At 29.8% G+C, this 45,484-nt stretch carries 35 protein-coding genes and 1 pseudogene; 23 read left to right on the forward strand and 13 right to left on the reverse strand.

The window, feature by feature from the left end:
* Nucleotides 1-964 (reverse strand): FAD-dependent oxidoreductase (locus ABY863_RS03125; RefSeq protein ID WP_372792804.1); only part of this gene is annotated, 964 nt, incomplete at its 3' end.
* Nucleotides 965-1,178: 214 nt separating this feature from the next.
* On the opposite strand from ABY863_RS03125, the gene ffh reads away from it, so the two are divergent.
* Entirely contained in the window at nucleotides 1,179-2,510 is a 1,332-nt protein-coding gene (ffh, locus tag ABY863_RS03130) for a signal recognition particle protein (protein WP_372792805.1), read from the forward strand.
* 56 nt (nucleotides 2,511-2,566) lie between these two features.
* Complete coding sequence (locus ABY863_RS03135) at nucleotides 2,567-3,439, forward strand: bifunctional 5,10-methylenetetrahydrofolate dehydrogenase/5,10-methenyltetrahydrofolate cyclohydrolase (protein ID WP_372792806.1); 873 nt, start codon at nucleotides 2,567-2,569, stop codon at nucleotides 3,437-3,439.
* Nucleotides 3,440-3,613: 174 nt separating this feature from the next.
* Here ABY863_RS03135 and ABY863_RS03140 read toward each other — a convergent pair whose 3' ends face one another.
* On the reverse strand, nucleotides 3,614-4,486 hold the full coding sequence (locus ABY863_RS03140; protein ID WP_372792807.1) for an AraC family transcriptional regulator: 873 nt from the start codon (nucleotides 4,484-4,486) through the stop codon (nucleotides 3,614-3,616).
* 463 nt (nucleotides 4,487-4,949) lie between these two features.
* Between ABY863_RS03140 and ABY863_RS03145 the strand changes: the two genes are divergently transcribed.
* The 6 genes from ABY863_RS03145 to ABY863_RS03170 all read left to right on the forward strand — a co-directional run bounded on the left by ABY863_RS03145 (nucleotide 4,950) and on the right by ABY863_RS03170 (nucleotide 13,594).
* Entirely contained in the window at nucleotides 4,950-6,668 is a 1,719-nt protein-coding gene (locus tag ABY863_RS03145; RefSeq protein ID WP_372792808.1) for an L-lactate permease, read from the forward strand.
* Between the two features lie 7 nt (nucleotides 6,669-6,675).
* Nucleotides 6,676-9,498 (forward strand): FAD-binding and (Fe-S)-binding domain-containing protein, encoded by a 2,823-nt coding sequence (locus tag ABY863_RS03150; protein WP_372792809.1) that lies wholly within the window; start codon nucleotides 6,676-6,678, stop codon nucleotides 9,496-9,498.
* Nucleotides 9,499-9,511: 13 nt separating this feature from the next.
* Nucleotides 9,512-10,753: a hypothetical protein gene (locus ABY863_RS03155; RefSeq protein ID WP_372792810.1), complete on the forward strand. Its 1,242-nt coding sequence runs from the start codon at nucleotides 9,512-9,514 to the stop codon at nucleotides 10,751-10,753.
* Between the two features lie 159 nt (nucleotides 10,754-10,912).
* On the forward strand, nucleotides 10,913-11,650 hold the full coding sequence (locus tag ABY863_RS03160; protein WP_372792811.1) for a (Fe-S)-binding protein: 738 nt from the start codon (nucleotides 10,913-10,915) through the stop codon (nucleotides 11,648-11,650).
* A gap of 2 nt (nucleotides 11,651-11,652) precedes the next feature.
* Nucleotides 11,653-13,020 carry a lactate utilization protein B gene (locus ABY863_RS03165; protein ID WP_372792812.1) on the forward strand — a complete coding sequence of 456 codons (1,368 nt, stop codon included), beginning with the start codon at nucleotides 11,653-11,655 and terminating at the stop codon, nucleotides 13,018-13,020.
* Nucleotides 13,013-13,594 (forward strand): lactate utilization protein C, encoded by a 582-nt coding sequence (locus tag ABY863_RS03170; RefSeq protein ID WP_372792813.1) that lies wholly within the window; start codon nucleotides 13,013-13,015, stop codon nucleotides 13,592-13,594. The genes ABY863_RS03165 and ABY863_RS03170 overlap by 8 nt, the downstream gene beginning before the upstream one ends.
* A 79-nt stretch (nucleotides 13,595-13,673) precedes the next feature.
* Here the strand turns inward: ABY863_RS03170 and ABY863_RS03175 are convergent, their stop codons facing one another.
* Nucleotides 13,674-14,045 carry a cupin domain-containing protein gene (locus tag ABY863_RS03175; protein WP_372792814.1) on the reverse strand — a complete coding sequence of 124 codons (372 nt, stop codon included), beginning with the start codon at nucleotides 14,043-14,045 and terminating at the stop codon, nucleotides 13,674-13,676.
* A gap of 138 nt (nucleotides 14,046-14,183) precedes the next feature.
* Here ABY863_RS03175 and ABY863_RS03180 point away from each other — a divergent pair, with 138 nt between their 5' ends.
* Nucleotides 14,184-15,545, forward strand: coding sequence for an MBL fold metallo-hydrolase RNA specificity domain-containing protein (locus tag ABY863_RS03180; RefSeq protein ID WP_372792815.1), 1,362 nt, complete (start codon nucleotides 14,184-14,186; stop codon nucleotides 15,543-15,545).
* Nucleotides 15,546-15,645: 100 nt separating this feature from the next.
* On the opposite strand, the gene lon is transcribed toward ABY863_RS03180, so the two are convergent.
* Nucleotides 15,646-18,102 (reverse strand): endopeptidase La, encoded by a 2,457-nt coding sequence (gene lon, locus ABY863_RS03185; protein ID WP_372792816.1) that lies wholly within the window; start codon nucleotides 18,100-18,102, stop codon nucleotides 15,646-15,648.
* A gap of 236 nt (nucleotides 18,103-18,338) precedes the next feature.
* On the opposite strand from lon, the gene ABY863_RS03190 reads away from it, so the two are divergent.
* From ABY863_RS03190 to ABY863_RS03205, 4 genes are read left to right on the forward strand one after another with little or no spacing between them, the layout of a single operon-like run.
* The gene (locus ABY863_RS03190) at nucleotides 18,339-18,875 is read left to right on the forward strand and encodes an RNA polymerase sigma factor (protein ID WP_372792817.1); all 537 of its coding nucleotides are present in this window, start codon (nucleotides 18,339-18,341) and stop codon (nucleotides 18,873-18,875) included.
* A 2-nt stretch (nucleotides 18,876-18,877) separates the two neighbouring features.
* The gene (locus ABY863_RS03195; RefSeq protein ID WP_372792818.1) at nucleotides 18,878-19,414 is read left to right on the forward strand and encodes a hypothetical protein; all 537 of its coding nucleotides are present in this window, start codon (nucleotides 18,878-18,880) and stop codon (nucleotides 19,412-19,414) included.
* Nucleotides 19,398-20,474, forward strand: coding sequence for a hypothetical protein (locus tag ABY863_RS03200; RefSeq protein ID WP_372792819.1), 1,077 nt, complete (start codon nucleotides 19,398-19,400; stop codon nucleotides 20,472-20,474). Before ABY863_RS03195 ends, ABY863_RS03200 begins: the two co-directional genes overlap by 17 nt.
* 10 nt (nucleotides 20,475-20,484) lie before the next feature.
* On the forward strand, nucleotides 20,485-21,207 hold the full coding sequence (locus ABY863_RS03205; RefSeq protein WP_372792820.1) for a head GIN domain-containing protein: 723 nt from the start codon (nucleotides 20,485-20,487) through the stop codon (nucleotides 21,205-21,207).
* A gap of 135 nt (nucleotides 21,208-21,342) precedes the next feature.
* Here the strand turns inward: ABY863_RS03205 and ABY863_RS03210 are convergent, their stop codons facing one another.
* The 5 genes from ABY863_RS03210 to rpmH form a co-directional block, all read right to left on the reverse strand.
* Complete coding sequence (locus tag ABY863_RS03210; RefSeq protein WP_372792821.1) at nucleotides 21,343-22,518, reverse strand: GlmU family protein; 1,176 nt, start codon at nucleotides 22,516-22,518, stop codon at nucleotides 21,343-21,345.
* 66 nt (nucleotides 22,519-22,584) lie between these two features.
* Nucleotides 22,585-22,959: a HEPN domain-containing protein gene (locus ABY863_RS03215; protein ID WP_372792822.1), complete on the reverse strand. Its 375-nt coding sequence runs from the start codon at nucleotides 22,957-22,959 to the stop codon at nucleotides 22,585-22,587.
* 191 nt (nucleotides 22,960-23,150) lie between these two features.
* Nucleotides 23,151-26,681 (reverse strand): pyruvate:ferredoxin (flavodoxin) oxidoreductase, encoded by a 3,531-nt coding sequence (nifJ, locus tag ABY863_RS03220; protein WP_372792823.1) that lies wholly within the window; start codon nucleotides 26,679-26,681, stop codon nucleotides 23,151-23,153.
* A gap of 410 nt (nucleotides 26,682-27,091) precedes the next feature.
* On the reverse strand, nucleotides 27,092-29,941 hold the full coding sequence (gene carB, locus ABY863_RS03225) for a carbamoyl-phosphate synthase large subunit (RefSeq protein WP_372792824.1): 2,850 nt from the start codon (nucleotides 29,939-29,941) through the stop codon (nucleotides 27,092-27,094).
* 142 nt (nucleotides 29,942-30,083) lie between these two features.
* A complete protein-coding gene (gene rpmH / locus ABY863_RS03230; protein ID WP_372792825.1) occupies nucleotides 30,084-30,245 on the reverse strand; it encodes a 50S ribosomal protein L34 in 162 nt (53 codons plus the stop codon).
* A 191-nt stretch (nucleotides 30,246-30,436) separates the two neighbouring features.
* Here rpmH and ABY863_RS03235 point away from each other — a divergent pair, with 191 nt between their 5' ends.
* The 5 genes from ABY863_RS03235 to ABY863_RS03255 all read left to right on the forward strand — a co-directional run bounded on the left by ABY863_RS03235 (nucleotide 30,437) and on the right by ABY863_RS03255 (nucleotide 37,044).
* Nucleotides 30,437-31,315, forward strand: a complete 879-nt coding sequence (locus ABY863_RS03235) for an SDR family oxidoreductase (protein WP_372792826.1) — start codon at nucleotides 30,437-30,439, stop codon at nucleotides 31,313-31,315.
* 131 nt (nucleotides 31,316-31,446) lie between these two features.
* Nucleotides 31,447-33,060, forward strand: coding sequence for a CTP synthase (locus ABY863_RS03240; RefSeq protein WP_372792827.1), 1,614 nt, complete (start codon nucleotides 31,447-31,449; stop codon nucleotides 33,058-33,060).
* Nucleotides 33,061-33,170: 110 nt separating this feature from the next.
* Complete coding sequence (gene yidC, locus ABY863_RS03245; protein WP_372792828.1) at nucleotides 33,171-35,060, forward strand: membrane protein insertase YidC; 1,890 nt, start codon at nucleotides 33,171-33,173, stop codon at nucleotides 35,058-35,060.
* A 77-nt stretch (nucleotides 35,061-35,137) separates the two neighbouring features.
* Nucleotides 35,138-35,560 (forward strand): hypothetical protein, encoded by a 423-nt coding sequence (locus ABY863_RS03250; protein WP_372792829.1) that lies wholly within the window; start codon nucleotides 35,138-35,140, stop codon nucleotides 35,558-35,560.
* 53 nt (nucleotides 35,561-35,613) lie between these two features.
* Nucleotides 35,614-37,044, forward strand: a complete 1,431-nt coding sequence (locus ABY863_RS03255; RefSeq protein WP_372792830.1) for a bifunctional UDP-sugar hydrolase/5'-nucleotidase — start codon at nucleotides 35,614-35,616, stop codon at nucleotides 37,042-37,044.
* Nucleotide 37,045: 1 nt separating this feature from the next.
* On the opposite strand, the gene ABY863_RS03260 is transcribed toward ABY863_RS03255, so the two are convergent.
* Together ABY863_RS03260 and ABY863_RS03265 are read right to left on the reverse strand one after the other, a co-directional pair.
* On the reverse strand, nucleotides 37,046-37,996 hold the full coding sequence (locus ABY863_RS03260) for a phosphoribosylaminoimidazolesuccinocarboxamide synthase (protein ID WP_372792831.1): 951 nt from the start codon (nucleotides 37,994-37,996) through the stop codon (nucleotides 37,046-37,048).
* 50 nt (nucleotides 37,997-38,046) lie between these two features.
* Nucleotides 38,047-39,000 carry a PhoH family protein gene (locus ABY863_RS03265; RefSeq protein WP_372792832.1) on the reverse strand — a complete coding sequence of 318 codons (954 nt, stop codon included), beginning with the start codon at nucleotides 38,998-39,000 and terminating at the stop codon, nucleotides 38,047-38,049.
* A 181-nt stretch (nucleotides 39,001-39,181) separates the two neighbouring features.
* On the opposite strand from ABY863_RS03265, the gene ABY863_RS03270 reads away from it, so the two are divergent.
* The 5 genes from ABY863_RS03270 to ABY863_RS03290 all read left to right on the forward strand — a co-directional run bounded on the left by ABY863_RS03270 (nucleotide 39,182) and on the right by ABY863_RS03290 (nucleotide 43,658).
* Nucleotides 39,182-40,012 carry an S-adenosyl-l-methionine hydroxide adenosyltransferase family protein gene (locus ABY863_RS03270; protein ID WP_372792833.1) on the forward strand — a complete coding sequence of 277 codons (831 nt, stop codon included), beginning with the start codon at nucleotides 39,182-39,184 and terminating at the stop codon, nucleotides 40,010-40,012.
* A gap of 10 nt (nucleotides 40,013-40,022) precedes the next feature.
* Nucleotides 40,023-40,319: a putative quinol monooxygenase gene (locus ABY863_RS03275; RefSeq protein WP_372792834.1), complete on the forward strand. Its 297-nt coding sequence runs from the start codon at nucleotides 40,023-40,025 to the stop codon at nucleotides 40,317-40,319.
* A 37-nt stretch (nucleotides 40,320-40,356) separates the two neighbouring features.
* Nucleotides 40,357-41,085 carry a gliding motility-associated ABC transporter permease subunit GldF gene (gldF, locus tag ABY863_RS03280; RefSeq protein ID WP_372792835.1) on the forward strand — a complete coding sequence of 243 codons (729 nt, stop codon included), beginning with the start codon at nucleotides 40,357-40,359 and terminating at the stop codon, nucleotides 41,083-41,085.
* Nucleotides 41,075-42,715, forward strand: coding sequence for a gliding motility-associated ABC transporter substrate-binding protein GldG (gene gldG, locus ABY863_RS03285; RefSeq protein WP_372792836.1), 1,641 nt, complete (start codon nucleotides 41,075-41,077; stop codon nucleotides 42,713-42,715). Before gldF ends, gldG begins: the two co-directional genes overlap by 11 nt.
* 100 nt (nucleotides 42,716-42,815) lie before the next feature.
* The gene (locus tag ABY863_RS03290) at nucleotides 42,816-43,658 is read left to right on the forward strand and encodes a DUF2911 domain-containing protein (RefSeq protein WP_372792837.1); all 843 of its coding nucleotides are present in this window, start codon (nucleotides 42,816-42,818) and stop codon (nucleotides 43,656-43,658) included.
* 53 nt (nucleotides 43,659-43,711) lie between these two features.
* Here the strand turns inward: ABY863_RS03290 and ABY863_RS03295 are convergent, their stop codons facing one another.
* Nucleotides 43,712-44,497, reverse strand: a complete 786-nt coding sequence (locus ABY863_RS03295; protein WP_372792838.1) for a hypothetical protein — start codon at nucleotides 44,495-44,497, stop codon at nucleotides 43,712-43,714.
* A gap of 94 nt (nucleotides 44,498-44,591) precedes the next feature.
* A pseudogene (locus ABY863_RS03300) lies at nucleotides 44,592-45,484 on the reverse strand (sodium:solute symporter); the annotation flags it as partial.

The raw sequence follows: 45,484 nt of genomic DNA on the forward strand, positions 1-45,484 counted from the left end.
CTTTAAATACAATATTTTTACCTACTGCATTTGCTCCTGCTGCTCTACCTCCTTTATTTGAGTGTGTTCCTAAAGGAAAATAGTCAAATTCATTAGTTTGTAAATTTTTAATAGAAACATTATCACCCGCTGCAAACACATTTTTTATAGATGTTTCCATTCTTTCATTCACTATTAACGCACCATTTTCAATATGCTTAGCACCATTTTTAAGTAATAATTCTGTGTTAGGTTTAATCCCAACACTCATAATTACAAAATCGGTTTTTACAGCTTCTTTTCCTTCAATTTTAACTGCTATTATTTTTCCAGTTTCATCTAATTCAAATTCTTTTACAATGCTTGAAGTTAACACGTCTATTCCTTCACTTTTGAAAATTGTTTCAGCAAAATTCGCAAACTTTGACTGCCACATATTTAAAATTTGATGATCACCTTCAATTAATGTCACTTTTTTACCAGCTTCATGTAAATTTTCAGCAACTTCAATACCAATTAAACCAGCTCCAATAATTGTAATATTTTTAGAAGAACTTGCCAAACCTTCCTTCATAATTTTATCAAAATCAACCATTGATCTACATGTTGACCAATTTGTTGCAAATTTTATATTCTTAATAGGAGGCACAATAGATTTTGCTCCTGTTGTAAAAATTAACTTATCGTAACTATAATCGTTGTTTTTAGAATAAACTATTTTTTTATCAGTATCTATATTAATAATTTCCTCATTAATTCTTACATCAATATTAAATCTGTCCTTCATTAATTGTTGATCTACCACAATTAAATCCTTACGGTTTTCAATAATACCAGAAAAAGCATATGGCATACCACATGTAGCATAACTAATATTTTCTCCTTTTTCAAAAAGTAATATTTCTGCATTTTCATTTTCTCTTCTTGCTTTAGCTGCAGCAGAAGGGCCTGCAGACAAACCACCAATTATTATTATTCTTTCCATTTAGTTTTCTTAAATTTTATGCAAATTTTCAACAATTTTATAAGGTACATTGTAATTATTATTACAATAACATTTTTATTTAGCTACTAACTAATTTGTATGTTAAAAAACACTTCATTTTGAATTCAATTATTATTAAAATGATTTAATTGATTCAAATACTATTCAGTACATTTTCTTATATTTGCATTTCTAAAAAACGAAGCGAGAACCTATGTTTAATAATTTAAGTGATAAATTGGATAAAGCCTTTCATATACTGAAAGGACACGGAAAAATTACTGAAGTAAATGTTGCTGAAACACTAAAAGAAGTTCGTAAAGCACTTTTAGATGCCGATGTTAACTTTAAAATAGCGAAAAACTTTACTACTACTGTTAAAGAAAAAGCGTTAGGACAAGATGTATTAACTACATTAAATCCTGGACAATTAATGGTGAAAATCGTAAAAGATGAGTTAACCAATTTAATGGGAGGAGAAACCGTTGGTATAAACCTATCTGGCACACCAACAGTTATTTTAATGTCTGGTTTACAGGGTTCTGGTAAAACAACATTTTCTGGTAAGCTTGCTAATTATTTAAAAACTAAAAAATCCAAACAAGTATTATTAGTTGGTTGTGATGTCTATCGTCCAGCTGCAATAAACCAATTACAAGTTGTTGGAGAACAAATTGGAGTTGAAGTATATGCTGAAGTTGGAAATCAAAATCCGGTTGAAATTTCACAAAATGCTATAAAACATGCAAAAGCTACTGGCAAAAATGTAGTAATTATAGATACTGCAGGTCGTTTAGCTGTTGATGAGCAAATGATGGCTGAAATTTCTAACATCCATAAAGCTGTTAATCCACAAGAAACATTATTTGTTGTGGATTCAATGACAGGACAAGATGCGGTTAATACAGCAAAAGCATTTAATGATATTTTAAATTTTGATGGAGTTATCCTTACAAAATTAGATGGTGACACACGTGGTGGAGCTGCTTTATCTATAAAATCTGTTGTAAACAAACCAATTAAGTTTATTGGTACTGGTGAAAAGATGGAAGCTATTGATATTTTCCATCCAGACCGTATGGCTGAACGTATTTTGGGAATGGGTGATGTTGTTTCTTTAGTAGAACGTGCCCAAGAACAATATGATGAAGAAGAGGCTCGTAAAATTCAAAAGAAAATTGCGAAAAATCAGTTTGGTTTTGATGATTTCTTAAAACAAATTCAGCAAATCAAGAAAATGGGAAACATGAAGGATTTAATGGGTATGATTCCTGGAGCTGGAAAAATGATGAAAGATGTTGATATTGATGACGATGCATTTAAAGGAATTGAAGCCATTATTCATTCAATGACACCAACTGAAAGAAGTGAACCAAATGTAATTAATGCTATGCGAAAAAAGAGAATTGCAAAAGGTTCTGGTACCTCTATACAAGAAGTAAATCAATTGCTAAAACAATTTACTCAAATGAGTAAAATGATGAAAATGATGCAAGGAGGCGGTGGCCGACAAATGATGCAAATGATGAAAGGAATGGGTAAATAAATTACGAAAGGCAAACTAATAAATTTGCCTTTTTTTGTACTTAAAATATTTTTAAAATGATTTTATTAGACGGAAAAAAAACATCAGGAGATTTAAAAATTGAAATTGCTGAATCTGTAAAGCAATTAAAAGATCAAGGTAAAAAAACACCTCATTTAGCTGCAATTTTGGTTGGTACAGATGGAGCAAGCATGACTTATGTGAATGCTAAAGTAAAAGCTTGTGAATTAGTTGGGTTTAATTCAACATTAATTGACCTTCCTGAAAATACTTCTGAAGAAAAACTATTACAGGAAATAGAAAAATTAAATAACGATAATGATATTGATGGTTTTATAGTTCAATTACCATTACCAAAACATATTGATGAACAAAAAGTTTTAATGGCTGTAAATCCAGATAAAGATGTTGATGGATTTCATCCAACAAACGTTGGTAAAATGACATTAGATTTACCTTCTTTTTTACCAGCAACACCGTTTGGTATTTTAGAATTATTAGAACGTTACAATGTTGAAACTTCAGGAAAACACGTTGTTGTTATTGGAAGAAGTCACATTGTTGGTCGTCCAATGAGTATTTTAATGAGTCAAAAACGTAAAGCTGGTGATGCAACAGTTACCGTGGCCCACAGTAGAACAAGAAACTTAAAAGAACTTACATTACAAGCTGATATTATTGTTGCAGCATTAGGTATTCCAGAATTTTTGACTGGAGATATGGTTAAAAATGGTGTTACTATTATTGATGTTGGAATCACAAGAATTGCTGACGCTTCCAAAAAAAGTGGTTACCGTTTGGCTGGTGATGTTCATTTTGAAAGTGTAAGCCCAAAATCCGCTTATATAACTCCTGTTCCTGGTGGCGTTGGACCAATGACAATTGCTATGCTTATGAAAAACACTTTGTTAGCTTGTGAAAGGAAATAAGTATTAAATTTTAATAAATTATTTTTTTAGGGCGTTACCTTTCAGGTCGTGCTATCACTACTCGCTTTTTTATAGTTAAAAATAACTATTAAAAGAGCTCAAACATATCGTTCTATCACTAACGCAACATTCAATGCTTGTTTAAAAATTATTGATTATTTAATAATAGTAATATTATAAATTCCTCAGTTTCAAAAATGTACTAGGAGATTGCCCCATAATAATTTTAAATTGCCTATTAAAATTAGACATATTATTAAAACCGCTTAAAAATGCAACATCTGTAATACTTTTATTTTCATCTTCTAATAAAATTTTACAAGCATTACCAATTCTTATTTCATTTAAAAATTGAAAATACGTTTTATGGGTTACCTTCCTAAAATAACGACAAAAAGCAGCTTTATTCATATTAATTGATTCAGCTACTTTATCTAAACAAATAGATGAATCATTAAAGTTGTTAATTGAATAGTCATACACTTTTTCAAGACGACCTTTTTGCAAACTTATAGAATTTACATAACCTGAACTAGCTATAAAATCGAAACCATTGTCAATTTCTAAAAGATTTAATAAATCAAAAAAAAGTGTTATCCTTTTATAGTTACTGCCTTCATTTATTTCTTTCATTAACTTAAATATCTCCTCATTACTTTTAATATTATTAAAAACCATTCCTCTTTTCCAATTATTAAACAAATTATTTATTGACTTAAATTCTGGAATATTTTTAATCATTGCATTCACAATTTCTACTGAAAAATGAAGAACGTAGGCATCTATAACTTTGTCTGGGTGGTCTTCAGAGTTTAATTTAGGAACAAACATATGTGGTAAATCTGCACATAAAAGAATAAGTGTACCTCCTTGATATGGAATTATTTTATCCCCAACATAAGCTGTTCCTGAATTTTTCACAAAATAAAGGACCTCATATTCTTTATGATGATGCCATAAACTATAGGCCTGAGGGTAAATTCTAGGATGTATAATAAATGACTTTTGTATAGAGTGATTTATTTTATTTAATAATATAGACTTCATAATAAATTAAACTTTTCATTAATACATACCTCCAAAGCAAATATTATATTACAATCTGCAAACAATCTTCTTTTTCACGCTTAAAAATCACAATATCTTTACGAAATCGATTTCGTATAATTATTAACTATAACCAACTAATTGATTTATTGTAAATATAACAAAAAACCATAGATTCCATTAAATATAATACAATGTAGTATTTATTCTATTGAAAGAAAATAAAACATTATTTTATTTTGAAGAAATGATAACCAAACCATCTTTCTAAATAAAGCAAGAATGGTAAAACAAAACCACCAATAAAACAATAGGTTTTAAAATTGGAATTGTACTAATAAAAATTCAGGAAAGACGATTTGATTAAAAATTGTTAAACCTAAATTTATAAGCTCTTATTAAATTCAAAATAAAGGAATTAAAATAAGAATCAAACTAATATTAACCAAATATATAAATTATTATGAGTTTATCAATTCAAGCCCTTTTAGCTTTCTTTCCAATTCTTTTGGCGGGTATTTTACTCGTTGGTTTACGTTGGCCTGCAAAAAGGGCAATGCCAATAGTATTTTTAGCAACATTTATTATTGCTTTATTTGCTTGGGAAATGCCTATTAACAGAATTTTCGCTTCAACACTTCAAGGATTAGGTGTTACAGCTTCAATCTTATGGATAATTTTTGGAGCCATTTTATTATTAAATACATTGAAACATTCGGGCGCTATTAAAGTTATTCGTGCCGGTTTTACAAATATTAGCACAGATAGACGCGTTCAAGTTATTATTATTGCTTGGTTATTTGGAAGTTTTATTGAAGGAGCATCGGGTTTTGGAACACCTGCAGCAATTGCAGCACCTCTATTAGTTGGTTTAGGTTTTCCTGCATTAGCTGCTGTAATTGTGGGTATGATGATACAATCTACGCCAGTATCTTTTGGAGCCGTTGGAACACCAATAGTAATTGGTGTAGATGCTGGTTTAAAAACAAGTGAATTATCAACACAATTACTTCAGGCTGGTACCAGTTGGGATCAATTTTTAATGCTAATTACTTCCGAAGTTGCAATTATTCACGCAATTATTGGAACTTTAATTCCATTGTTTATGTGTATCATGTTAACACGATATTTTGGAAAAAACAAATCTTGGACTGAAGGATTATCTATTGCTCCCTTTGCGATTTTTTCAGGATTAGCGTTTACCATTCCTTATGCATTGACTGGAGTATTTTTAGGCCCAGAATTCCCATCAATTATAGGAGCACTTGTTGGGTTAATAATTGTAGTTACAGCAGCAAAAAAGAAATTTTTAGTACCTAAAGATACTTGGGATTTTGAGCCTTCAGAAAATTGGCCTTCATCTTGGTTAGGAGATATAGAAGTAAAACTAGAAAGATTGGCAGGAAAAACCTCACAATTATCATTAGCAAAAGCATGGCTTCCTTACCTTTTAGTTGCCATATTCTTAGTACTTAGCAGAATTCCTCAGTTAGGTATTAATACCGCTTTAAAATATGTTACACTCACATTCAAAGATATTTTAGGAGAAGTAGGCATTAGCACTTCATTCTCTCCATTATATTTACCTGGTGGTATTATGATTATGGTGGTTTTAATCACTTATTTTTTACACAAAATGAAGACAAAAGAACTAACTCAGGCAATTGGAGAGTCTTCAAAAACCTTAATAGGTGCAGGTTTTGTATTAGTATTTACAATACCTATGGTAAGAATTCTAATTAATTCTGGTGTAAATGAAATGGGGTATTCAAGTATGCCAATTGCTATGGCCGAATGGGTTGCTGCCACCGTTGGAGGAGTTTATCCTGCTTTTGCAGCTTTAGTTGGAGCATTAGGAGCATTTATTGCAGGTTCTAATACAGTTTCAAATATGATGCTCTCCCAATTTCAGTTTTCAACAGCAACTACTTTAGGCTTAACAGGTTCAGTTATGGTTGCTCTTCAAGCTGTAGGAGCTGCTGCAGGAAATATGATCGCTATTCATAATGTAGTAGCGGCCTCAGCAACGGTTGGAATGCTTGGAAGGGAAGGTATTATTTTACGAAGAACTATTTTACCCACCCTATATTATGTTATTTTTGCCGGAATTATTGGTTTAATTATGCTTTATGGAATGGACATTACAGATCAATTAACAGTTTATTTGAATTCATTAAAATAAATTAAAAATGTTAGAGGAAAATTATCAATTATTTTTTAATCAAATTTCTAAAAGAATTAGTTCAGAAAGAATTTTCACAGATAAAGCTAGTACGTTAGCTTATGGAACTGACGCTAGTTTTTATAGATTGATTCCAAAAATTGTAATTCAATCTAAATCTATTGAAGAAATAACTTTTTTGCTTAAAGAAGCTAATAAATTAAACTTACCTGTCACTTTTAGGGCGGCAGGTACTAGTTTATCTGGACAAGCAATTTCAGATTCTATCCTAATTTTAACATCTAAATATTGGACTGATTATGAAGTTCTTGATAATGGAAACAAAATAAAGTTACAACCAGGTGTTATTGGTGCTAAAGCAAATGTACTTTTAAAACCTTTCGGACGTAAAATTGGGCCAGATCCAGCTTCAATAAATTCAGCCATGATTGGCGGTATTGCAGCTAATAATGCCAGTGGAATGTGTTGTGGAACTGCACAAAACTCCTATAAAACATTAGAAAGTTTAAAAATAATATTTTATGATGGTTTTGTACTAGATACAAGTAGTTCTGAAAGTATTGAAGCTTTTAAAAAACATCATGCCAATATATACAATAGTGTTGTTGACATAATAAATGAAACACAAAGCAACCAACAATTAGTAGAACGTATTCATCATAAATATAAAATGAAGAATACGACGGGATATAGTTTAAATGCGCTGGTAGATTACACCAACCCAATTGATGTGATTACACATTTAATGATAGGCTCCGAAGGTACCTTAGGAATGATTGCTGAAATCACATACAATACTGTAGAAGATCACGCTTTTAAAGCAAGTGCATTGATGATTTTTGAAAATATTGAAATGGCGTGCAACGTGGTTTCAATATTAAAGTCTTCACCAGTTGCTGCTGTAGAATTAATGGATAGAGCCAGTTTAAAATCTGTAGAAAATATGGATGGTGTACCAAACTACCTTCCAACATTAAGCTCATGTGCTTCAGCTGTTTTAGTTGAAACTGTAGCACCCAATAAAGAACAATTATTGTCACAAATTATTAAAATTGAAAAAGCAATTCATCACATAGAACCAGAATTACCATTTAAATTTACAGAAGATTCATCATTATACAATCAATATTGGAAAATAAGAAAAGGATTGTTTCCAACGGTTGGCGCCATGAGAAAAATTGGTACAACAGTTATAATTGAAGATATTACATTTCCAGTCCCAAGATTAGCCGCAGGAACTTTAGATTTACAAGCTTTATTTAAAAAATACAACTATAATGAAGCTGTAATTTTTGGTCACGCCTTAGATGGAAATTTACACTTTGTTTTTACGCAAGATTTTGGAATTGCTTCTGAAGTTAAACGATATGAAGCTTTTATGGATGAATTAGCAATTTTGGTTGTTGATACATATGATGGTGCACTAAAATCCGAACATGGTACAGGAAGAAATATGGCGCCTTTTGTAGAAAAGGAATGGGGTTCTGATGCTTATAATTTAATGAAAAAGATTAAACAAATTTTTGATCCAAAAGGAATTATTAATCCTGGAGTAATAATTAATGATGATAAAAATGTTCATTTAAAAAATTTAAAACCATTACCTAAAGCTGATAATCAAATTGATAAATGTATAGAATGTGGTTTTTGTGAACCTTACTGCGTTTCAAACAATATTGGTTTTTCTCCTCGACAACGAATTGTTTTACATAGAGAAATGAGCCGATTGGAAGCGGAAGGCTTTTCAAAAGAAGCAAAAGAATTTGAAAAATCCTTTGAATATGGTTTTGACTCCATGTGTGCTACAGATGGTTTGTGCAAGCTGGCCTGTCCTGTTAAAATTGATACTGGAGATTATGTAAAACGTATTAGGGCTAAAAAGCTATCAGGTAATAAAATTGCTAAAATGGTTGCTAACAATTTAGGCATAACTACAAAAGTTATTCGTGCAGGCTTAAAGGTAAGTCATGCAATTTCAACTATTATTGGAGATAAGAGTTATAATAAATTGGTAGGAGCCGCAACTTCACTTATAGGGCAAAAAGCTGAATGGAATGAATATACCCCTAAAGCAACTCGTATTAAAAAAACAATTCCAGCTCAATTAAAACCAAACGCATTAAAAGTGGTTTATTTTACCAGTTGCATAAACAGAACTATGGGAGCTTCAAACACATATACTGATGAAGATACTGTTTTTAATAGAACTGTTTCAATTTTAAACAAAGCTAATTGCGACATTATATACCCAGAAAATGCTACTGATTTATGTTGTGGTCTGGCTTTTAAATCACAAGGGTTTGCTGAATCCGCAACTTTAGCATCTAATAAATTATACATTAGTTTAAAAAAAGCAAGTAATAATGGAGAGTATCCAATTGTATGTGATATGAGTCCCTGTTCTATGCAAATGAAAGAATCCATGGAAGGTTCTTCATTAAAATTATTTGATATCGTCAATTTTACAACTACCTATTTATTAGATCGTTTAGTTTTTACTCCTGTAAACAAAGAGGTTGCTGTATTCTCTGTATGTAGTTTAAAGAAAATGGGGATTGATGAGCAATTGTATTCAATTGCGAAATTATGTTCTACAAAAGTATATACACCTAAGACTAATTGCTGTGGCTTTGCAGGTAATAAAGGTTTTATGTTTCCTGAACTAAATGAACATGGATTAAGAACCTTAGATGAACAAATTCCTGAAAGCGTAACACAAGGGTATGCAACAAGCAGAACTTGTGAAATAGGATTAAGTAAACACAGCAAAACAGATTTTAAATCAATTGTCAATTTAATTGACTTAGCAACAAAACCAAAAATTAATTAACAAACTTTAAATAATGAAAAATTACATTCTTTTATTTTCCTTTTTAGCACTTTTTTTAGTGCCAAACACTTCTAATTCACAAGAAGAAGAAAAAGTAACTGTTAAAATTAGTGGTCATGTTTGGACCGAAAGCATTTTTGATACAAGACAAACTGTTTCTACCAGAGATGGTGATGTTCTCTTATTTCCTGCCAATGAAGTATTAGATGCAAATGGTGAAGATATCAATGCAAAATCGAATTTCAACATGTTAAATATACACTCAAGAGCTAGACTTAAAATAACTGCTCCAAGCTTTTTAAATGCCAAAGTTTCTGGTTTAATTGAAGCAGATTTTGTTGGATCATCACAGGATCATATTGGGTTATTGCGTTTGAGACATGCAATGGTAAAATTAAATTGGGAAAAAAGCGAATTATTGGCAGGTCAATATTGGCACCCAATGTTTACTACAGATGTCTATCCGCAGGTAGTATCTTGGGGAGCAGCAGTGCCTTATTTTCCTTTGGAAAGAAGCGCCCAAATACGCTATAGTTATGGTGTATCAGCTAATTCTAAATTTTCAATTGCAGTATCTACACAGTTAGATTTTAAATCAACAGGGCCAAAAGGAGCTTCAGCAGATTATATGAGAAATTCTTCAGTACCTGAACTAAATGCAACTTATGTTTTGGGATTGAAATCTAATTTTTTGATTGGTGCTAATGTGGGTTATAAAACACTAAAACCACAATTATCATACACAGTTGGAACATCAACTTACAAATCTGAAGAAAGTATTGGTAGTTATCACTTAAATTTATTTAGTAAAATAAAAATTGATAAAGCAGCTATCAGATTGGGTGCTTTATATGGTCAAAATTTGTACGAATTTGTAATGTTGGGAGGTTATGGTGTTTCTGGAACAAATAGTGAAGGTGAAGATACCTATACAAATATTACAACTGGTAGCTATTGGTTAGATGTTGACTCTGGTTTATTTGGAGAAAAAATTACTTTAGGACTTTTTGCAGGCTATACTAAAAATTATGGATCGGATGATCCTATTACGGGGCCTATTTATGCAAGAGGCGGTATTGACAATAGTTACCGAATTTCACCAAGAATAGTTTATGGAGCAGGTAATGTCAGATTTAGATTTGAAGTATCTCATGATACTGCTGCTTATGGAACTCCAGATGCCAATTACAAAGTTCAAAATACCAATAATGTAAGTAATACAAGATTTGTTTTTGCAACTACATTGCATTTTTAAGCGTAAATTTAAAAACTTACTATAGCTAATTCAAAATAGCAAAATATAGATCATTAAAATATATTCCAAATGAAACGAGCATTACAAATTTTGAAACACAAAGGAATGAAATTAATGGCGAACAGCAACTGTTACCGCTAAAAAATAAAATTTAAACAGATGAAAGTAGGTCTTTTTATACCTTGTTATATTAACCAACTATATCCAAAAGTGGGTATTGCAACTTTAGCGTTATTAGAGAAGTTGGGCGTAGAAGTATATTATCCAATAGGTCAAACTTGTTGTGGGCAGCCACTGGGAAATTCGGGGTATGAAGAGAATGCTAAAGGAGCTTGTCAGGTTTTTGTAGAAAATTTTAAAGAATATGATTATATCGTTGGCCCTTCAGGAAGTTGTATTCATCATATTAAAGAACATTTCGATATTTTAGAGCAAACAGATGCCGTTAAAAATGTGAGGAATAATTCTTACGAATTGTGCGAATTCATTGTCAAAATATTGGGCAAAACAAATTTAGGAGCTTCATTTCCTTATAAAGTTGGGCTGCATAAAAGTTGTCATGGATTAAGAGGTTTAAAATTGGGATCTTGTTCTGAAAGAATGGATGCTTATTATTCCACTGAAGAAGAATTATTAAAAGAAGTTAAAGGAATTGAACTGATGTCTTTAACAAGGAAGGACGAATGTTGTGGTTTTGGAGGAACATTTTCAGTTTTCGAAGAAGCCATATCCGTAAAGATGGGTAAAGACCGTATTCAGGATCATTTAGATAATGGTGTTGAAGTGATAACAGGAGCGGATCATTCTTGTTTAATGCATTTGGATGGGTTATTAAATAGAAATAATCAACCAATAAAAGTAATGCATATTGCCGAAATTTTAAATAGTAGTATTTAGTTATGAGTCATTCCGAAAAAGCAGCAATATTCAACAAAAATGAAGCAAAGGTTAATTGGCATGATAAAGCTTTATGGTTTGTTAGAGAAAAAAGAGATACAGCTGCCCATAAAGTTAAAGGATGGGAGTATTTAAGAGAGTTAGCCTCTGTAATAAAAGCCAATGTATTATCTAATTTAGATAACTATTTAATTGAATTTGAGACCAATGCAGTTAAAAATGGAATTAAAGTTCATTGGGCTTCAAATGCTGAAGAACACAATAAAATTGTTCATAGCATCCTTTCTGAAAATAATGCCACAAAAATTGTTAAAAGTAAGTCAATGCTTACTGAAGAATGCCATTTAAATCCTTATTTAGAATCTAAAGGTATTGAAGTAATTGACACAGATTTAGGAGAACGCATTGTTCAATTAGCCAAAGAAACTCCTAGCCATATTGTCTTACCAGCTATCCATAAAACAAAAGAAGAAGTTGATGAATTGTTTCAAAAACATTTAGGTACAAAACCAAGTAATGGGAATCCTGAATATTTAACTAATGAAGCAAGAAAACATCTTAGAAATAAATTTCTAAACGCTGATGTAGCAATTACAGGTGTAAACTTTGCTATTGCAGAAACAGGAGGGATTGTAGTCTGTACAAATGAAGGAAATGCAGATATGGGAGCACATTTAGCAAAGGTGCATATTGCTTGTATGGGGATTGAAAAAATTATTCCTAAAGAAGAACATTTAGGCATTTTTTTACGTCTTTTAGCACGAAGTGCAACCGGACAACCTATCACAACATATTCTTCACATTTCAATAAACCTACATTAGGAAATGAAATGCACATTGTTATTGTAGATAATGGTAGAACTGAGCAGTTAAGTCGTGAAGATTTTAGATCGTCATTGCATTGTATTCGTTGCGGAGCTTGTATGAATACTTGCCCTATATACAGAAGAAGCGGAGGTCATAGCTATGATGCAACCATTCCAGGACCAATTGGTTCTATTTTATCTCCAGGAAAAGATTTAACAAAACATAGTTCACTTCCTTTTGCCTCTACTTTATGTGGTTCTTGCACAAATGTTTGTCCTGTAAAAATTAATATTCACGAGCAATTATATAAATGGAGACAACTAATAGTAAAAGATGTTAAACAACCACTCATAAAAAAAACAGTATTAAAAATAATGGGTAAGGTTTTAGCGCGACCTAAATTATATGCTATATTTGGAAAATCTGCAAGATGGATGCTTACTTATGCACCTAGATTTATAGTCTATTCTAAGTTGAATGCTTGGGGAAAATCTAGAGAGCTTCCAAAAATTGAAAACGGAAACTTTGATCAATGGTATAAAAACAGAAATAAAAATGGGTAGAGCATCAATTTTAAAGTCGATTAAAGAAAATAAACCAGCATTTATATCAATCCCAGAAATTGATATTGATTTTTTTAAAGAGGAAATAGATTTCTTGGAAACCTTTAAAAATAATGTTGAATTAGTTGGAGGAAATATAACCGAGTTAAGCGAACTGAAACACCTAAATACTGAGATTAAAAATAAATATCCCAAAGCAAAAAGAATTGTTTCGGATATTTCAGCATCCAATTTAGGGACTATTTCAATCACAAAAGAAACTGATCCACACACACTTGAAAATGTGGATTTGGCAATTATAAAAGCAGAATTTGGAATTGTTGAAAATGGATCAGTTTGGATTTCTGAAGATTATTTTCCAATAAGAATATTACCATTTATAACAAATGATTTAGTAATTATTCTATCAAAAAAAGAGTTGTGCTTACATATGCATGATGCCTATAAAATTATTTCTGACAGAGAACGAACTTTTGGTCTTTTTATTTCAGGACCTTCAAAAACCGCCGATATAGAACAATGCTTGGTTATTGGAGCTCAAGGAGCTATGAGCTTAACAATATTCCTTGTTTAAAACTATTTCTATTTAAAAATCTAAGTTATATATCTTTTTTAGAATACTATTTTACCTGTAGAAACTAAAATTTACACTTCTATATTTTTTCGTCCTCTTCCCTATTTACCAAGCCAATAGAAAAAGCAGGTAAACAAACTGCTATATACTCACACTCAGTATCAAACGGATTTGAATATTTAATTTTAACCCCTTTGCTTATTTTAATAGATTGTCCTGCTTCTAAAGTAATAAGTTCTCCATCAATATTTATTTGCTTTTTCCCTCTAATAATATAGGTGTATTCATCAAATTTTGGAGTTTGAAAAGGCTCACTCCAACCTGCAGGGGCAATCATATGTGCCAAACTTAACTCTCCATTTTCAGTAGTATGTCCAAAGTGTTCTTCAATTAACTTTCCATCGGTTGTTGGAATCACAAATGGTGATTTTTGTATTTTATATTTCTTCATAGTTCAAATTTATAAATTATTAATTAAATCCACTACTATTATTTTAAAATCATATTTTATAAAAATCTCATTTTAAATTCGTAAATTAGAGTACTATTTCAACCCTATTCTTAAAATTAATTTTAAAAGTAGTTAAAAATGAAACTAACATTTTTAGGTGGTGCAGGAACAGTAACTGGTTCTAAAACTCTATTAGAAAGCAATTACACTAAAATACTGATAGATTGTGGCTTGTTTCAGGGATTAAAAGAATTACGTTTAAAAAATTGGGAACAACCTCCCATAAATCCCAATGAGTTAAGTTTAGTAATTTTAACTCACGCTCATTTAGACCACTCTGGATATTTACCAATATTAGTAAAAAACGGGTATAAAGGAAAAATATATTGTACGAAGGCGACTAGAGATTTGACCGAAATTATTTTATTAGATAGCGGAAAAATTCAAGAAGAAGATGCCCGAAGAGCTAATAAATATAATTATACAAAGCACAACCCAGCTATACCACTGTATGATATTGAAGATGCTAAAGATGCAATTACTCACTTTGAAACTTTTGAAACCAACAAATGGCATATTATTAATGGTGAAATTAAATTCAAATTTGTAAATAGTGGTCATATATTAGGTAGCGCATTTGTTGTAATAGACATTAAAGGAAAAAATCTTGTCTTTTCAGGTGATATTGGTAGAAAAGAACCAATCCTTTTACCTCAGTACGAATATATTGAGCACGCTGATTATTTGGTAATTGAATCTACTTATGGAAATAGATTGCACAGAAAAATTTCAATTACTGATGAATTACTTAGGTATATAAAACTTACGTATTCAAAAGGAGGAATTTTAGTAATCCCTACATTCTCAGTTGAAAGAGCCCAAGAAATTATTTATTTGCTAAGTCTTTTAAAACGTAAAAATAAGCTACCTGAAATTCCTATTTACTTAGATAGCCCAATGGGTGTAAATGCAACAGAAGTATATTTTAAGTATAACAATTTGCATAAGTTAACACAAGAAGACATAAAAAGTATGATTTCAACTGTCCAGTTAATAAGTGATGTAAATGCTTCCAAGGCTGTTGTAAATGATAAAAACCCTAAAATTGTTTTGGCTGGAAGTGGCATGATTTCAGGCGGAAGAGTTCTACATTATTTAGATAAACTTATTTCTGATGAAAAGAACAGTATTTTAATTGTAGGTTTTCAAGCAGAAGGAACTAGAGGTAGATCTTTAATTTCCGGTGAGTCTGAAATAAAGTTTTTCGGTAAATTTTATAAAGTGAATGCTGAAATATTTAAAATTAACGATTTTTCAGGTCACGCAGATCAGGGTGAATTATTAGACTGGCTGCAACATTTTAAAGCACCTCCAAAACTAACTATTATTAACCATGGAGAGCCGCATCAAAGTCAGGCGCTTAAAGTTAAAATTAAAACAGATTTAAAGTGGGTTTGTACGGTAGCGAAAATGAACAAAGAATACAATTTAGAAAATTAAATTTTCCTAAAATAGCATTTCCTACAAAAAAATGTTAGGATTATTTAAATTAGTATAACAAAAAAAAACGTCTAAAAGTTATTTTTAGACGTTTTTAATTTTATAATTTTTTAGCGTTTTTAACTTTTTGTTTTGTTAAAGCTAACTCTATAACTTCTTTCATTTCAGAAACATATTTAAATGTTAGTCCTGTTAAATAAGATTGCTTAATTTCTTCAACATCTTTTTTATTTTCAACAGAAAGAATTAACTCTTTTATATTTGCTCTTTTTGCAGCTAAAATTTTCTCTTTTATTCCTCCAACAGGCAATACTTTTCCTCTTAGCGTAATTTCGCCTGTCATTGCTAAATGAGCTTTCACTTTTCTTTGAGTAAATACTGATACTAAAGATGTTAACATAGTAATACCTGCACTTGGCCCATCTTTAGGAGTTGCACCCTCTGGAATGTGCATATGTACTTTATATTCTTCTAATACTTTACTATCTATTCCAAAATCACTTGCATTTGCTCTAATGTATTCCATAGCAATTGTAGCTGACTCTTTCATTACATTACCAATATTTCCTGTAATTGTAAGACCTGCTTTCCCTTTTGAAATGATAGATTCAATAAATAAAATATCACCACCAACACTTGTCCACGCCAAGCCAGTTACAACACCCGCAACATCATTACTTTCATATTTATCACGTTCTAAATGTGAAGGCCCTAAAACTTTTTCAATAATTTCATTGGTAATTTTAACTTCATACGTTTCCTCCATTGCAATAGATTTTGCAGCAAAACGAACCATTTTAGCTATTTGTTTCTCTAAACCTCTCACTCCAGATTCTCGTGTATAAGCTTCCACAATTTTTTCTAACTGCTTCTTCCCTATCAATAAATGTTCTTTTGTTAATCCGTGTTCTTTTAATTGCTTTGGTAACAAATGACGCTTTGCAATTTCAACTTTCTCTTCAATTGTATAACCAGAAACATTGATAATTTCCATTCTATCTCTTAAAGCCCAAGGAATCGTTGACAAACTATTTGCTGTTGCTACAAAAAGCACTTTAGAAAGATCATAATCTTTTTCTAAATAATTATCATAAAAAGTAGTGTTTTGTTCAGGATCTAACACTTCTAACATTGCTGAAGATGGGTCTCCACTATGACTAGAAGACGCTAATTTATCAATCTCATCTAGCACAAAAACAGGATTTGAAGTTCCAGCTTTTTTAATGTCTTTTATAATTCTACCTGGCATTGCACCAATATATGTTTTTCTATGTCCTCTAATTTCAGCTTCATCACGAAGACCACCTAAAGACATTCTTACGTATTTTCTTCCTAAAGCTTCGGCAATTGATTTTCCTAAAGAAGTTTTACCAACTCCAGGAGGTCCGTATAAACAAATTATAGGCGATTTCATATCTCCTTTTAATTTTAATACTGCCAAATGCTCAATAATACGCTCTTTAACTTCCTCTAAACCAAAGTGATCTCTATCTAATATTTTTTGAGCACGCTTTAAATCAAATTTATCTTTTGAATATTCATTCCAAGGTAAATCTAACAACAAGTCCAAATAATTTCGTTGAACAGAATATTCAGCGGCTTGCGGATTCATACGTTGCAAACGACCTAATTCCTTATCAAATGTATCTTGAATATCTTCATTCCATTTTTTAGATTTAGACTTTACACGCATTTCCTCCAATTCCTCATCATACGAAACACCACCTAATTCTTCTTGAATTGTTTTTAATTGCTGATGCAAATAATATTCGCGCTGTTGCTGATCCATATCAGAACGTGTTTTAGACTGAATAACATTACGTAATTCTAAACGCTGCAACTCAGCATCCATCTTTTTTAACGTGAGTAAAGCTCTTTCTTTTAAATTTTTAGTTTCTAATAATTCTTGTTTCTCAGCTACTTTTAAATTCATATTAGAAGAAACAAAATTTATTAAAAATGGATTACTCTCAATATTTTTAATAGCAAAAGAAGCTTCTGAAGGTAAATTTGGGTTTTCTTTAATAATTCGAACAGCCATTTCTTTAATAGAATCTATAATAGCTTCAAATTCAGGTTCCTTTTCTTCAGATCTATCTTCAACATGTGCTTTTGTAGTTGCCTGAAAATAAGGCTCTTCTTGCACAAAAGTATCAATCTCAAATTGTTTTTTACCCTGAATAATAACTGTTATATTTCCATCAGGCATTTTAAGCATTCTTAAAATGCGTGCAACAGTTCCCACTTTATGAATATCATTAATTGTAGGGTCTTCTATTCCTTCATTTTTTTGAGCTACAACTCCAATTATTTTATTGCCTTTATTTGCATCTTTAATTAATTGAATTGATTTATCTCTCCCTGCGGTAATTGGAATTACAACACCCGGAAACAATACAGTATTACGCAATGGTAATATTGGTAAAATGTCAGGAATTTCTTCATTATTTATTTCCTCTTCGTCTTCAGGAGTCATTAAAGGTATTAAATCAGCATCTTCATCTAAAATGTGCTGTAATGACATATTGTCTAATTTTAAAAATTTTGAACTACTCATAGATTTTATTTGGTCATTTTGTCATTAAACAATTCTATATCCTAGAAAATATTTAAACAAAAAAAAATTATTAATCTGATTATCAGTGTTATATATTTATAATAAATATATTCTCTTCAATTAAATTTCAATTGTTATGCCAAATAAGATTATATGAAACACTATTTTTTTTAGTAACTTTATATAAAACTGTAACAGTTTATAATTAATAATGTCTTTTAAATAGAAATCAACTTTTGGAAGTACAAATTCAACATAATAATCAACTAGTAGAACGTTGTAAAAAAGGAGATAAAGCTGCTCAATTTACAATCTACAAACAATACTATAAAGCAATGTATAATACTGCTTTTAGAATTGTAAATGATAGTTTTGAAGCGGAAGATATAATGCAGGAATCATTTTTAGCAGCTTTTACAAAACTAGAATCTTTTAGTGAAACTGTAACTTTTGGAGCTTGGCTAAAAAGAATTGTAATTAACAAAAGCCTAACTGCTTTAAAAAATAACAATAGACTAAATACTGTTCCTATAGAGAAAGTAGTAATAAATGAAGTTGAAGAAGAACAACAAGATTATAGCATATTGAAGGTAAGTGAGATTTTAAACAAAGTTTCACAACTAAAAAATAATTATAAAGTGGCTATCACCCTAAACTTAATTGAAGGATATGATTATGAAGAAATAGCTGAAATTATGGATATAAGTTATGAAAATAGCCGAACAACCATTTCAAGAGCAAAAAATAAATTAAGACAACTTTTATCTCAATAAAAATGAAAGATAATTTAGAAAATATATTTAAAAATTTAGAGAATCAGTTTGATATTGAAGAACCAACTATTGGGCATTTTAACAGATTTGAAGCTAAATTAAATAACTCCTCAACTACTAAAAAAAGTTATCGACTATTTTCATATGTTGCATTTGCTGCTTCTGTAGTTTTACTATTTGGTTTTTGGCTTGGTGCTTCGTTTTCAAATAAAGGAATGGAATTAGCTGGAATTTCAACAGAAATGGAAGAAACTCAAAATTATTTTGTTTCAGTTATTAAAACTGAACTTTCTACCATTGAAAATGAACGTAATAGTACTACAGAAAAGCTAATTAATGATACTCTTGAACAGTTAAAAAAATTAGAAACTCAATACACTACACTTACTTTAGAGCTCAAAGAAAGTACTGAAGATAAAAGAATCATTTATGCAATGATTTCAAATTTTCAACAGCGTATTACTATTTTACAAAGCTTATTAGATCAAATTGAAGATGTTAAACAATCAAAAAAACAAAACGATGAAAACTATGTATAAAATACTATTTATTCTTTTTCTTATACCACTTACCATTACGGCAACTGAGAAAAACGGAAAATATACCAAGTCAAAAACAATAAAAAAAGAATTTAAAGTAACTAATGATGCTACATTAAATGTAAATAATAAATATGGAAACATAGTTATTGCCACTTGGAATGAAAACAAAATTATTATTGATGTTACTATTACAACTAATGGAAATAACGAAGAAAAAGTAAAAAAACGCTTAGAACAAATTGATGTAGAATTTAACTCAAATACTAATTATGTTTCTGCTAAAACTATGATTGAAAAAAATTCAAGTTCTTGGAATATTTGGGGAAAAAATAATAATGTGAATATGCAAATAGATTATGTTATTAAAATGCCCGTTGCAAACAATGTAGATTTAAGCAATGATTACGGGTCAATTAGTTTGGATAAGCTTGAAGGAACCTCTAAAATTAATTGTGATTATGGAAAAATAAATATTGGTGAATTATTAAATAGTTCTAATTATATAAATATAGATTATACAAATAAATCAACCATTGAATTTATGAAAGATGGTGAAATTAATGCTGACTATTCTACGCTTCATGTTGAAAAATCTGGAAGAACTAAATTAAATGCCGATTATTCACATATCTCTTTTGGAATGTTGGTTGACTTAAATTACAACTGTGATTATGGTGATTTAAAAATTGAAGATTGTGGAAACTTAACAGGGAATAGTGATTATATGCATACTACAGTAGGTATTTTAAGAGGCTCAGGCGATTTTGATTCAGATTATGGTTCTTTAAAAATAAATGAATTAGGTGAAAATTTTAAAAATCTAAAAGTTGGGTCTTCTTATACAAGCTTGAAATTTGGTTTAAACCCAAATACTTCTTTTAATATTATTGCATCTTTAAATTACGGAGGATTAAAATATGATAATGGGTTTACTTTTAATAAAGAAATAACAAAATCTACTTCAAAGCAATATGAAGGCTATTATAATTCATCTAATTCAGCAAATACTATTACAATAAAATCAAGCTACGGAAGTATAACTTTTACTAACAATTAAAAAATTTAATATGAAACTATTTACAAGTATTTTAGCAATATTAATTGTAATTGCAAACTTAAATGCACAAATGTTTACAAAAAAAATTAAAGGAAATGGTACTATAATTACAAATACAAGAACCGTTTCTGATTATGATAAAGTTGCAGTTGCTGGCTCTTTTGATGTTAAATTATTAAAAGGGAAAGAAGGTATACTTACTGTTAAAGCTGATGAAAATTTAATGGAATACATTATTACTGAAGTAAAAAATGGAGATTTAGAGATTCATATAAAAAAAGGATTTAATATAAGCACCAACAAAACAATAAATATCACCGTACCATTTGAAACTATTAACGCCATATCATTAGCAGGTTCTGGAGATATAACTTCAGAAGATATTATAGATTCTTCAGACTTAACATTAAAATTAGCGGGTTCTGGAAATATGAGTTTAAATGTTTCAACAAAAAATTTAACTACAAGTATTGCAGGCTCAGGGAACATGAGTTTAAAAGGAGACTCTAATGAATTTGAATGTAACATTGCTGGCTCTGGAAACATAAATGGCTATGAGTTGAAAGCTTTAATTGCGAATGCTAAAATTACTGGCTCGGGTACTATTAAAATTAATGCAGTTAATGAAATTCATGCCAAAAGTGCAGGTTCTGGAAATATCTATTATTCTGGAAATCCAAGTATTGAAAAAATATCTTCAGTGGGTTCTGGTTCTGTTAAAAAGAAAAACTAATTTTATTTTATAAAAAATAAAGAGACTATTGTAAAAAGTGACTGAAAATCATTTTGTCATACTGAGCTTGTCGAAGTTCATTTATCCCTATAAATTATAGATATTTCGACAAGCTCAATATGACATTTGTATTCTTTAAAAATGTCTATATTTTTTAGTGATTTCAAAAATGTGTTCTAAAATGCGTTCTTCTTTTTCATCAAACAATTCATTTTTTCGTTTCATTACTATATTTGCAGTCTCATTAGCTTTATTAATTTGATAGGTAGTAAAACCAGCAGCTCCACCCCAACTAAAAGAAGGAATAAAATTTCTAGGAAAATTACTCCCATAAATATTTGAACTTACGCCAATTACAGTTCCCGTATTAAACATCGTATTTATAGCACTTTTAGAATGATCACCCATCATTAAACCACAAAATTGCAATCCTGTTTTATCAAACTTTTCACTTTCATAATTCCACAATCTAACTTCAGCATAGTTGTTTTTTAAATTTGAGTTATTTGTATCTGCTCCTATATTACACCATTCACCAATTACAGAATTCCCTAAATAACCTTCATGCCCTTTACTTGAATTACCAAATAAAACTACATTATTAACTTCTCCTCCTATGGTACATTTAGGGCCCAAAGTTGTAGCTCCATATATTTTTGACCCCATTTTTAAAACTGAATGCTCACCCATTGCAAAAGGTCCACGAATTAAACTTCCTTCCATAACAAGTGCATTTTTACCAATATATATTGGACCAGAACTCGCATTTAAAACAGAAAATAAAATTTCAGCACCTTCTTCAATAAATATATTTTCTTTAGCTAAATATTTAACTCCTTCTGGAATTGGTTGTGATTTTCTTCCTTTAGTAATTAATTCAAAATCATCACTAATTGCCTGATCGTTTAATGAAAATAAATCCCACGTATTTTTAATTTGCAAAAGATCAAAATTGAATTCTTCCCGTTCATAAGTATCCAAATTAACTTCATCTTGATTTTCATTTGTAAAAAATGCAATTACTTCATCATTTTTAAAAATAGCCTGATTCTGTTTTAGATTTTGTACTTTTTCTACTAAAGCTTTTGAAGGGACAAATGAAGCATTAATTAATATATTTTGCTCCATTTCAACCATTGGATATTTTTCTTCTAAATACTCTTCAGTAATAGTACTTGTAGTAAAACCTAATTGTTTTTCCCATTTTTCGCGAATAGTAAGTATTCCTATTCGTATATCGGCAACTGGTCTAGTAAATGTAAAAGGAAGTAACGCATTACGAACCGTACCATCAAATAAAATATAATTCATTCCAAAAATAATTTACACAAATGTACAGCAAGTTTTTTCTTTCTCAAACTTAAAAACAAGGCTGCTTTAAACTATTTTGTTTTTCCTTAAATAAGTATCAATATTATCCGCAGTATCAAAACAAGCGCTAACTGAATTAATTTCAGAGCAATATCGTGAATCTATTGCATGATTTTTACAACCAATAGCATTCATATCAATAGTTTTAAAATTTTCATCAATAGCAATGCACTTATCATATAAAGAAGAAATTGTTTCATTATGTTCAAGATAGACTTCCTTTTTTGTTAAATAACCTTTAAGAAAGTTTTCAATAGCAAATTGCGAATTTTTACAAATTGAATAGCTAACAATATCTTCAGCTGGTTTAAACATTTCGTCTTTAGCTATCTTAAGTTTTTTTTCTGCTTCTTTTAAAAAAGCATCCGATCTAGCTTTCATATGTTATATTTTTTTTATTAATTATTTTAAAGAAAATAAAATTTATTTAGCCTTATATTCTTTTAATTATCATTGAAATATCAATGAGTATTTACTTAGATTTTTTTTCTAAAACTCATAAAATACTGAGACTTAAAGATACAAAAAAAGTGCCAAGATTTTACACTTGGCACTTCAAAAATTAATCTATTTTATAGATTTTTATAAAGTTCTAATCTTTCCCATTGAACATCAACTTGTTCCTGAGCTTTTTCTAATAGTTCTTTACCTAACTCTGGATTTTCTTTAACAACTCTTGTAAAACGAGTTTCAGTATACATAAACTCTTCTAATGGTGCTGAAGGTGCTTTTGAATCTAATTTAAATTTCTTTCCTTTATCAGCTAAAGGATTGAATCTAAATAAAGGCCAATAACCTGTTTCAACAGCTTTTTCTTGATGTAAAGTTCCATCTTTTAAATCGTAACCATGCTCACCACAATGTGAATAAGCAATTATTAAAGATGTCCCTGGATATGCAGCTGCTTCTTCAATTGCTTTTAAAGTTTGGTTATCTTTAGCTCCAATTGCAATTTGAGCAACATAAACGTTTCCATAAGAAACAGCTTGTAATGCTAAACTTTTCTTAGAAGTTGTTTTTCCTGAAATTGCAAACTTAGCACTTGCACCCATTGGTGTAGATTTTGAAGCTTGCCCACCTGTATTAGAATACACTTCTGTATCCATTACCAAGATATTTATATTTTCTCCTGAAGAGAATAAATGATCTAAACCACCATATCCAATATCATAAGCCCAACCATCACCTCCGAAAATCCAAACATCTTTTTTACGTAAGTACTCAGAAAGATTTCTTAGTTTTTTAGCTTCATAAGTATCAATAGTTTCTAAAATTCCATTTAGTTCATCAATACTCTTTAATTGTTGTTCTTTTAATGTTTCAGAATCTTCAATATTATCAATTAAACTATTAACTAGTGTACTTCCTATCTTGCTTTCTAATGATTTTAATAAATCAAATGCAATTTCTTGTTTTTTAGATAAAGCTAATTTCATACCTAAACCAAACTCAGCATTGTCTTCAAATAAAGAGTTTGCCCAAGCTGGACCTCTACCATCCTTATTTTTAGTATAAGGTGTTGTTGGTAAGTTTCCTCCATAAATTGAAGAACAACCAGTAGCATTTGCAATTGAGATACTATCTCCAAATAATTGAGTAACTAATTTAATGTATGGTGTTTCACCACAACCTGAACAAGCTCCTGAGAACTCAAACAATGGTTGTAAAAATTGTGATCCTTTAACTGTAGAAGTTACTAATTTTGTTCTATCATAATCTGGAAGATCAATAAAGTAATCCCAGTTTGTGTTTTCAACATTTTCTACATCTGCTTTTTTAGCTAAATTAATTGCAAACGTATTTGCTATCTCTTTGCTTTCAGCTGGACAAACAGCTACACATAAATCACATCCTGTACAATCTTCAGGTGAAACTTGTAAAATATAACTTTCCGTTTCACTATTAAATGGTCTTCCTTTTGCAGGAACATGTTTTAATGAATCAGGAGCGTTTACAAGTAAGTCGTTTGAAACAACTTTAGCTCTAATAGCAGCGTGAGGACAAATAGCTACACACTTGTTACATTGTGTACAAATATCAGCATCATCCCAAGTTGGAACATCAGTAGCAATACCACGTTTTTCGTATTTAGTTGTTCCTGTTGGGAAAGTTCCATCAACTGGGAATGCACTTACTGGTAAAGAATCTCCATTACCTGCTAAAATAGTTCCTAAAATATTTTTAACAAAATCATCAGCATTTCCAGTCATCATTGATACTAAACCATTTTCATTGGTAGTATGACGAGGATATTCAACTTTTTCTAAATTTTCTAACGATTTATCAACTGCATTAAAGTTCATTTCAACAACACCTTCACCTTTATGAGAATACGATTTTACAATAGCATCTTTAATTTTTTTAATTGCCTCATCTTTAGGTAAAACTCCTGATATTGCGAAAAAACAAGTTTGTAATATTGTATTTGTACGTTTTCCTAAGTTAGCATCTTGAGCCACTTTAGTTGCATCAACTACATAAAATTCTACGTTATTATCAATAATAGCTTGTTGAACAACACCCGGTAATTCAGCCCAAATTTTGTATTTAGAATGTGGAGTGTTCAATAAAAAAGTACCACCATCTTTAATATTTTTTAAGATATCATATTCATTAACGAAATTTGGTTGATGACATGCAATAAAATTAGCATTGCTAATTAAATATGAAGAATAAATTGGGTCTGGACCAAAACGCAAATGAGATACTGTTTGAGCTCCTGCTTTTTTAGAGTCATAAACAAAATATCCTTGCACGAAGTTATCAGTAGTTTCACCAATAATTTTAATTGAGTTTTTATTTGCACCAACTGTACCATCTGATCCTAAACCATAAAACATACAATTAAAAGTATCTTTACTTAATTTAAATGTTGAATCGTATGTTAAACTTGTGTGAGTTACGTCATCATTAATACCAATAGTGAAATGATTTTTAGGAGTTGTTTTATCTAACTCATCAAAAATACCTTTTACCATAGCAGGCGTAAATTCTTTTGAAGAAAGACCATAACGACCACCAACGATAGTTGGCATATATTCACCCATTTCTACAAATGAAGTAACTACGTCTAAATATAAAGGCTCTCCAACACTTCCTGGTTCTTTTGTTCTATCTAATACTGCTACTTTTTTAACAGTTTTAGGTAATCTTTCTAAGAAATCAGCTACTGAGAATGGACGGTATAAACGAACAAATAATGCTCCTACTTTTTCACCGTTTTCTACTAATGTTTCAATAGTTTCATTAACTGGACCTTCACCAGATCCCATAATAATAACTACTCTCTCTGCTTCTGGATGTCCAACATAATGGAATAAGCTATATCTTCTGCCTGTTTGCTTATAAAATTCATCCATTGTATCTTGTACAATTCCAGGAACTTTTTGAAAATAAGTATTTGCTGCTTCACGAGCTTGAAAAAATACATCAGGGTTTTGAGCCGTACCTCTTAAAACAGGACTATCTGGATCTAATGAGTTTTTCTTAAGTTTCATTACCTCTTCTTCTGGCATCATTAATTTTATAACCGAATCAGGTATAGCATCAATTTTAGAAATCTCATGAGAAGTTCTAAATCCATCAAAAATATTCATAAAAGGCACCTTACTTTTTAAGGTAGCAACTTGAGATATTAAAGCAAAATCATGAGCTTCTTGAACATTTCCTGCAAATAACATTGAGAAACCTGTTGAACGAGCTGCCATTACATCAGAGTGATCACCAAAAATTGATAATGCGTGTGTAGCAATTGTTCTTGCAGCAACATGAATTACAGTTGGTAATAATTCCCCAGCCATTTTATACATGTTAGGAATCATTAATAATAACCCTTGTGATGCTGTAAATGTTGTAGTAATTGCTCCTCCTTGTAAAGAACCATGAACAGCTCCTGCTGCACCTCCTTCACTTTGCATCTCTACAATTCTAGGAACATTATTCCATATATTTTTCTTGCCTTTTGCGCTATAAACCTCTGCATGTTCACCCATTGGTGATGCTGGTGTAATTGGATAAATTGCACAAACTTCGTTTGTTTTGTGAGCAATAATTGCTACAGCCTCATTAGCATCACAAATTAATTTTTTCTTCTCTTCTTTCATTATACTTTATATTTACACTTAATAATTTGCAAAATGAATAATTAATATAAAAATATTTTGCGAATCATATTTATTTCACTATTCAATTTAATGTGGTAAAATTATAGTAATTAAGTAAAATTTATAATGATATATGTCAGCTAAATAGCCTATGTAATTATTTAGAATTATTAAAAATAATAACTTTAATTAACTGATTTTATTGTAGTTAAAACAAATACTAAATTTAACGGAATGAAGTTTGTAACAATATTTACACATTAAAGGACTCCTAATTCATCAATTTATAAAGTTAAATAATAAATTATAGGGATAAATATGAAAGAAATTATTTTTCTTATAAAGAAGCTAAAATATAAGAGTCACCATTAACTTTCTGTTTAACAAAAAGTTGATGGTGACATTCTTAGTTATTTATTCAAATACATTTTTCTACGAGAATATAATTCATAAAATTGATCATCTTTTAAACTATCTATAAATAAGATACTTTCTCCAGTAGATTTCATTTCAGGTCCTAATTTTTTATCAACATTAGGAAATTTATTAAATGAAAATACGGGTTGTTTTATAGCATAACCTTCTAGCTGAGGATTAAAGTTAAAATCTTTTACTTTATTAACTCCCAGCATTACTTTTGTAGCATAATTAACATATGGTTCTTTATAAGCTTTCGAAATAAAAGGTACAGTACGTGAAGCTCTTGGGTTTGCTTCAATTATATACACAATATCATCTTTAATTGCAAATTGAATATTTATCAACCCAACCGTTCTTAAAGCTAGAGCAATTTTTTTAGTATGATCCTTTATTTGCTGCATTACAAATTCACCTAAATTAAATGGAGGTAAAGTTGCATTTGAATCACCAGAATGTACACCACAAGGTTCAATATGTTCCATAATACCTATAATATAAACATCTTCCCCATCACAAATTGCGTCAGCTTCTGCTTCAATAGCTCCATCTAAATAGTGATCTAATAATAGCATATTATTTGGTATACTTCTAAGTAACGCTACTACATGTTTCTCTAATTCTTCTTTATTGATGACAATTTTCATTCCTTGCCCACCTAATACATAAGAAGGACGAACTAAAATTGGAAAATCTAAACTATCAGCAATTGCAGAAGCTTCATCAGCTGTAGTTGCTGTTCCGTATTGTGGGAATGGAATATCTAATTCAACTAATAACTCAGAAAAACGTTTTCTGTCTTCTGCTAAATCTAGTGCTTCAAAACTAGTTCCAATGATTTTAACTCCCCACTTTTCTAATTTTTCAGCTAATTTTAAAGCTGTTTGACCTCCTAATTGAACGATAACTCCTTCTGGTTTTTCATGATGAATGATATCATAAATATGCTCCCAAAAAACAGGTTCAAAATATAATTTATCAGCTGTATCAAAATCGGTAGAAACTGTTTCTGGGTTACAGTTAATCATAATTGTTTCATAACCACACTCTTTTGCAGCTAAAACACCGTGAACACAACAATAATCAAATTCAATTCCTTGTCCAATTCTGTTTGGACCTGAACCTAAGACTACAATTTTTTTCTTATCTGATACTATACTTTCATTATCTGCATAACTTCCTTTAGAAGTAATCATTTTATTTTCAAACGTAGAATAGTAATAAGGAGTTTGCGCATCAAATTCAGCTGCACAAGTATCAACTAGTTTATAAACTCTATTAATTCCTAATTCGGTTCTTTTTGCGTGCACTTCACTTTCCCAACATCCTAACATATGAGCAATTTGTCTGTCTGCAAATCCTTTTTGTTTCGCTTCTAGCAATAATTCATATGTTAATGATTCTAGCTTGTAGGTAGAAATTTCATTTTCTAATATTAATAATTCTTCATATTGCTTTAAAAACCACATATCAATTTTTGTGATCTCGTGAATTCTACTTAATGGAATCCCCATTTGAAGTGCATCATAAATTACAAAAACACGATCCCAACTTGCGTATGTTAATTTTTGAATAATGGTATCATAATCCTTTTCTCCCTTTCCATCAGCTCCTAAACCATTACGTTTTATTTCTAATGATTGTGTTGCTTTATGTAATGCTTCTTGAAATGAACGTCCAATTCCCATTACTTCACCAACCGATTTCATTTGTAAGCCTAAAGTTCTGTCTGCACCTTCAAATTTATCAAAATTCCAACGTGGTATTTTAACAATTACATAATCTAAAGTTGGTTCAAATAAAGCAGAGGTTGTTTTAGTAATTTGATTTTTTAATTCATCTAAATGATATCCTATAGCTAATTTTGCTGCAATTTTTGCAATTGGGTAACCCGTTGCTTTTGAAGCTAATGCAGATGACCGTGACACACGAGGGTTAATTTCAATAGCAATAATATCTTCATTTTCATCAGGGCTTACAGCAAATTGTACATTACAACCTCCCGCAAAATCACCAATTGAGCGCATCATATGAATAGCCATATCACGCATTTTCTGAAAAGTAGTATCACTTAAAGTCATTGCAGGCGCAACCGTAATTGAATCTCCAGTATGAATCCCCATTGGATCCATATTTTCTATCGTACAAATAATAACTACATTGTCATTTCTATCACGTAACAACTCTAATTCAAACTCTTTCCAACCTAATAAAGCTTTATCGATAATAACCTCATGAATAGGAGAAGCTTCTAAACCTCTACTTAATAAATCGTCAAAATCTTCTTTTTTATAAACTATAGAAGCTCCAAAACCACCCAATGTAAATGATGGACGAATTACTAAAGGAAACCCATATTCTTGTGCTATTTCTTTTCCTTTTAAAAATGAATTAGCGACTGTAGATGGTGCTTGACCAATCCCAATTTCAATCATTAATTTTCTAAACTGCTCGCGATCCTCAGTAATATTAATAGCGGCAATATCAACTCCTATCAGCTCAACATTAAAATCCTTCCAAATACCTTTTGCATCAGCTTCAATACATAAATTTAAAGCTGTTTGCCCACCCATTGTTGGTAAAACAGCATCAATATTAGGATGTAATTTTAAAATTTCAATAATAGACTTGGTTGTTAAAGGCAACAAATAAACATGATCCGCCAATGATGGATCTGTCATAATTGTTGCAGGATTAGAATTGATTAATATTACTTCAATTCCTTCTTCTTTTAATGATCTAATTGCCTGAGAACCTGCATAATCAAATTCACACGCTTGACCGATAATAATTGGTCCTGAACCAATTATTAAAATAGATTTTATGTTTGTATTTTTTGGCATAGGAAAATTGTAAAGTATTAATGTGCAAATATCACTAAAATTCGTTTTTTACACCAAAATAGTTTTCAAAACTTATTAAAAGGATATAAAAAAAGGTGTTACTTTAAAAAAGTAACACCTTATATATAAAACTAATGTTTCATTATTTCTTTGGTCTCGGAGCTGAAGAAACACTTAAGTTCTTTCTACCTTTCGCTCTTCTTCTAGCCAATACTTTTCTTCCCGTTGCACTAGCCATACGTTCTCTAAAACCGTGCTTATTTCTTCTTTTTCTTTTTGATGGCTGGTATGTTCTTTTACTCATTACAAATATCTTTAAAAATAGTGTTTCTTATGTTGTTGCTTTCTTTAAGAATTACTCTCCTTAAAAGCGTTGGCAAATATACAATTACTTTTGTTTTTGACAAATAGAATATTAAAAAAAATAAAAAATATTATTTCAAAGGTAAAAAAGAAAAAATACATACATTTATATAAATTGAAAAACTTACTAATATGTATCAAAAACCAATGTTAAAAGAAGGAAGTTTAAAAGACTTAGTTATTGTTGTTACTGGTGGCGGAAGTGGCTTAGGAAAAGCAATGACCACTTATTTTTTAGAACTTGGAGCTCATGTTGTTATTACCTCAAGAAATATTGAAAAACTAAACACTGTAAAAATTGAATTAGAAGAAAAAACTGGTGGAAAAGTATTAGCAGTACAATGTGATGTTAGAAATTACACAGAAGTGGAAGCTGTTTTAGAGGCAACTTTACAAAAATTTGGAAAAGTAGATGGACTTTTAAACAACGCTGCTGGAAATTTCATAAGTCCAACAGAACGACTTTCTGCAAATGCCTTTGATACAATTATTGATATCGTTTTAAAAGGAAGTAAAAACTGCACTTTGGCTTTTGGAAAACATTGGATAGCTATTAAACAACCAAAATCAACCATTTTAAACATTGTAACCACTTATGCCTGGACAGGTTCTGCTTATGTTGTTCCATCTGCAACTGCAAAAGCAGGTGTTTTAGCAATGACACGTTCTTTAGCCGTTGAATGGGCAAAATATGGAATTCGTTCTAATGCTATTGCTCCTGGTCCTTTTCCTACAGAAGGTGCTTGGGACAGATTATTACCTGGAAATTTAAAAGATAAATTTGACATGAAAAAGAAAGTTCCAGTTGGCAGAGTAGGTGAACATCAGGAATTAGCAAATTTGGCAGCATATTTATTGAGTGACTATTCTGCATACGTAAATGGCGAGGTAATTACTATTGATGGTGGTGAATGGTTAAAAGGAGCTGGAGAATTTAATATGTTAGAAGAAATTTCTGAAGAAATGTGGGACATGTTAGAAGCCATGATTAGAAATAAAAAAAGTAAATAAACATTGAATATTTAATATTTTAGTTTCATATATTATTTACCTAGCTTTAATATCTATAAGCATCAAACTTTTTAACTTTTCCCTTTTGTAAACTAAAACATTAAGCGTAATTTTGCCAAAACCTACAATTAATGAAAAACACTAAATATGTTTTTGTAACAGGAGGCGTTACTTCTTCACTTGGAAAAGGAATTATTGCAGCTTCTTTAGCTAAATTACTACAAGAAAGAGGTTACTCTGTTACCATCCAAAAACTAGATCCATATATAAATATAGACCCTGGTACATTAAACCCATACGAACATGGCGAATGCTATGTAACAGATGACGGTGCCGAAGCTGATTTAGATTTAGGACATTACGAACGTTTTTTAAACATTCCAACTTCACAAGCAAACAATGTTACAACTGGTAGAATTTATCAATCAGTTATTGATAAAGAACGTAAAGGTGAGTTTTTAGGAAAAACAGTTCAGGTAATTCCTCATATTACTGATGAAATTAAAGAACGAATTCAAATTTTGGGTAATACTGGTGAATTTGATATTGTAATTACTGAAATTGGAGGAACTGTTGGCGATATAGAATCTTTACCTTATGTAGAATCTGTTCGTCAATTACTGTGGGAATTAGGTCATGAAAACGCAATTGTAATACATTTAACATTAATACCTTATTTAGCTGCTGCTGGCGAATTAAAAACAAAACCTACGCAACATTCAGTAAAAATGCTGATGCAAAGTGGTGTGAGTCCAGATATTTTAGTTTGTAGAACGGAACATAAAATATCTGATTCAATAAAAAATAAATTAGCATTGTTTTGTAATGTTAAAAAAGAAGATGTTATTGAATCTATAGATGCAGAAACGATTTACGACGTTCCAAATTTAATGTTAGAAGAAGGCTTAGACATTGTTGTATTAAAAAAATTACAATTACCAATAGACAAACAACCTGAACTTAAAGAATGGAATAATTTCTTAAATGGGTTTAAAAACCCAAAAAATACTGTCGAAATTGGGTTGATTGGTAAATATGTTGAATTACATGATGCATACAAATCAATTTCTGAAGCGTTTATACATGCAGGTGCTCATAACGAAGTTAAAGTAAACATCAATTGGATTCATTCTGAAGATCTTACCGTTGCAAATGTTCCAAGAAAATTAAAAAAATTAAATGGTATTCTAGTGGCTCCAGGTTTTGGAGAAAGAGGAATTGAAGGAAAAATTGAAGCTGTAAAATACGCACGTGAAAATAACATCCCATTTTTAGGAATTTGTTTAGGAATGCAAATGGCCGTAATAGAATTTTCAAGAAATGTTTTAGGATTAAAGAAGGCTAATTCTTCTGAAATGAATGCAAATACAAAATATCCTGTAATTGATTTGATGGAAGAGCAAAAAAGTGTTACAAATTATGGTGGCACTATGCGATTAGGCGCTTGGGATTGTAAATTAAAAGAAAACACAAAAATTAAAAATATTTACAAAAAGGAATTAATTAGTGAACGTCACAGGCATAGATATGAGTTTAATAACGATTATTTAGAGCAAATAGAAAAAGCTGGAATGATTGCCACAGGTAAAAATCCGAAAACAAATTTAGTTGAAGTAGTTGAAATTCCTTCACATCCTTGGTTTATAGGTGTTCAATACCATCCAGAATATAAAAGTACAGTACAAAATCCGCATCCTTTATTTGTAGATTTTGTAAAAGCTTGTTTGAAACACTCTTTGACCTAAAATAGAATCATTAATAAAAATTCAATTATAACATTACATTTAGTACTTTTGTCGGGCTTTTTAAAACATTTTTAAGAAGTACGTGACAAACTGACATTTTAATTATACACATGGAAGAAAAAAAATTCGATTTAAATTCACTCATTGGTTTTGTTTTATTAGGAGCAATAATGTTATGGTGGATGTGGAGCAACCAGCCAACTCCTGAAGAACTTGAAGCTGAAAAAAATGCAAAAACAGAAGAAGTTCAAAAAGTAGCTGAAACTGAAAAAACAACAACTTTTGATACTACTTCAGATGAAATAATACAAGTAACAGATTCACTTTCATTACTAAATGCACAAGCTCAATTAGGTGCTTTTGCATATTCAGCAACTTTAGCTGATACTGAAACTGTTTTAGAAAATGAAGTTTTAAAATTAGTTATTTCAAATAAAGGAGGACAAATTAAAGAAGCTCTATTAAAAAATTATGTTACTTACGATTCTTTACCACTATACATAATAAAAGACAACAACGCTTCCTTTAATCTAAACTTTGGGACTTCTGATAATAGAACCCTAAACACCAAAGATTTACTTTTTGAGCCATCATTGACAACAAATGGTGAAAACCAAGTGCTTTCAATGAAATTAAAAGTTGACAACAATAAATTTTTAGAGTATCACTATGAAATTAAACCAAATGAATATATGGTTGATTTTAACGTACGCTCACAAGGGTTAAGTTCTACTTTTAACACATCACAACAAGTAAATTTAGATTGGAATTTAGAAGCTTTTAGAAAAGAAAAAAGTATTCGCTACGAGAATCAGCAAACTGAAATGTACTATGAAAAAGATGACGAAGATATTGATTACCTATCAGTTGGTGGTGAAGATGATGCTGAGGAGGTAAATGTGAATTGGGTAGCTTACAAACAACATTTTTTCTCAACAATTTTAATAACTGAACAAGCTTTTGATAAAGCTACTTTAGCTTCAAAAACTTTGGTTGTAGATGAAGAAGTTGATACCACATTTACAAAAGCGTTTTCATTAAAAGCGCCTTTAGCCATACAAAATGGAGAATTAAACTATGATATGAGTTGGTACATTGGACCAAACGATTATCAAATTTTAAAAAAATACGACCGTAATATTAAAGAAATTGTAAATCTTGGTTGGGGAATTTTCGGATATATTAACCGATTGGTTTTTGTTCCTGTATTTAACTTTTTACAAGGGTTTATTGGTAATTATGGTTTAATTATTATTCTACTAACTATTGTGGTTAGAATTATAATGTCTCCTTTGGTATATAAATCTTACTTGTCAAGTGCCAAAATGAAAGTTTTGAAACCAGAAATGGAAGAAATAAACAAACGTTTGCCTGGTAAAGAAAATGCAATGAAACGTCAACAAGAAACTATGGCTGTACAAAGTAAAGCTGGTGTAAGCCCGCTTGCTGGTTGTATCCCTGCCGTACTTCAAATGCCTGTATTCTTTGCGTTATTTAGATTTTTCCCTTCAAATATAGATTTGCGTCAAAAAAGCTTTTTATGGGCTACAGATTTATCGGCTTATGATTCTGTATTTGAACTTCCTTTTCATATTCCAATGTATGGATCTCACATAAGTTTATTCCCTATTTTAGCTTCAATTGCAATTTTCTTTTATATGAGAATGAGCCAAAGTCAGCAAATGAATATGCAGCAACCTACCCAAGAAGGAATGCCAGATATGCAAAAAATGATGAAAATGATGATGTATTTCTCGCCTGTAATGATGCTGATTTTCTTTAATATGTATGCCAGTAGTTTAAGTTTATATTATTTTGTTTCAAACTTATTAACTATTATAATTATGTTAATTATTAAGCATTATATTATTGATGAAGATAAAATTCACGCGAAAATTCAAGAAAATAAATTAAAACCTAAAAAAGAAGGTAAATTTCGTCAACGTTTAAATGACGCAATGAAACAAGCGCAAGATCAACAAGCAAAAAAGAAAAAATAAATTGAAATTTATATAGATAAAAGCTCAAATTTAAATATTTGGGCTTTTTTTATATATTGTATCAAAACTTGCTTTAAATGAATACCTTAATAAGTAAATATAAAATATTAAAAGAAAACAATCTAATAATTGAGTTTCACAAAGGTGTTTTGGATATTGATTCATTTATAAAATTCAAAATTAAATTAACAGAAGACCCTTTATTTACAAATTCCTTAGACTATTATATTGATTTTAAAAATGCAACTTTTAATCTTTCAGAAAATGATGTAGATAAGTATGTTAATTTTTTAAAAGAAAATTCTAATTACCTTGGAAAAAGAAAAGTTGCTCTAATAACAAACACTCCTAATCAAGTAGTTTATTCAACTTTTTTTAAGATGAAACGTACTAATTCTTTACAAGTTATTGAAGTTTTTTCAACTAGTATATCTGCCTTTGCTTGGTTAAAAATAGATGACACATCAATTATAGAATTGGAACCTTTTTTTGATGAGTAAATTAAACATCTTTCATTATATTTATTTACTTTTACTTAAATAATAGCCTCTTTATGAGATTTATAAAACAATTTTTAACTATATTTTTATTTTCCTTTTTTGTATTAGCTTGCTCAAAAGACGAAAATACTTCTTCTCCAATTCCTCAAAACAACACTAAAGAATTAACCATTTTTCATATAAATGATCAACATGGTAAACTTGATAATTTTTCTAAGATAAAATATATTATTGATCAAGAAAAAGAACTGACTAATGTTATGGTAGTTTGTGGTGGAGATATTTTCTCTGGAAATCCTGTAGTTGATAATCACAATGAAAAAGGTTTTCCAATGATTGATTTAATGAATAAAGTTGGCTTTGATATTTCTACTATTGGAAATCATGAATTTGATTATGGTGAAGTTATTTTAAAAGACAGGTTTCAACAATCTAATTTTCAATGGATTTGTGCGAATGTTAATATGAATACAATAGGAATTCCTGAGCCAAATGAATACAAAACAATCACAAAAAATAATGTAAAAGTTACTTTTTTAGGTTTGGTTGAAACTAATGGTAAAGAAAATGCTATTATTCCTTCAACACATCCTTGGCGTGTTCAAAATTTAACTTTTCAAAAATATACTTCTGTTATAAATAACTATGCACAAATAAAAGAAACCGAAGACTCTGATTTATACATTGCACTTACACACTTAGGAGAAAATACAGATGTAAGTATTGCAAACAATTACTCCTATTTTGATGCAATTATTGGAGGCCATTCACATTCAATAACAAACACATCTGTAAACAATATTCCTATCTTTCAAGCGGGTTCTAACCTAAATTATTTAGGAAAGATTAAATTGACAATTAAGAATAAAAATGTTGAATCTTTAACCTATAATTTAATTAATTTAACTACCTATTCTAACTATGATTCTACATTAAAATCTATTATAGATACCTATAATGAAGATGCTAATTTAGATGAAGTAATTGGTTATGCAAATGCCTACCACTCAACTTCACAGGTTGGTTATTTTTATACTGATGCATTAAGAAATGAAATGAATGTTGATTTAACATTTCAAAATTCAGGAGGCATAAGAGCTAGTTTAAATGAAGGTGATATTTTAAAAAGTGAAATATACAGTATAGACCCATTTAACAATGGAAGTGTAACCTACACAATGACCGTTGCAGAAATTAAGAACTTTTTAAAAAATAGTGGCTCAGGGTTTTATTATTCTGGCGGAACAATTGAACAACAAGGCGCTGATATTGTAATAAAAAATGAAACTCAAGAAATTTTAAGTGATAATTTTAATCTGAAAATAGGATTAAACGATTATATTCCTGCTGTTTATGATAGCTATTTCACACAAACACCAACTTTTTTACCATATACAACTGCTGAGGCTATTATTAATTATTTAGAAAATAATTCAAGCCCTATAAACTTCACTAATTATAATAACTATTTTAAATTTGAATAATTTATTTCTTTAAAAAGTTAAGCACATTTTTTTCAATTCTATTCATAATATCACTAACGTCTGATTTTACAAAAGTTTCACCTGTGATATTTTCGTATAATTCAATATAACGTTCAGAAATTTCATTAATTTTTTCATCAGTCATTTCAGGAACCGTTTGCCCATCTAACCCTTGAAAATTGTTTTCAATTAACCATTGACGAACAAACTCTTTAGATAATTGTTTTTGAGCTTCACTCTTACGTTGTCTCTCTTCATAACCTTCCGCGTAAAAATAACGTGAAGAATCTGGTGTATGAATTTCATCAATTAAAACAATTTTACCATCTTTTGTTTTTCCAAATTCGTATTTAGTGTCTACTAAAATTAAACCACGTTCTGCAGCAATTTCAGTTCCTCTTTTAAACAATGCTTTCGTATAATTCTCTAGTACTTCATAATCTTCTTTTGAAACAATTCCTCTCGCAATTATATTCTCTTTAGAAATATCTTCATCATGATTTCCTTCTTCTGCTTTTGTAGCCGGCGTAATAATTGGTTCAGGAAATTTATCATTTTCTTTCATCCCTTCAGGCATAGTAACTCCACACAACAAACGTTTTCCAGCTTTATATTCGCGTGCAGCATGACCAGCTAAATAACCACGAATAACCATCTCTACTTTAAAAGGTGTACACATATAACCAATGGCAACATTTGGATCTGGAATGGCAATAATCCAATTAGGAACAATATCCTTAGTTGCTTCCATCATTTTTGAAGCAATTTGATTCAATATTTGGCCTTTAAACGGAATTTGTTTTGGCATAACAACATCAAAAGCTGAAAGCCTGTCAGAAGCTATCATCACCAAAATTTCATCATTTAAATTATAAACTTCTCTAACCTTTCCTTTGTAAACCGATTTTTGATTTGGGAAATTAAATGCTGTATTATTAATTGTATTGCTCATTTTATTGCTATTAATATGTTTAATCGTGTAATTTTTAATTTGTTAATTAACTACTCATCAACTACTTCAAAACTTTTATAAGCTGAAATTATTGCTTTTACCAATCTGTGTCTTAAAACATCTTTATCATCTAAATATACAAATCCAATTCCTTTTACTTCTTTCAAAGTAAGCATTGCTTCTTTAAGTCCGGAAACTTGACGTCTGGGTAAATCAATTTGTCCTGGATCACCATTAATCACAAACTTTGCGTTTTTCCCCATACGAGTTAAAAACATTTTCATTTGATTGTGTGTGGTGTTTTGCGCTTCATCTAAAATTACAAAAGCATTATCTAGCGTTCTACCACGCATAAATGCTAGTGGCGCAATTTGAATAACCCCTTTTTCTATATAAGATTCTAATCTTTCAAATGGAATCATATCACGTAAAGCATCATATAAAGGCTGCATATATGGGTCTAATTTTTCTTTTAAATCACCTGGTAAAAATCCTAAATTTTCACCTGCTTCAACTGCTGGTCTTGTTAATATAATTCTTTTAACTTCTTTTTCTTTTAATGCTCTAACTGCCAACGCAACAGCTGTATATGTTTTACCAGTTCCTGCTGGGCCAATAGCAAAAAGCATATCATTTTTATCCATCAGTTCAACCATTTTTCGCTGATTGGCTGTTTGGGCTTTAATTAAGTTTCCGCTGACACCGTGTACCAAAACACCATCGGATAATTTTGAACTTTTATGTTCGTTACCATTTGATGTTAATATTTGCTCAATACTATTTTCATCAAGCTTATTATAACGGTTAAAATGATTAATAATCATTCTTAATCGCTTTTCAAACTCATCTAATATCTCTTTCTCTCCGTAGGCTTTAAGTTCATTTCCACGAGCTACAATTTTAAGCTTGGGGTAATATTTTCGTAAAATTTCTACATTTGCATTTTGAGCACCAAACAAGTCGCTTGGATCAATCTCTGTCAGTTCAATTATACGTTCGTTCAAATGATATAGTTGTTAAGTTATAATAATAATTGTATGCTATTTAACCGAATATTTCATTAGATTTGCATAACAAATGTAATCAATATCATATAACAAACTTCTAATCAGTAGTAATAAGTTTTAAACATTTTATTAAGGATTTGTACTTGTTATTTTCAAAATAAATTCGCTATTATTTTATATGTCAATAATAACTTTAACAACTGATTTTGGGACTAAAGACCATTTTGTTGGCGCTATAAAAGGAACTATTTATGGCGAATTACCTGATGCTAGAATTGTTGATATATCACATCTTATTTCTCCATTTAATATCACTGAAACAGCTTATATTTTAAAAAATGCTTATAAAAGTTTTCCCGATGGAAGCATTCATATTATAGGTGTAGATTCTGAACTAAATCTCGAAAATAAACATATTGCTTTAAAACTTGACAACCATTATTTTATATGCCCAGATAATGGTATAATTTCATTGCTAGCTTCAGAAATAAAACCTGAAAAAATTGTTGAAATAAATATTCACGATCGCGTTGAAACTAGCTTTCCCGTGTTAGATGTTTTTGTTAAAGTTGCTTGTCATATTGCACGCGGAGGCACTTTAGAAATTATAGGTAGAGTTATTCCTGAATTTAAGCAAATTGTTGAATTACAGCCAAGTATATCTCCTGATAATACAACAATTTCTGGAAATATAATTTATGTTGATAACTATGGAAATTCTATTAGTAATATCAGCAAAAAATTGTTTCAAGAAATTGGAAAAGGACGTGATTTTGAAGTGCTTGCTAATAGATACTCTTTTAAAAAAATATATTCTAAGTATAGTGATATTGTTGATTTTTCCTTACCAAAAGATCAACGTCAAAAAGACGGAAGTAGAATGGCTATTTTTAACTCCGCAAATTATTTAGAAATTGCTATGTACCGCAGTAACTCAAATACAGTTGGAAGTGCCTCTTCTCTTTTAGGATTAAATTATAGAGATGTTCTAATTGTTAAATTTATTTAAAACTAAATTTATGCTTATAAGAATTGTGAAAATGAGTTTTGAAGAATCTAAAATTGAACAGTTTCTTGAAAACTTCAACCAAAACAAACAAAAAATAAGAAACTTTGAGGGTTGCAGCTTATTAAAATTATTACAAGACAAAAATAATCCATCTATAATTTTCTCCTATAGTTATTGGGAATCTGAAGCTCATTTAGAAGCATACAGAAATTCTGAATTATTTAAACAAGTGTGGTCAACAACAAAAGTTTGGTTCAACAACAAACCAGAAGCTTGGAGCGTTGATACTATTGAAAGTTTAGCATAGTTATTGAATATTTAAAAAAACAAAGAATAAACAACAAATGAAATCCATCTTAATAAAAGAACTTAATTCCTTTTTTTCATCACCAATTGCTTATTTAGTAATTGCTGTGTATTTATTGGTTAACGGTTTATTTTTATGGGTTTTTGAAGGTGATTTTAATATTTTACACGCAGGTTTTGCCGATTTAAACAATTACTTTTTTTTAGCACCTTGGATTTTCATTTTCTTAATTCCGGCTATTACAATGCGAAGCTTTTCTGATGAAATAAATACAGGAACCATTGAAATTCTAAAAACAAAACCAATTACTACTTGGCAACTAATTTTAGGTAAATTTACTGGTTCATTTCTATTAGTAATACTTGCAATACTACCAACACTAATTTATGTTTATAGTATTTACAAGTTAGGAAATCCAGTTGGGAATATTAAATTTGGAACTACTTTTGGTTCATTTATTGGATTGTTATTTTTAGCAGGAACGTACACTTCTATTGGTGTTTTTTCATCAACCATTTCAAAAAATCAAATTGTATCATTTATCATTGCTGTTTTCATCTCCTTCTTTTTGTTTTATGGTTTTGAAGCTTTGGCAAATTATAACCTCTTCGGAAATTTAGATTATACCCTTCAAAATTTTGGAATGAGCGCTCATTATAACAGCATTAGCAAAGGAGTTATTGACACGCGCGATTTAATTTATTTTGCATCTATCACCTTTTTCTTTTTATTAATAACCAACTACAGAATACAACATGAAGAATAAGTATTCTAAAATAGCATTCGTTTTATTAGGATTATTACTCCTCAACTTTATAAGTTCAACAATTTATAAACGATTTGATTTAACCGAAGATAAACGCTATACATTATCAACTACGACTAAATCAATTGTTGAAAATATTGAAGATATTATTACTATTAAAGTGTATTTACAAGGCGATTTTCCCGCAGAATTTAAACGCCTTCAAATTGAAACAAAACAACATTTAGAAGAACTAAAAGCTATCAATAAAAATATTAAATTCCGTTTTATAAATCCTTCTGAAATAGCTGAAGAATTAATAAAAAATGGTTTAGAACCTAGCAGATTGCAAGTACAAGAAAATGGAAAAATTTCTGAAATAATTATCTTCCCTTGGGCTACTGTTTCTTCAAAAAATAAAACAGAAAACATACCACTTTTAAAAGATATCTTTTCAAATTCACAAAATGAACAATTAGAAAGTTCTATTCAAAATTTAGAATATACTTTTGCTGATGCTATTCATAAAGTAACTTCAAAAAAAACAAAAAAAATTGCCATTGTTAAAGGAAATGGCGAACTAAATGATATTTATATTGCAGATTTTTTACAAAAATTAAATGACTATTATTTTTTAGCTCCTTTTACGTTAGATTCTGTTGAAAGCCAACCTCAAAAAACACTGAGTGATATTTTAAAATACGATTTAATTATTGTTGCAAAACCAACAGAAAAATTTACAGAAGAAGAAAAATTTACGCTAGATCAATTTAGTATGAATGGCGGAAAAACACTTTGGTTAATTGACAATGTACAAGCTGAATTAGATAGTTTAATGCAAACAGGAGAAACCTTGGCATATCCAAGAGATTTAGGTTTAACCGATTTATTTTTCAATTATGGCGTAAGAATTAACACCGATTTAATTACCGATTTAAACAGTTCTGAAATTCCTTTAGCTACAGGGAATATTGGAAATAAAACGCAGTTTAACCAATTTCAATGGAATTATTACCCATTGTTAAATTCAACAAACAATCACCCAATAAACAACAATATTGAAGCTGTAAATGTGAAATTTACCAACAGTATTGACACCTTAAAAAACGGCATTCAGAAATCTATTTTATTACAAAGTTCACCACTTTCTACAACCGTAGGAACTCCTTCAATAATTTCGTTAAAAACAATAACAGAGCCACAAAATCCTTCAGAATATACCAATGGAAATAAACCAATTGCTGTCTTGCTGGAAGGAAATTTTAAATCGGGATACAACGGACGTGTTAAACCTTTTAAAATTGAGAATCCGAAAGAAAAAGGAAGTTATACTAAAATGGTTATTATTTCAGATGGTGACATTATTGCAAATGAAATTTCAAAAGGAAAACCTCTGGAATTAGGCATTAATAAATGGACAAACCAACGTTATGGGAATAAAGAATTTTTACTAAATACAGTAAACTATTTGTTAGATGACACTGGGTTAATTAATATTCGTTCAAAAAAGGTTAAAATTGACTTTTTAAACAAACAAAAAGCTTTTGAAGAAACTCTTAAATGGCAATTGATAAACATTCTTTTTCCTTTAATTTTATTAGCCCTTTTTGGATTGATTTTCAACTATTCCAGAAAGAAAAAATACCAATAAATTTTCTTTTATTTCATCTTAAAATAGTGTTAAAATTAAATTTCTATAATCTTTTAACACTTAATATATTATATTTGTTATATAACTAAAATATACTACAATGTTAAAAAAATTAGCAATCCTTTTATTTATTATTGGAATAACTTCAACAGTAAATGCACAAATTAGAACACCTCAAGCTAGTCCATTTTCAAAAATTGAACAAGTTGTTGGATTAACTGATGTTTCCTTAGAATTTTCAAGACCTGCAATGCGCGAAAGAACTATTTTTGGAGATTTAGTACCTTACGGAAAAGTTTGGAGAACTGGAGCAAATGCAAACACTAAAATTACTTTTAGTGATAATGTTATAATTGATGGGAAAAAATTAGTTAAAGGTACGTATGCAATTTATACAATCCCAAATAAAACTACATGGGATGTGATTTTTTATAGCGATGCTAATAATTGGGGAACTCCTAAAGAATGGGATGAAAGTAAAGTTGCAGCAAAAACAACTGTAAATGTGGTACCCATGAATATGAAAATTGAATCATTTACGATGACTTTTGATGATTTAGCTACTGGATCGGCGGTTTTAGGAATACTTTGGGAAAATGTATATGTAGGTGTTAAATTTGAAGTGCCAACAGATGCTATAACTTCAAAAAGTATTGATGTTATTATGGCAGGACCGACAGGAAATGATTATTTTCAAGCAGCAACTTATTATCATACAGAAGGAAAAGATTTAAATCAAGCCTTAGAATGGATGCAAAAAGCAACAGAAGGTGACAATCCTGAATTTTGGTATTTACGAAGAATGAGCTTAATACAAGCTGATTTAGGCGATAAAGCTGGTGCAATTGAAACTGCTCAAAAATCTTTAGCTGGTGCTGAAAAAGCAAATAATGCTGATTATGTAAAAATGAATAAAGAATCAATTGCTGAATGGAGTAAATAAAAAATTTAGGTTGATTTTATAAATAAAAAACACCATCAAAATTGATGGTGTTTTCAATTACAATCTTGTTCAAATAAATCTGGTATACCCTCTGAATTAACATCAAAATTAAAGTTTAAACTGTAATTAGTTTCCCTTAAAATATAATTATTGTTTTCATAATCATAACTATTCAATTCTACAGTTTTATAATTATTATTTGAAAAAGCTTTATAAAAAGCACCATGAATAAAAAACAATCCTTTTAACAGGTTTTTACTCGTATCATAATTTGAAAAAATTATATCCCTTTTTCCAACAATAACTTCTCCATTATTATTGTGAAAAATTTCCTCAATTCTAGTTAAATTATCATTAATTAAATAAAAAGTTCTTATTAATCTATTATCTGATAATTCTAAAATCTTATTTTCATGATATTCATAATTATATTCAACTTCAATACCATACATAGGGTTAATAGTTTTTCGTGATATTAATTTTCCATTTTCCAAAATTAAATATGTTGAATTACCATTTGTTATAGTATTATTAACATAACTAACCGTTGCTTCAACATTATTTACAAATGCATAATTATAAAAGTTTGCTCCATCTGAAATTCTCACTAAACCACCCAACACTTTAATAATTTGATCTTGGTTGTTATACTCAAAGTAAATCTTATTAGAAAAATTGGGATTATATGAAATAGGCTGATTGATTTCGGGATAGAATAATGCTGAAACTTCACAACTAGTTAATTTACATTTCAATGCATCTTCATTATTATCACTACAAGAAAACATAAATTGTAAGATAATAATTAAAAAAAAGTAGAATCCTTTATACCTTTTCATATTTCATAGAATTTTAATTAATGTACAATTTTTATTCAAATATAATATAATCTACCCTTTTGAGAATCAGTATAAGTATAACAGTTTGAAAAAATTATCCTTTAACTCCTAGCTTAAACACTTGTAAAATTATAGCTATTCCCATCACTAATACACAACCAAATAAATTCAACCATAAATAAGGCATCCAATCATACCACCAACCAATAATAACAATTACCTGCGTTATTAATGCTGCAATAAAAACTGCATTTCCTTTTACATATTTTACAAAAAATGCCAATAAAAATATTCCTAAAACATTTCCATAAAATATAGAACCAATAATATTTACCAATTGAATTAAATTATCAAATAAATTGGCTAAACAAGCTACTGTTATTGCCATTAAACCCCACGCTAATGTGAACCATTTTGAAGCACTTACAAAATGTGCATCATTTTTCTCAATAGTTATATTTCTCTTATATAAATCCATTACAGTTGTGCTTGCTAAGGCATTTAATTCTGAAGCCGTGCTAGACATTGCTGCAGATAAAATTACCGCCAACAATAAGCCAATTAATCCTCTTGGCAAATTGTTTAAAATAAAATGAATAAATACATAATCTTTATCATTTGTTTCTGCGTCAACATCCGCTTTTTTAATTATTTCCTTTGCCTCTTCTCTGTTTTGTTGTTCTAATGAATTTAAATGCTGAATTTCTTTTACAAGTACTTCATTATCTATATCGTTTCCATATTTTAAATTTGCAACCGACTTTAATTTTTCAATTTCTAAATGTTTATTCTCTAACGTTTTATATTCCTGAGCAAATTCAGAATTATGAGCTGTTTCAGTTGCAATAGGATTAAAATTTAATGGAGATGCATTAAATTGATAAAACACAAAAACCATAACACCAACCAATAAGATAAAAAATTGCATTGGAACTTTTAACAATCCGTTAAAAATAAGACCTAACTGCATCTCCTTCATAGATTTCC

The organism is Lutibacter sp., assembly GCF_041562875.1.
In the GTDB taxonomy this organism is placed as follows: Bacteria; Bacteroidota; Bacteroidia; order Flavobacteriales; family Flavobacteriaceae; genus Lutibacter.

What these genes read in the sequence shown, in the direction of transcription:
- rpmH (WP_372792825.1), bottom strand. Translation starts at nt 30,245, where the DNA reads ATGAGTAAAAGAACATACCAGCCATCAAAAAGAAAAAGAAGAAATAAG.
- ABY863_RS03180 (WP_372792815.1), top strand. Translation starts at nt 14,184, where the DNA reads ATGAAACTAACATTTTTAGGTGGTGCAGGAACAGTAACTGGTTCTAAA.
- ABY863_RS03295 (WP_372792838.1), bottom strand. Translation starts at nt 44,497, where the DNA reads ATGAAAAGGTATAAAGGATTCTACTTTTTTTTAATTATTATCTTACAA.
- ABY863_RS03205 (WP_372792820.1), top strand. Translation starts at nt 20,485, where the DNA reads ATGAAACTATTTACAAGTATTTTAGCAATATTAATTGTAATTGCAAAC.
- ABY863_RS03140 (WP_372792807.1), bottom strand. Translation starts at nt 4,486, where the DNA reads ATGAAGTCTATATTATTAAATAAAATAAATCACTCTATACAAAAGTCA.
- gldF (WP_372792835.1), top strand. Translation starts at nt 40,357, where the DNA reads ATGAAATCCATCTTAATAAAAGAACTTAATTCCTTTTTTTCATCACCA.
- ABY863_RS03240 (WP_372792827.1), top strand. Translation starts at nt 31,447, where the DNA reads ATGAAAAACACTAAATATGTTTTTGTAACAGGAGGCGTTACTTCTTCA.
- ABY863_RS03235 (WP_372792826.1), top strand. Translation starts at nt 30,437, where the DNA reads ATGTATCAAAAACCAATGTTAAAAGAAGGAAGTTTAAAAGACTTAGTT.
- ABY863_RS03135 (WP_372792806.1), top strand. Translation starts at nt 2,567, where the DNA reads ATGATTTTATTAGACGGAAAAAAAACATCAGGAGATTTAAAAATTGAA.
- ABY863_RS03175 (WP_372792814.1), bottom strand. Translation starts at nt 14,045, where the DNA reads ATGAAGAAATATAAAATACAAAAATCACCATTTGTGATTCCAACAACC.
- ABY863_RS03260 (WP_372792831.1), bottom strand. Translation starts at nt 37,996, where the DNA reads ATGAGCAATACAATTAATAATACAGCATTTAATTTCCCAAATCAAAAA.
- nifJ (WP_372792823.1), bottom strand. Translation starts at nt 26,681, where the DNA reads ATGAAAGAAGAGAAGAAAAAATTAATTTGTGATGCTAATGAGGCTGTA.
- carB (WP_372792824.1), bottom strand. Translation starts at nt 29,941, where the DNA reads ATGCCAAAAAATACAAACATAAAATCTATTTTAATAATTGGTTCAGGA.
- ABY863_RS03165 (WP_372792812.1), top strand. Translation starts at nt 11,653, where the DNA reads ATGAGTCATTCCGAAAAAGCAGCAATATTCAACAAAAATGAAGCAAAG.
- ABY863_RS03250 (WP_372792829.1), top strand. Translation starts at nt 35,138, where the DNA reads ATGAATACCTTAATAAGTAAATATAAAATATTAAAAGAAAACAATCTA.
- ABY863_RS03155 (WP_372792810.1), top strand. Translation starts at nt 9,512, where the DNA reads ATGAAAAATTACATTCTTTTATTTTCCTTTTTAGCACTTTTTTTAGTG.
- ffh (WP_372792805.1), top strand. Translation starts at nt 1,179, where the DNA reads ATGTTTAATAATTTAAGTGATAAATTGGATAAAGCCTTTCATATACTG.
- ABY863_RS03195 (WP_372792818.1), top strand. Translation starts at nt 18,878, where the DNA reads ATGAAAGATAATTTAGAAAATATATTTAAAAATTTAGAGAATCAGTTT.
- ABY863_RS03255 (WP_372792830.1), top strand. Translation starts at nt 35,614, where the DNA reads ATGAGATTTATAAAACAATTTTTAACTATATTTTTATTTTCCTTTTTT.
- ABY863_RS03210 (WP_372792821.1), bottom strand. Translation starts at nt 22,518, where the DNA reads ATGAATTATATTTTATTTGATGGTACGGTTCGTAATGCGTTACTTCCT.
- ABY863_RS03215 (WP_372792822.1), bottom strand. Translation starts at nt 22,959, where the DNA reads ATGAAAGCTAGATCGGATGCTTTTTTAAAAGAAGCAGAAAAAAAACTT.
- ABY863_RS03270 (WP_372792833.1), top strand. Translation starts at nt 39,182, where the DNA reads ATGTCAATAATAACTTTAACAACTGATTTTGGGACTAAAGACCATTTT.
- ABY863_RS03200 (WP_372792819.1), top strand. Translation starts at nt 19,398, where the DNA reads ATGAAAACTATGTATAAAATACTATTTATTCTTTTTCTTATACCACTT.
- ABY863_RS03290 (WP_372792837.1), top strand. Translation starts at nt 42,816, where the DNA reads ATGTTAAAAAAATTAGCAATCCTTTTATTTATTATTGGAATAACTTCA.
- ABY863_RS03275 (WP_372792834.1), top strand. Translation starts at nt 40,023, where the DNA reads ATGCTTATAAGAATTGTGAAAATGAGTTTTGAAGAATCTAAAATTGAA.
- yidC (WP_372792828.1), top strand. Translation starts at nt 33,171, where the DNA reads ATGGAAGAAAAAAAATTCGATTTAAATTCACTCATTGGTTTTGTTTTA.
- lon (WP_372792816.1), bottom strand. Translation starts at nt 18,102, where the DNA reads ATGAGTAGTTCAAAATTTTTAAAATTAGACAATATGTCATTACAGCAC.
- gldG (WP_372792836.1), top strand. Translation starts at nt 41,075, where the DNA reads ATGAAGAATAAGTATTCTAAAATAGCATTCGTTTTATTAGGATTATTA.
- ABY863_RS03150 (WP_372792809.1), top strand. Translation starts at nt 6,676, where the DNA reads ATGTTAGAGGAAAATTATCAATTATTTTTTAATCAAATTTCTAAAAGA.
- ABY863_RS03170 (WP_372792813.1), top strand. Translation starts at nt 13,013, where the DNA reads ATGGGTAGAGCATCAATTTTAAAGTCGATTAAAGAAAATAAACCAGCA.
- ABY863_RS03145 (WP_372792808.1), top strand. Translation starts at nt 4,950, where the DNA reads ATGAGTTTATCAATTCAAGCCCTTTTAGCTTTCTTTCCAATTCTTTTG.
- ABY863_RS03160 (WP_372792811.1), top strand. Translation starts at nt 10,913, where the DNA reads ATGAAAGTAGGTCTTTTTATACCTTGTTATATTAACCAACTATATCCA.